A 55,808-nucleotide genomic window follows, 5' to 3' on the forward strand; every position below is an offset into this window, starting at 1 on the left:
TGAATCCGAACGGCGGCGCGATCGCGCTGGGCCACCCGCTCGGCGGTTCCGGTGCGCGCATCATGACGACGATGCTGTATCACATGCGGGACAAGGGAATTCAGTACGGCCTGCAGACCATGTGCGAAGGCGGCGGCCAGGCCAACGCCACCATCCTCGAGCTGCTGTGACCGCTGAAGTCCAGACGGATGCCCCGAGCGCCGTTCTCACCGAGCGGCGGGGCAACGTCCTCCTCGTCACGCTGAACCGGCCCGAGGCGCGCAACGCCGTCAACGCTGCCGTGAGCATCGGCGTCGGCAACGCGCTGCACGAAGCCCAGCACGATCCGGACGTCCGCGCGGTAGTCATCACCGGTGCGGGCCAATCCTTCTGTGCAGGAGCTGATCTCAAGGCCATCTCCCGGCGGGAGAACATCTACCATCCCGAACACGGGGAGTGGGGATTCGCCGGCTACGTGCAGCATGTCATCGACAAGCCGACCATCGCGGCCGTGAACGGCACCGCGCTGGGCGGTGGCACCGAACTCGCCTTGGCCAGCGACCTCGTCATCGCCGAGGAGCGCACCAAGTTCGGGCTGCCGGAGGTCAAGCGCGGACTGATCGCGGCCGCAGGCGGGGTGTTCCGCATCGTCGACCAGCTACCACGCAAGGTCGCCATGGAGATGCTGTTCACCGGTGAACCGATGTCGGCCGCAGATGCCCTGAAGTGGGGACTGGCCAATCAGGTCGTACCCGACGGCACCGTCGTCGAGGCCGCCCTGGCTCTGGCCGAGCGGATCACGGTCAACGCGCCGCTGGCGGTGTGGGCGAGCAAGCGCGTAGCCGCCGGCATCGACGACGGCGTCGTCACCGGTGACGTGGCCGGGTGGACCAGGACCACGCGCGAGATGAGCGCCGTGCTGCGCTCGGCGGATGCCAAGGAAGGGCCGCTGGCCTTCGCAGAGAAGAGACAGCCCGTATGGCAAGCGAAGTAGGAGAACGACTGTGAAACGATTGGTCTTCGAAGAAGAGCACGAGCAACTGCGGGAGACGGCCCGGCAGTTCCTGGAGAAGGAATGCGCGCCGTACGCCGAGAAGTGGGAGAGCGATCGCATCGTCGGCCGCGACGCCTACATCGCGGCAGGCAAGTACGGGCTGATCGGGTTCAACCTGCCCGAGAAGTTCGGCGGCGGCGGCGTCGACGACTTCCGGTTCAATGCCGTGATCGTCGAGGAGTTCAGCAAGTACGGGGCCGCCTCACCCGGCCTGAGTCTGCAGAACGACATCGTCGGCCCGTACTTCGCCAACCTGGCCAACGAGGAGCAGCAGGAACGGTGGCTGCCCGGCTACATCACCGGCGAGCTGATTGGCGCGGTCGCCATGACCGAGCCCGGCGCGGGCAGCGACCTCGCGGGCATCAAGACCGCGGCGGTCCGCGACGGTGAGGACTGGATCCTCAACGGCTCCAAGACGTTCATCTCGGCAGGTATCAACTCCGACCTGGTCGTCGTGGTGGCGCGGACCAATGCCGAAGCGGGACACAAGTGTTTCTCGCTCCTGGTCGTCGAGCGTGACATGGCGGGCTTCACCCGCGGGCGCAAGCTGGACAAGATGGGCCAGCACTTCGCCGACACCGCGGAGCTGCACTTCGAGAACGTCCGAGTGCCGAATGCAAACCTGCTCGGGGAGGAGGGCAAGGGCTTCTACCACCTGATGCAGAACCTGCCGTCGGAGCGGTTGTCGATCGCGATCGCCGCGGTCGCGGGCGCCCGCGCCACGTTCAACGACACGCTGCAGTACGTCAAGGACCGCAAGGCCTTTGGGCAACCGATCGGCAGCTTCCAGCACAACCGGTTCGTCATGGCCGAGATGGACACCGAGCTCGAGATCGCCGAACAGTACGTCGACCGTTGCCTGCGGGCGGTCATCGACGGTGAGCTGACGGCGGTCCAGGCGTCCAAGGCCAAGTGGTGGTGCACCGAGCTGGCCAAGCGCGTCGTCGACAACTGCGTGCAGCTGCACGGCGGCTACGGGTACATGAACGAGTACAAGGTGGCGCGTGACTACGTCGACGTCCGCATCCAGACCATCTACGGCGGCACGACCGAGATCATGAAGGAGATCATCGGCAAGGACCTAGGCCTGTAAGCGATTTCGGCGCGTAAACGTTCGGTGAGCGAACGTTTACGCGCCGAAATCGCGAAGAACAGCTAGCCCGCCGGGACCGCCGTGGTGGTGCTCGTCGGCGAGAGCGGCTTGCCGGTGCCGTCGAACGACGTCGTCGGGGTGACCGGCTCCGGCGGCGAGTTCGGGTCGAGCACCGTGTCGAGGATGTAGATCCGGGCGTTGGCGGCCTGGATGCCACCGCAGATGACCTTCGCGGTGTCGTTGACCTTGATGTCGCCATCCTTGCCGGTGACCTTGATGTCCGCGCCTTCCTGCGTCGGCCGCTGACCCGCGACGTCGCCGGGCCCGAGCAGGCCGAGGAACACGTGGTAGTAGTCCAGCTTCGTCAGGGCGTCCGGATCGTTCTTCAGCGCCTCGAGCGCAACCGGATCCAGCTTGGCGAACGCGTCGTTGTTGGGTGCGAAGACGACGTAGGGCCCGTTCTCCAGCACCGGCAGGATGTTCACGGCGGGGTTGAGGCCGCCGTTGACGGCCGAGGTGAACGTGCTCAGCGACGGGATCGCGGCCAGCACCTGCCCGACGGGCAGCTTGCCAAGGGTCTCCTTGGTGGCACCGCTCGGCGCCAGCTCGGCGCGCACCGGATCGCAGTTGCCCTGCCAGTCCGGCAGCGGCTTGACCTCGGCCGTGGTCGTCGGCGTCGGATCCGCCTGGGCGTTGATCGCCATCGGCAGCGATATCGCGATCGCAGCGATCGCGGCGGACATTCCAATGGCTCGACTGGTGCGAGTCTTCACTTTTTGGCTCCCTAACGTGTCTGGTCGCGCCACTCAGAGCCCGACTCTCGCGGCGACGCCGAAGAAAGCGTAAGGGCAAAGATCACGAATCGGCAAAGTCGCGGTCGGCGGAAGGGTCCGTTCGAGTGGCGCCGACCTGCGTACTTCGTACGTTCAGACACAGGATGGCCGCGACGGCGCACAACCCCGAAGCCAGGTAGAACGCCAGGTCGTAACCGCCCTGCAGATCGCGTAACCACCCGGCGCCTGCGGCAGCAACGGCCGCCCCGAGCTGGTGTGACGCGAACACCCAACCGAACACCACCGGCGTGCGGACGCCGAAGTAGCGCCGGCACAGGACGATCGTCGGCGGCACGGTCGCCACCCAGTCCAGCCCATAGAAGATGACGAACACCCACGTACTCGGCTCGGCGTGCGGGGACAGCAGGGACGGCAGGAGCAGCAGTGACACGCCGCGACCGGTGTAGTAGACGGCGAGCAGCAACCGCGGATCCACGCGGTCGGTCAACCACCCCGAGAAGATCGTCCCCGCCACGTCGAGGATGCCGATCGTCGCGAGCAGCCCCGCCGCGACCGTGGTCGGCATGCCGTGGTCGTTGGCCGCGGGGATGAAGTGGGTGCCGATCAGGCCGTTGGTCGTCATCCCGCAGATCGCGAAGCTCCCTGCGAGCAGCCAGAAGGCCGGCATCCGCACGCCGATCCGCAACCCGTCGAACGCCGCGCGGAAGGTGCCCGCTGGCACGACGGCGGGCTCGGCGCTGGTGGCCCCGTACGCCAGGAGCCCCCTGTCCTGTGGGTAGTTGCGCATGAAGAGCAGCACCAGCGGGACGACGTTCAGGGCCGCGGCAGCCACGATCAATGAGGCCCACCGCCACCCGTGGCGCTCGGTGACCGCGGCGATGACCGGCAGGAAGATCAGCTGCCCCGTCGCGCTGGCCGCCGTGAGCACGCCCGTCACCAGGCCGCGGCGCTCCTCGAACCAGCGGGTCGCGATCGTCGCGACGAAACCCATCGAGATGGAGCCCGTACCCACGCCGACCAGCACGCCCCAGAGCAGGACCAGCTGCCAACTACTCGTCATCGTCACCGACAGCGCCGACCCGGCCGAGATCAGAAGCAGCGCGGTGGTCAATACCGGCCGCACGCCGAAGCGGTCCATCAGCGCGGCGGCGAACGGCGCCGTCAGCCCGAAGAGCGTCATGTTGACCGACATCGCCAACCCGACCGTGCCGTGCGTCCAGCCGAACTCGTCGTGCAGCGGGTTCATCATCACGCCGGGCACCGAGCGGAAGCCGGCGGCACCGAGGATCGCCACGAAGCTGGTGGCGGCGACCACCCAGGCCCAGTGGAGGCGGGGACGACGCGTCGTCTCATCGCGGGCAGTAACCGTCACCCGAACACTGTGCGGCTCGGCGGCGACGGATGCCAGTGGCATGAATGCCACCAATCGTCAAGAACATGCCAAGATGGCGGGGTGCCTTCCGTCCACCGCATCGCCGTGCTGCTCTTGCCGCCGGTCGTGGGATTCGACGCGACGATCGCCCCGATGCTGTTCGGCGCTGCCAGCGCCGGCGATGGCGCTCCGCTCTACGACGTCGTGGTGTGCGGCCTTGACGATCGACCCGTCGCGACGACGCACGGTTACGCGATGACGCCCGCCAGGGGCGCGGATGTCCTGGCCACCGCCGACACCGTGGTGATTCCCGGAACGCGATACCCGTCCGCGCGTCACGACGGCGTGTTGACTCTGCGCGCGCAGGCCGCCCTCGACGCAATCCGGCCGGGCACCAGAATGGTGTCGATCTGCACCGGCGCATTCGTGCTTGCTGCCGCGGGCCTCCTCGACGGACGCCCCGCCACGACGCACTGGAAGCACGCCGAGGACCTGCGCAGGCTGTACCCCCGCGTGCTGGTCGACGAGAACGTGCTGTTCGTCGACGACGGTGACGTGCTGACGTCGGCGGGCCTGGCCGCGGGAATCGACCTGTGCCTTCACGTCATTCGCTCCGATCACGGCACTCAGGTCGCCAACGCGGTGGCCCGCCACTGCGTCGTGCCGCCGTGGCGTGAAGGCGGCCAGGCGCAGTTCATCGACCGCGATCCGCCCGCCGCGGACGATGCGTCGACCGCCTCGACCCGGGAGTGGGCGTTGCGCCACCTCGCCGAGGACCTGACCGTCGAACGGTTGGCTCGCCACGCCCACATGAGCCCGCGCACCTTCAACCGCCGGTTCCGCGAGGACACCGGCCAGGCGCCCGGCACCTGGGTCCGGAACCGTCGGGTCGACCACGCGCGGGAACTCCTGGAGTCGCGCGACCTGTCGGTCGACGAGGTGGCCCGCCTCGCCGGTTTGGGTTCGGCGGGCAACTTGCGCCATCACCTCCGCCGCGGGGTCGGCATGTCGCCGTCGAGTTACCGCAAGGTCTACCAAGGTGTCTGACCGGCGCCGCTAGGATTCGGCCATGCCGGAACCGCTGATCCTGTCCGTCAACGGGCACACGCCGCAGTTGCACGCCGAGTCGTGGGTGGCGCCCAATGCCACCGTCATCGGTCCGGTGACCCTCGCCGCCAAGGCCAGCGTCTGGTACGGCGCCGTGCTGCGGGCCGAGCTGGAGCCCATCGAGATCGGCGAAGGGGCCAACCTTCAGGACAACGTGACGGTCCACGTCGATCCGGGCTTCCCGGCGCGCATCGGGGCGGGAGTGACCGTCGGGCACAACGCGGTTCTGCACGGCTGCACGGTCGAGGACGGCTGCCTGATCGGGATGGGCGCGGTCATCCTCAATGGCGCGCGGATCGGCGCCGGGTCACTGGTCGCGGCGGGCGCCGTGGTGGCTCAGGGGCACGTCATCCCGCCGGGATCGTTGGTGGCGGGTGTGCCGGGCAAGGTCCGTCGGGAGCTCAGCGCCGACGAGGTTGCGCACAATCGCCTCAACGCGCAGGTCTATGAACACTTGAGTGACGTGCACCGCACCGCGATGGAATAGCATTCGCGCGGGTACGTACCTACGGTGAAGCCCATGCGCACACTCGTCACGGGAGCGACCGGATACGTCGGTTCACGACTCGTCGGCTCGCTCCTCGCCGGGGGGCACCAGGTGACCGTCGCCAGCCGCAACCCCGAGCGACTCGGTGACTTCGGCTGGCTGGACGACGTCACGCCGGTCATGCTCGACGCCGCCGACCCCGACTCGGTGGCCAGTGCTTTGATCGTCGCCGGTCCCGTCGATGTCCTCTACTACCTGGTGCACGGCATCGGGCAGTCCGGATACCGCGACGCCGACAACATCGCCGCCGCCAACGTCGCCCGCGCCGCCAAGGACGCGGGGGTGAAGCGCATCGTCTACCTGGGCGGTTTCGTGCCCGACGCCGGCGAACTCTCCGAGCACCTCACCAGTCGCGCCGAGGTCGCCGAGGCGTTGACCATCGACGGGGGACCGGACGTGGTGTGGCTGGGCGCAGCCATCATCATTGGCGAGGGGTCGACCTCGTTCGAGATGCTCCGGGCGGTCGGCGACCGGTTCCTCCTGATCCCCATGCCGCCGTGGGCGCACAACCCCCTGGACCCGATCTCCATCAGCGACGTCCTCTACTACCTGGTCGCCGCGGCGGACCAGGAGCGCGTCCCGGCCGGGTCCTACGACATCAAGGGACCCGAGACCACGACCTACGGCGATCTGCTGCTGACCTACGCGCGGCTGGCGGGCAAGTGGCGCGGCGGCGTGCCCGTGCCCGACGTGGACATGGGACTCGTGTCGCAGGTGGCCGCGTTGTTCGTGCCCGTGCCGCACGGCTTGGCGGCGGATCTCGTTCAGTCGCTCGACTATCCGATGACGGCGTCGAACGACGGTCTGCGCGGACTGGTGCCCGAACCGCCGGGCGGCCCGGTGAGCACCGAAGACGCCATCTCGTCGTCGCTGTCCGGTCATCGTCGGCTGCCCGTGGACCAACTGGCCGATCCGCACCACATGGCCGACACCGACCCGGAGTGGGCGGGTGGTGACGTCACGCGGATCCGCAACCTGGCGTCGATGGTCACGCCGTCGGTCGCCCAGCCCGCGCTCGGCCTACTCTGCGCGGTGCCCGGGCCCGTCGCCGGATGGGTGCGAACCGGCCTGGACGCGCTGATCGGTCTGGCGCCCAAGGGGATGCCGTGACCGGGCTTTTCTCCCAGATAAGCGCCATTGTCTCAACCCCTGCCGCGCCGCACCAGGAATCGCCGTCCCTGGTGCGCACGCGCCGCATCATCGTGGCGATCGTCCTCGTCCTCGGCGCGACACTGCTGGGCTTCTCGTTGACCCGGACGCCCGGCAGCACGTCGTTCTACGTGCTGACCGTGGCACTGGCGGCGGTGTGGGCCATCGGGGCGAGGCTCTCTGGACCGCTGCACATCGGGAACGTCGAATTCCGCGGCAGAATACGGCGTCCGATCATCACGGGTATTGCGACCGGGGTGCTGTTGGGCGGGGTGTTCATCGTCGGCGGCCTGGTGGCCCGCGAGATCGGTCCCGTCCGCGACTACATCGTTCAGGTGCTCGACTACGCCAACTACGGTGCGCTGTGGCTGGTCACGCTGATCACCGTGGTGAACGGCCTCGCCGAGGAGATGTTCTTTCGCGGCGCCCTGTTCACGGCATTGGGCAAGTTCCGTCCGGTGCTCGTGTCGACGATCGTCTACGCCCTCGCCGTATCGGCGGCGGGCAACCCAATGCTGGGGTTCGCCGGCCTCATCCTCGGCGGGGTGTGCGCCTACGAGCGCCGGATCACCGGTGGGGTGCTCGCCTCGATGCTGACGCACTTCTTCTGGGGTCTGGTCATGGTGCTGGCCCTGCCACCGATTTTTGGCGTCTGACCTTCTAGCGCAACGGGTTTGCGTCATGTGGCTGACCACCCCCCTCCGCGTCGAACGATTATCAGTCGTCGGTGAACACGGCCGGGCGCCGCTGCTGAAACGCCGTCGTACCCTCGCGGAAGTCGGGCGATGACAGCAGGGACAGCTGGCCCTCCGTCTCGCGTTCGAACGCACCCTCCAGCTCTGTCAGCGTCGCCGCGTTGACGGCGTGCTTGGTCTTGCGGAGCGCGATCGCCGGGCCGGACTGCAACGTGTCGATCACGGCCTTCACCCCGGCTTCGAGGTCATCGTCGGCGTATACGGCGCTGACCAAACCCGCCGCCAAGGCATCGGCGGCCGAAAGCCTCTCGGCGAGCAACGCCATGCGCATGGCCCTGGTGCGTCCGATGGAGGCGGCGACGAGCGCCGATGCCCCACCGTCGGGCATCAGCCCAATCTTGGTGAACGCCAACAGGAAATAGGCCTTCTCGGAGGCCAGGATGATGTCGGCGGCGATCGCGACCGAGACGCCGACGCCGGCGGCCGGGCCCTGCACGACCGAGACCACCGGCTTCGGCAAGGCCACGATGGCGGCGACGGCGCGATTCGCCGCGGCGAGCGTATCGTCCGGCGTGCCGTGGGCGCCCGGATTGGCGTGGTCCTCCGCACCGATGCTGGCGCCCGAGCTGAAACCGCGACCCGCCCCTCCCAGGCGGACCACGCGCACTGCGGGGTCGGCGGCCGCCCGCTCCATGGTGTCGGCCAGCGTGTCGAGCATCGGCGCGGTCAGCGAGTTCAGGCTGTCGGGCCGGTTCAGCATCACCGTGAGCACCCCGTCGCGCAGGGACACGATGAGATCGTCGATACCGGTGTAAGTCTCAATGTTGGTCATGCGCGCCTCTGGTTTCGGCGAGCACTCGGGCCCGCGGTCGGTCGACTTGGTTATACAAGTAAGCTATGTCGCGGTCAACTGGGGTCGATGAGGTGGAGGACGATTGATGGCTGGACCATTGCAGGGACTGAGAGTCGTCGAGTTGGCCGGTATCGGGCCCGGGCCGCACGCGGCGATGATCCTTGGCGATCTCGGCGCCGACGTCGTGCGCATCGAACGCCCGGGCAAGGGTGGCGCGGTGCCCGTCGGCACCCGGGACTCGATGCTGCGCAACCGGCGCTCGGTGGCCGCCGACCTCAAGAGCGACGAGGGTCGCGAGCTGGTGCTGCGGCTGATCGCCAAGGCCGACGTGCTCATCGAGGGCTACCGTCCCGGCGTGACCGAGCGTCTCGGCCTGGGGCCGGAGGACTGCGCGAAGGTGAACGAGCGCCTGATCTACGGGCGCATGACGGGCTGGGGCCAGACCGGCCCGCGCTCGCAGCAAGCCGGTCACGACATCAACTACATCTCCCTCAACGGTCTATTGCACGCCGTCGGCCGCAAGGGTGAGCGGCCGGTGCCGCCGCTGAACCTCGCCGGCGACTTCGGCGGCGGTTCGATGTTCCTCCTCGTCGGCATCCTGTCGGCGCTTTGGGAGCGGCAGACCTCCGGCAAGGGTCAGGTGATCGACGCGGCGATGATCGACGGATCCAGCGTTCTGGTGCAGATGATGTGGAGCTTCCGCGCCAGCGGCATGTGGTCCGACGAGCGGGGTGCCAACATGCTCGACACCGGCGCGCCGTACTACGACACCTACGAGACGTCCGACGGCAAGCACGTTGCCGTCGGCGCCATCGAACCGCAGTTCTACGCGCAGCTGCTGCAGGGGCTCGGGCTCGACGCCGCCGACCTGCCGGGGCAGCACGACGCCGCGCGCGCCGAGGAACTGCGCGCGACGTTCACCGAGGCGTTCGCCGCCCACGATCGCGACCACTGGGCCAAGGTGTTCAACGGCACCGATGCATGTGTCACCCCCGTGTTGAGCTTCGGTGAGGTGGAGACCGAACCGCACATCGTCGAGCGGAATACCTTCTTCCGCGACGGGGACAATCTGGAGCCCGCGCCCGCGCCCCGGTTCTCGCGCAGCGTGCCGCCGACGCCGACGCCACCCGGGACCGGGGGCGTCGACGCCGAGGCCATTCTCGACGATTGGGTATAGTCCCCAACCAACCAGTAGGTCGGCCAGCTGTCGACCGGACGAGAGGATGCATTGGTGCAGATCAAGGACTCCGTGGCAGTGGTGACGGGTGGTGCGTCAGGTCTCGGCCTGGCCACCACCAAGCGATTGTTGGACGCCGGTGCCACCGTGGTGGTCATCGACCTCAGGGGTGAGGAGGCGGTGGCCGCACTCGGCGAGCGGGCGAAGTTCGTCGAGGCCAATGTCACCGACGAGGCAGCCGTCGGCACGGCGCTCGACGTCGCCGAGTCCCTCGGGCCGGTACGGATCAACGTCAACTGCGCGGGCATCGGCAACGCCATCAAGACCCTCGGCAAGGAAGGTCCCTTCCCCCTCGACGGGTTCCGAAAGGTCGTCGAGGTCAACCTGATCGGCACCTTCAACGTGCTGCGGTTGGCCGCGGAGCGGATCGCCAAGACCGAACCGATCGGAGAGGAGCGCGGCGTCATCGTCAACACCGCCTCGGTCGCGGCCTTCGACGGCCAGATCGGGCAGGCCGCCTACTCGGCGTCCAAGGGTGGCGTGGTCGGCATGACGTTGCCGATCGCGCGCGACCTGTCGCGCAACCTGATTCGCGTCGTCACGATCGCGCCCGGCTTGTTCAAGACGCCGCTGCTGGGCTCACTGCCCGAGGAAGCGCAGCGCTCGCTCGGTGCGCAGGTGCCGCATCCCGCCCGTCTCGGCGACCCCGACGAGTACGGCGCCCTGGCCGTGCACATCGTCGAGAATCCGATGCTCAATGGCGAGGTCATCCGCCTGGACGGCGCGATCCGGATGGCACCGCGATGAATCGCTGGCGCGGCGATGAGCGTTTGCGCGAAGAGCAGACGGCGAAGAGCGAGGAGCGCCGATGAGCGCTCGCGCGAAGAGCAAGGAGCACCGATGAGCGCTCGCGCGAAGAGCGAGGAGCACCGATGAGCATCACGACGAAGTTCACCGAGGTCTTCGGTGTCGAACATCCCATCGCGCAGGGTGGCATGCAGTGGGTCGGCCGCGCGGAACTGGTTGCGGCCGTAGCCAATGCGGGCGGGCTCGGCTTCATCACCGCGCTGACCCAACCGACGCCTGCGGATCTGGCCCGCGAGATCGACAAGACGCGCGAGCTGACCGACAAGCCGTTCGGGGTCAACCTGACGATCCTGCCGTCGATCAGCCCGCCGCCGTATGACGAGTACCGCCAGGTCATCGTCGACGCGGGCATCAAGATCGTCGAGACCGCGGGTTCCAACCCGGCGCCCCACCTGCCGATGTTCCACGACAACGGCATCAAGGTGCTGCACAAGTGCACCTCGGTCCGCCATGGTGTGAAGGCGCAGAGCCTGGGCGTCGACGGCATCAGCATCGACGGGTTCGAGTGTGCCGGTCACCCCGGCGAGGACGACGTTCCCGGCCTCGTGTTGATCCCGGCCGCCGCCAAGCAGATCGAGATTCCGATGATCGCGTCGGGCGGCTTCGCCGATGCCCGTGGTCTGGTCGCGGCGCTGGCGTTGGGTGCCGATGGCATCAACATGGGCACGCGGTTCATGTGCACCGTGGAGTCGTGCATCCATCGACGAGTCAAGGAGGCCATCGTGGCCGGCGACGAGCGGGGCACCGAGCTGATATTCCGTTCGCTGCACAACACGGCCCGCGTTGCGAGCAACGTGGTGTCACGTGAGGTGGTGGAGATCCTCGCCGGCGGCGGTCAGTTCGAGGACGTCAGGGAACTGGTGGCTGGGGTGCGCGGTCGGCAGGTGTTCGACGACGGCGACCTGGATGCGGGCATTTGGACCGTGGGCACGGTGATGGGCCTGATCGACGACATTCCCACGTGCGGGGAGCTGATCTCGAGAATCATCAGCGAAGCGGAGGAGTTGATCACCGGACGCCTCGGCGGCATGGTCAGCCCCGGGTCGGTGTCCGCGCATCGGTGAGCGCCAGACGGCGCTCGTCGATCAGACTGCTTGAGCGAGGTCGGGGAACTGCTCGGAGCAGTCACCCTCGACGAGGAAGTCCCCGTGGTAGAAGGCTTCGAAGTCAACCTTGATGACATCTGCACTGGTGTCGTCGATCCACATGTACTGGACAGTAACCATCACCATTAAGAGTTCTTTGAGTCACGGTTCGGAAAACCCTGGCAATTCTTACCTCTGAGTAGGGTTCGCGGCGTCAGCGGCGCTCAGGTGCAGCGGGTTGGTGCCGTTCAGGAAGATCCAGGTGCCGACGGCTGCGGCCACCGCCACCAGGAACAACCCGATGGTCACGACCCCCGGCCACCGCGGACGGCCGAACACCTTCGCGTCCACCGAATAGCGCCCGGCGCCCGTGAAGAGCAACGCCGTCGCGGCAAACGCCACCAGGAACGGCACGTTGAACGGCTGCGACCAAAACGCGCCACCGGAGACGTTGACCGCCCAGGCGCAGATCATCGCCGCGATGACGCCGCACGCTGCCAAGGGCGTCAGGAGGCCTAGCAGCAGGGCGCCGCCGCCGGCGATCTCGGTGGCGGTGACGAGGTACGCCGCGAACGTCGGCATCCGCCAGCCTCCGCTCGCCATGAACTGCGTGGTGGTCGCGAAGTCGAAGGCCTTCATCAGACCTGCCTGCAGCATCGTCGCCGCGACCGCAATCCTGAGGACGAGCAGTCCAAGATCGGTCAGGGGCGACGAGGCCGACGTGGTGCGCCTACCGGTGTCCGTGGTCGACATGGCCATCACCCTAAACGCTGGCAGAGCACTGAACGATTTGGTCGTCACCGTCGTGAACACCCAGTGAAGAGTCTGTTGACGGTCTTGAGTTATCGCTGATAAGTTACCGCCGATACTCTGGAGGCTGCATGCTGAATCACATCGCCCGGCTCGCGATCGCCGCTCCCCGGCGCATCCTTGCGATCGCCGCGCTGATCATGGTTGCCGCCGCGGTGTTCGGCATCCCGGTGGCCAAGAGCCTCTCCGCCGGCGGCTTTCAGGACCCCGGCTCCGAATCCGCCCAAGCCACCCAACTGCTCACCGACGAGTTCGACCAGGGCGATATGCAGCTGCTGTTCACCGTCACCTCGCCCGACGGCGTCAGGAGCCCGGACGCCACCGCCGTGGCCACCGCCATCGTCGACCGGCTCGGACAGTCGCCGCACGTCGCCCAGGTCACCTCCGCATGGACCGCGCCGCCTCGGGCAGCCGTCGAGCTGACCAGTCGGGACGGCACGTCGGGCCTGATCGTCGCCGGCATCACCGGTGGCGAGAACGACGCCCAGAAGTACGCGAAGGCGCTGTCCGACGAGCTGGTCGCAGACCGAGAGGGCGTCACGGTCCGCTCCGGCGGCACGGCGATGGTCTACGCGCAGATCAACGAACAGACGCAGAAGGATCTGCTCCTGATGGAGTCGATCGCGATCCCGCTCAGCTTCGTGGTGCTCGTCTGGGTGTTCGGCGGTCTGATCGCCGCGGCGCTTCCCATGATCGTCGGCGGGCTGGCGATCGTGGGATCCATGGCGGTGCTGCGGCTGATCACGTTCCAGACCGACGTTTCGATCTTCGCGCTCAATCTGTCCACCGCGATGGGCCTGGCACTGGCGATCGACTACACCCTCCTGATCATCAGTCGCTATCGCGACGAGCTGGCGGCCGGAGTGCCACGGGATCGGGCCCTGGCGCGGACCATGTCCACCGCGGGTCGCACCGTCCTGTTCTCGGCGACGACGGTGGCGCTGTCGATGGTCGCGATGCTGCTCTTCCCGATGTACTTCCTGAAGTCGTTCGCCTACGCGGGCGTCGCGACGGTCGGGTTCGCCGCGGCCGCCGCGGTGATCGTCACGCCCGCGGCCATCTGGCTGCTCGGCGACCGGCTCGACGGCCTCGACGTGCGTCGGTTGCTCCGTCGACTGACCGGTCGTCAGGCGCCGGCGCCGAAACCCGTCGAGGAGCTGTTCTGGTACCGCTCGACGAGGGCGATCATGCGTCGGGCCGTTCCGGTCGGGCTGGCCGTGGTGGTGCTGCTGCTGGCCCTCGGCGCGCCGTTCCTCGCCGTCAAGTGGGGCTTTCCCGACGAGCGCGTGTTGCCGAAGTCGGCGTCGGCCCATCAGGTGGGCGATCAGCTGCGCGACGATTACGCCGACAACTCCGCAACCGCCGTCTCGATCGTCGTACCCGACGCAAAGGAGTTGTCCGAGAACGACATCGGGCGGTACGCCGCAGACCTGTCACGGGTGCCCGACGTATCGTCGGTGTCCGCCCCGACGGGCACCTTCGTCGCTGGCCGCGCGGTCGGGCCGCCGTCGGCCGCGACGGGTATCGCCGATGCCAGTGCACTGCTCACCGTGAGCAGCAGCGCGCCGCTGTTCTCCTCCGCGTCGGAGACCCAGCTCGACGGTCTTCACGACGTGGCCGGACCCGACGGTCGCGACGTCCTGTTCGGCGGCATCGCCCAGATCAACCGCGACAGCGTCAGCGCGATCACCACCCGACTGCCATGGGTACTGGGTCTGATCGGCGTGATCAGCTTCGGTCTGCTGTTCCTGCTCACCGGCAGCGTCGTCCTGCCGCTGAAGGCCGTCGTGCTGAACGTCCTGTCGTTGACCGCAGCGTTCGGCGCGCTGGTGTGGGTGTTCCAGGAGGGCCATCTCGGCGCCTTCGGCACCACCTCGACCGGCACCCTGGTCGCCAACATGCCCGTGCTGCTGTTCTGCATCGCGTTCGGGCTGTCGATGGACTACGAGGTGTTCCTGGTCGCTCGCATCCGTGAGTTCTGGCTGAGGCTGCGACCCCCGGCGGGCAGGAGCGCAGCGACTGGGGGGATGTCACCATCGGGCGCCAGTCGCGCAGCGCAACGGGCCGCCAACGACGAGAGCGTGGCCCTCGGCCTGGCGCACACCGGCCGGGTGATCACGGCCGCGGCGCTGGTGATGTCGATTTCGTTCGCCGCGCTGATCGCCGCGCAGGTGTCGTTCATGCGGATGTTCGGCGTCGGGTTGACCCTCGCCGTGCTCGTCGACGCCACCCTCGTTCGGATGATGCTGGTGCCCGCCTTCATGCACGTGCTGGGCGGCTGGAACTGGTGGGCGCCGGCCCCCCTCGCCCGCCTGCATCGGCGGATCGGCATCAGCGAGTCCGGACCCGACGATGGCCCGCCGGCGCCGGGTGCGAGCCACGCAGCCACGTCGCTGACGGACACCCGACGGTGACGACGCACCCGCTCAAGCGCCGTCGTGCCGCGCGCGGTTCGGGTGATCGACTCCGCGACGAGATCGTAGACGCCACAACGGATCTGCTGATGGAGACCGGACACGCCAAGGCCGTCTCCATACGCTCGGTGGCTCAACGCGTCGGGGTCACACCACCGTCGATCTATCTGCACTTCACCGACAAGGACGGGCTGCTGGATGCGGTGTGCGCCCGATACTTCGAGGCGCTCGACGCGGTGATGCAGCAGGTCGAGCGCGATCAACCGTCGACCATCGACCGGCTTCGGGCCCAGGGCCTGGCGTACGTCCGGTTCGCCCTGCAGAACCCCGAGCTGTACCGCATCGCCACGATGGGCGAGGGAAGGCCGGGGAGCGACGTCGACGTCACGCTGAACAGCTCGGCGTTCGTGCACATGCGGGCCACCATCGAGACGCTGATGGACGAGGACGTGTTCCCGCGGGGCGATCCGACCATGGCCGCCCTCGAACTGTGGACGGTCTCCCATGGTGTCGCGGCGTCCCTCATCTCCCGGCCCTACCTGCCGTTTGGCGAGGTCGAGGCGTTCGCCGACCGGGTCTTGCGGTCGGCATGCTGCGGTCTGATCGTCACGGGGATGATGGGACTCGACGTGCCGCCGCAGGAGGCGGTCGCAATGATCAAGGGATTTCGCGATGGCTGACCGTGTGGACAACCCGTTCTTCGCGCGGGTGTGGGTGCGGATATCGACCCACGAGCCCGAGTCGATCAAGGCCCTGCGTCGCGAGAACCTGACCGGATTGTCGGGCCGGGTGCTCGAGGTCGGAGCGGGCACCGGGACCAACTTCGAGTTCTACCCGCCGACGGTCACCGAGGTGGTCGCGGTCGAACCCGAGCGGCGGCTTGCCGACGTCGCGCGTCGCGCTGCGGCCGCGGCCGCCGTACCCGTCACGGTCAGCGCGGACACCGTGGAGGAGTATCGGGCCGGCGAACCGTTCGACGCGGTGGTCTGCTCGCTGGTGCTGTGCTCGGTGGACGACCCCGAAGGCGTTCTGCGACAACTTTTCTCGATACTGCGACCGGGTGGCGAACTGCGCTACCTGGAGCACGTGGCGAGTGTCGGCTCGCGGGGCCGGCTTCAGCGAGTCGCCGACGCGACGGTCTGGCCGCGACTGTTCGGCAACTGCCACACCCACCGGGACACCGAAGCGTCGATCATCGCCGCCGGCTTCGCGGTCGACGAGGCCCGACGGGAGCGGACGCTCCCCGACTGGGTGCCGTTGCCCGTCGCGGAGACCGCCATCGGTCGGGCGGTGCGACCGGCCTAACCGAGCAGGACGGGCAGACGCTGGAGCAGGCTCGGCAGCGCGACCGCCGCGTTCTCGCGCAGTGAGATCGTCGCCCGCTCGGACAGCGGCGTCTCCTCCGGGTTGACCTCGATGACGGGGATTCCGCTGGCCAGAGCCATCTCGGGCAGGCCCGCGGCGGGGTAGACGACTGCGGAGGTGCCGACCACGATCGCCACGTCTGCCCGGCTGACCGCCTCCACCGACCGGTCCCATGCCACCGTCGGCAGTTGCTCGCCGAACCACACCACGTCCGGCCGGATCAGCCCCCCGCACACGCACGTCGGCGGCTCGACGGCCTCGACGGGTTCCGGCATCGTCGGCAGCGGCCCTTCATAAACCAATTCGCAACGGTCACAACGGAAACTGAAGAGACTGCCGTGCAGGTGGTAGACGTCCCTGCTGCCGGCGCGCTCGTGGAGATCGTCGACGTTCTGCGTGACGACGTGCACCTCGGCGCCGTCGTGCCAGGCGGCCACCGCGCGATGACCGTCGTTCGGCGCGACCGCCTTCATCATGTAGTGCCGCCACAGATACCAGGCCCAGACCTTCTCCGGATTCCGGCGCCAACCGTCGGAGCTGGAGATCTCGTAGGGGTCGACCTTCGCCCACAGCCCCGTCTCGACGTGGCGGAACGTCGGGACGCCGCTCTCCGCCGACATGCCCGCTCCGCTGAGCACCGTCACCCGCACGCCACCAAACTAGCCGCATTTTGTGATACTGGGCGCGTGACCGATTTGGGGGAGTGGGTTCGCGTTGACTCGGGCGGGGGCAAGCCGCTGTTCGATCAATTGCGAATACAGATCATTGGGGGCGTTCGCGATGGCAGGTTGGCGCCGGGTACCAGGTTGCCGACCGTGCGTGAGCTCGCCCATCAGCTGGACATGGCGGTGAACACGGTGGCGCGTGCCTACCGCGAGCTCGAGGCGGCGGGGCTACTGGAGACCCGCGGCAGGTTCGGCACGTTCGTCGCAAGGGTCGATCCGGCCGATGCCGCGATGGCGACCGCGGCCCACACCTTCGTCGCGGCGGCGAAGGCGCTGGGCGTCGACAAGGCCGACGCTGTGCACTATGTCGAGGCGGCGTTCGGCTAACCGAATTCGAGCAGCGTCAACGCGGGCCGGAGCGGGTCGAGCAGGGGAATCCGCTGCGCCGTCCACATCATGGCGTTGAGGACGCGACCGCGGCCCGCGGGGTATGGCACGTCGTGGACGGCGCGAATTCCCGGCACGACGTCGACCAGCTTGGCCGCCTCACCGGCCGACAGGCTGAACGGCATGGGTGGCACGCGATAGCGCATCGACGTCCTCATGCCGCGCCGCGCGAGCCCCGCAAACCAGGCAGGCGGCAGGTCGAACATCATCCGGCCGCCGGGGAACCGACGGGCGCATTCGGTGATCACCTTCATCGCGTCCGTCGGCTCCAGGTACATCAGCAGACCCTCGGCGGTGATGAACACGCCCCCATCGGTGTCGACGCGGTCCATCCAGCTGAAGTCCAGCGCCGACTGGGCGCATACCTCCACCCGGTCCGAGGGCGGCAGCAGACGTTCGCGCAACGCCGTGACGGGCGGCAAATCGACTGTGAGCCAACGAAATTGGTCACCGACACCACTGGCGTCGATCCGGTAGAAGCTGGTCTGCAGGCCCTCGGCGAGCGCCACGACCGTCGCCGAGGGATGGTCGCGCAGGAACTTCGCCGTGGCGTCGTCGAACGCCAGTGCCCGCAGCGCCATGTCCTGTCGGCGGGTGTAGCCGAACTTGGCGAAGTCGAACGCGATCGAGTCGACGAGTTGGATCGCCATCGGATCGTCGATGATGCCGTCGGGCCTGCGGGCTTCGTGCGCCCGCACCTGCAGCGTCAGCAATGCCGTCTCGGACACACCGGTCAGGGCGACGTCGACCTTGGGTTGTGAGCTCACTCCCGCGAATGTACCGAAGTCACGTGGCGGTGCTCTTCTGGATGACCTTCTCGACCGTGCGCAGATTGCGGGTGGTGGTCGACGACTTGTACCGCTTCTTGCCCATGGTCTTGCCGATCGTGGTGGTCAGCGTTCCGCTCCTCGGCACCTGCCAGTAGACGACGCCGTCGCCGCGGGCGATCTTCTCGTCTGACCCGGCGCCACGGGCCAGGGCGGCGAGCTCGTCGAGCACGTCGGCGTCGGTGACGAAGGTGACGTAGGAGTGGTGACCGTCGACCTCGCGTTCGAAGGGGAACCGTTCGGAGACGTCGCGCACCGTCTTGACGTCGTAGGTCAGCACCCAGGCGTCGTAGCCGAACGCCTCGCGCAGCGCCTTCTCGGCCGTCGTCCGGACCTTGTCCACCGCGGCGTTGCTCGTCAGCAGGACGTTGCCGCTCGCCAGTACGGTCGTCACGTCGGAGAACCCCGCGTCGGTGAGAGCGGCCGCGACCTCGACCATCTTCAGGTTCACGCCGCCGACGTTCACGCCGCGCAGGAAGGCGACGTAGCACGTCATCCGAACTCCAGGAGGGTGATGCTGGGCCGGTTGCGGCGCACCGGTCCCACGTGGTTCGTCACCGGCGCTGCGCCGAGTCGCCACAGCCCTCGACCCGGTGGCAGCGCGACGTCTCGCGCCAGTCGTACACCCGGGACCGTGCCCGCGAGGGCCAGCGCGTCATCGGCGGACTGACCGAACGGCATCGGCGGCACGAGGTAGCGCTCCGAGAGCGTGAAACCCCTCAGGGTGCGTCGGCTGAACCAGGGCGGGATCGAGTCGAACATCATCTGTCCGCCCGGGAAGCGGGCGGCGCAGTCGGCGATCAGGCCCAGCGCGTCCTTCGGTTCGAGGTACATCAGCAGCCCCTCGGCGGTGACGAACACGCCGTTCGTATCGTCGACCCGCTCCATCCAGGAGCGGTCCAATGCCGACTGGGGCAGTGCGACGATGCGGTCGTCACTGGGCAGCAGCTGGTCCCTGAGTTCCATGACCGGTGCCAAATCGATGGAATACCAAGATGACTCGACCAATACCCCGGTGCGGTCCAGACGCCAGAAGCTGGTCTGCAGTCCCTCCGCTAGCGCGACTACCGAGGCGTTCGGACGAGTCGTCAGATACTGGCGCGCCGCGGCGTCGAAGGCAACGGCCCGTAGGGCGTGGGACTGGTTGGGCTTGCCGAACTTCAGGTAGTCGTAGGAGATCGAGTCGAGGAGGGCCACCGCCCACGGATCCCGGATGACCCCGTCGGACCGCTTGGCCTCGGTGCCGCGGTTGTGCAACGTCCACAGCGTCGTCGCGGAGACACCGTCCAAGGCGGCGCCGTCGATCGTGGTCATCAGCTCATGGTAAAGATCCGGACCGCCGCCCGCGCCGCGGTCGTAGGCTGGCGACCATGACCCGCGACGTGTTCGACGACAAGCTGCTCGCCCTGCTCGCCGGCAATTCGCTGGGAGTTCTCGCGACGCTGAAGCGGGACGGCCGGCCGCAGCTGTCGAACGTCTCCTACTACTTCGATGCCCGCGCGGTCGCGCTCTCGGTGTCGATCACCGAGCCGAGAGCCAAGACGCGGAATCTGCGCCGAGATCCGCGCGCGTCGGTCCACGTCAGCTCCGACGACGGCTGGTCCTATGCGGTCGCCGAGGGTGACGCCATCCTCACCCCGCCCGCGGCGACCGCGGACGACGACACCGTGGAGGGGCTGATTGCCTTGTACCGCAACATCGCAGGCAAGGAGCATCCTGACTGGGACGACTACCGGCGGGCGATGGTCGATGACCGCCGCGTGTTGATGACGTTGCCCGTATCCCACCTCTACGGGATGCCGCCGGGCATGCGCTGACGCGCTAGTCTCAACCCATGGCCGAGGAACCCGAAGACGAGACCAAGCGCAAGTTCCGCGAAGCGCTGGAACGCAAGAAGGCCAATGCCGGCGGCGGCTCCGAGCACAAGGACGGCGGGCGCAAGCACGGTCCGCGCTCGACCGGTCCCGCCGAGGCGCACCGGGAGTTCCGCCGCAAGAGCGGCTAGCCGACCGCAGTCCGCCGCTCCTGAAGAACGATCGCCACCAGGCAGATGGCGGCGAGCACCGCGGTCGCGATCGCGAAGCTGACGCCCGCCGTGCTCAACCCCAGGTGCTGGGACGCGAATCCCTCCGCGACGACTGGCACGGAGATCGCCACGTAGGCCACGACGAAGTACGTCGAGCTGACTTCGGCGCGGCGTTCGGCGGGGACCAGCTCGCCCACTGCGGCAAGGCCGCGACTAAAGCTGATGCCCTGGCCGATGCCCGCCACGACGGCGGCGACGACCAGCAGCGCGAGCGACGAGACGTGCAGTGCGACGGCAAGAGTCGCCATGCCCACGACGAGGATTCCGCAACCGACTGCGATGGCCTTCCGTGGCGGGATGCGGCGACCCGCCAATTGGGCGATCGCCGACGCGATGAAGATCGAGCTGGCAACGAGACCCGCGACGGCGTGGTTGTCGATCCCGATGACCGACTTGACGAAGGCCGGCACCACGGCCATGAAGAGACCGGTGACGGAGAAGCCCGCGAACGCCGCCGTCGCCGCCGTCACGAAGACGGGTCGCACCTCGGCGGGTACTGAGAGTCGTTGCAGTCCAATGCGTCCGGTGCGGGCCGAGGTCTCCGGCGCCATCAGCACCGCGCCGACGGCAAGCACCACCAAGACGATGTGGACGACGAACGACAACTGCAGCGGGTGGGGCGCGTACTGGACGAGCACACCGGCCAGGATCGGGCCCGAGCCCAGGCCGCCGATGTTCGCGATGGTGGCGATCGACGTGGCGCGATCCCGTTGATCGGCGGGAGCGGCCTCGACGATCGCGGCGGTGGCGGTCCCGGTGAAGATACCCGCCGACAACCCCGACAGCACCCGGCCGACCAATAGCAGCGGGACGTCGTCGGCGAACAGGAACACCACCGCACTGGCGAGCGCGAAGCCCGCACCCGCCAGCAGGACCGGTCGCCTGCCAATCGCGTCGGACCACCGGCCGAACAACAACAGCGCGGCGAGGACGCCGACGGCGTAGGTCGAGAAGACGACCGTCGTCGTCAGTACCGAGAAGTTCATCCGCTCGGCGTAGAGCGCGTAGATCGGCGTGGGCAGGGTGGTGCCCAACATGATCGCCGCGAATGCGTAGGCCAGCAACGCGAATCCGAACCGCTGACGGGTCGACGTGATCTGCGGTTCGGACACTGGGGCAATCGTAGGCACAGGTCGGTCAACGCCGGGAAGCCGCAATGGCTTCCCGGCGTCGGCCTCAGGACGCGATCAGTGCGCGATTGCCTTCTCGGCGCCTACGCCGGTGAGCGAGCGGACCTCCATCTCGGCGTTCAGCGTGAGGTCGCCCGGCACCTTCGACGTGACCGTGCCGACGATGCCGAGGATGAACGCCAGCGGGATGGACACGATGCCGGGGTTGGCCAGCGGGAACCAGGCGAAGTCGACGCTGGGGATCATCGACGTCTTCGCCCCCGATACCGCCGGGGAGAAGACGATCAGCACCAGCGTCGAGATGAGCCCGCCGTACATGCTCCACAGTGCGCCGCGGGTGTTGAACCGCTTCCAGTACAGCGAGTACACGATGGTGGGCAGGTTCGCCGCCGCAGCGATCGCGAAGGCCAGCGCGACCAGGAACGCGACGTTCTGGCCGTTCGCCAGGATGCCGAGCCCGATGGCGAAGATGCCGAGCACGACCGCGGTGATCCGCGAGACCCTCACCTGTTCGCTCTCGGTGACGTCACCCTTCTTGATCACACTGGCGTAGATGTCGTGTGCGAACGACGCCGACGCGGTGATGGTCAACCCGGCGACGACGGCCAGGATCGTCGCGAACGCGACCGCGGAGATGACGCCCAGCAGGATGACACCGCCGAGTTCGAACGCGAGCAGCGGCGCCGCGGAGTTGACGCCGCCGGCGGCAGCGAGGATGCGATCGGGTCCGACGAGTGCTGCGGCACCGTAGCCGAGCACCAGGGTGAAGAGGTAGAACGCGCCGATCAGCGCGATCGCCCAGACCACGGAGCGACGGGCTTCCTTCGCGGTGGGGACCGTGTAGAAGCGCATTAGTACGTGCGGCAGGCCCGCGGTGCCGAGAACCAACGCCAGGCCCAGCGACAGCAGGTTGATCTTCGACGTGGTCGACCCGCCGTACTGCGCGCCGGGAGCGAGCACGTCGCGCGCCGCGACGGCCTTGTCCGTCGACCCCGAGACGGCCGCCTGGGCCGAGCCGAGGATCTCCGAGAAGTTGAGCCCGAACTTGGCTAGCACCATCACGGTCATGATCGCCGCACCGGCGATCAGCAGCACCGCCTTGATGATCTGCACCCAGGTGGTGCCCTTCATGCCACCGACCAGGACGTAGACGATCATCAGGATGCCGACGACGGCGATGACGATCGACTGGCCACCGCGGCTCTTGATGTCGAGCAGCAATGCGACCAAGCCGCCCGCGCCTGCCATCTGCGCCAGCAGGTAGAACAGGGACACCGTCAGCGTCGACGTCGCAGCCGCCATCCGGACGGGGCGTTGCTTGAGCCGGAAGCTCAGCACGTCGGCCATCGTGAATCTGCCTGTGTTGCGTAGCAACTCGGCGACCAGCAGCAGCGCGACCAGCCACGCGACGAGGAAGCCGATCGAGTAGAGGAAGCCGTCGTAGCCGTAGACGGCGATGGCGCCCGCAATGCCGAGGAAGCTGGCGGCCGACAGGTAGTCGCCCGCGATGGCGATCCCGTTCTGCGGTCCGGAGAAGGACCGACCGCCGGTGAAGAACTCTTCGGCGGTCGCGTTCTTCTTGCTCGCCCGGATCACCACGATCATGGTGATCACGACGAACAGGGCGAAGATGCCGATGTTGGCCACCGGGTTGCCGACGGTCTCGCTTGCTGCTGCGTAGAAGGTCATCGCGCGGTTCCTTCCATCTCGGCGCGGATGGCGGCGGCCCGCGGGTCCAGTTCGCGATTGGCGAACCGGACGTAGATGCCCGTGATGAGGAAGGTGGTCAGGAACTGCCCCAGCCCGATCAGCAGGCCGAGGTTGACGTTGCCGAACACCTTGGTGGCCATGAAGTCATGGGCGAACGCGCCAAGCAGCACGTAGGTGGCGTACCAGATGAGGAAGAACGCGGTCATCGGGAAGACGAAGCGGCGCAGGCGAGTTCGAAGTTCTTGGAACTCCGGGCTGGCCTGCATGTCGAGGAACTGTTGGCCCGTGTGGGCGGGTGGGCTATCGGTGGTGGACACCCTGATACTCCTGACCTGGTTTGTGAACCGGAACTGTGCGGGAGCTTATTGAGAGCTGGGTCACAGCCCTAGTGTTTTGGCGGGTCAGACGTCGAAGCCGGGACGTCGTGCGGTGAGCGGTTCGCGGGTGACGACGAACGGTTTCCGAGGTCAGCCGTGCGGGAGCCGCTCGATGCCCATGCCGAGACGCTCCGGAACGTGCATCCGGGCGAAGATCCGCGCCACGTCGGGCGGTGTGGACGAGCGGGTCAGCCTGCTGACCACCACCATCACGACGAATGCGAGAGGAACGGAGACCGCGGCGGGATAGCCCACGACGGCCGCGGGCCAGCCGCCGAGCACCCGCTCGTCAAGCCCCCCGGTGATCGCCAACGTCGTCGCCACCCCGGACGCCAGGCCGCCGACGGCCATTCCGCTGGCGGCGCCGACGCTCGTCAGGCCGCGCCACCAGATGCCCAGCACCAGTAGCGGACAGAGGGTGGAGGCGGCCACCGCGAAGGCGAGGCCGACGCTGCGGGAGAGCTCCAGCGACGAGGCGAGCAGCGCCAGCGGAATGGGCACCGTGCCGCCGATCAGCGCCGCGACCCGGAAGTCGCGGACGCGGCCGCGTAGTACGTCGGTCGACAACGCTCCGGCGATGCTGACGAGCAGTCCGGACGACGTCGCGAGGAACGCCGCGATGGCGCCCGCCGCGACCAGGGCCGCCAGCGCCGCACCGACGTTGCCGCCGATCGCCGCGCTGGGCAGAAGGAGCACGGCCGCGTCGGCGGTGCCGGTGATGAGGAGTTGCGGCACGAACTGTCGGGCGAAGACGCCCATCAGCGTGGGGAAGAGGTAGAACAGCGACAGCAGGGCGATCACCGCCAGCGCGGTGCGCCTGGCCGCGGTGCCGTCGGGGTTGGTGTAGAAGCGCACCAGCACGTGAGGCAGTCCCATGGTGCCGAGGAACGTGGCGATGATGATCGAGATGACTTGATAGAGAGGGTGATTGCCGCCCAGGCCCCGACCTGAGGAGAGCCAGTCGTCACCCGAGGTCGGTGCGCCCGCGACGACCGGTGTGGCCGCGCCGGCGGCAAGGTCGAGCGTCGTTCCGCGGGCCAGCGTGTAGCGGCCAGGGGCCGGGAACGGCGCGCCGGAGAACTGGCTGCCGTCGACGTCGCCGGTTACTTGGATGCCTCCCGGTTCGGCGACCTGGACGACGACGTCGGTCTCGATGGTCACGGTGGTGTGGTGCTGGACGACCGGCGGCAACGGCCCGGCCAGATCGTTGCCGCCGTGCACGAACAGGGCGAGCAGGGCGAGTGCGGGGACCGCGATCGCCGTCAGCTTCAGCCAGTACTGGAACGCCTGCACGAACGTGATGGACCGCATGCCGCCGCCGACGACGTTGACGATCACGATGGCGCCGACGGCGACCGGGCCGACCCACACCGGCAGGCCGAGCAGTGTCTTCAGCGCCAGCCCGGCGCCCTGATATTGCGGGACCAGGTAGAACGTGCAGACCACCACCACGACCAGCATCGCCACCCTGCGCATCCGCGCCGAACCCAGTCGGAACTCGGCGAAGTCGGGAACCGTGTAAGCACCGGAGCGGCGCAGCGGCGCGGCGACGAACAACAACAGTCCGAGGTATCCGGCCGTGAAGCCCACCGGGTACCACAGCGCGTCGGCACCGTATTTGGCGATGAGTCCTGCAACGCCGAGAAAGGATGCTGCCGAGAGGTATTCGCCGGAGATGGCGGCGGCATTCCACTGCGGGCCGATGCTGCGCGACGCGACCAGGAAGTCGGACGTGGTGCGGGACAGGCGGATTCCGTAGACGCCGATGCCGATGGTGGCGAGTGCCGCCGCGAGGAGGGCCGCCGCCGTCAACGGTGCGGCCGTCACGGTTCGCCGTCGACGACGCGGACGAAGTCGCGCTCACTCTGTTCGGCCAGCCGCACGTAGAGCCGCCCTACGCCGTACAGCACCGGGTAGACGAGTACGGACAGGATCAGCCAGTTCAGCCGGATGCCGAACACCTCGACGTCGGCGATCTGGGGGAACGCTCCCATCAGCAGGGGGATGACCGCCACCGCGCACACGGCCACCACCGCCAGTCGTAGGGCCAGGCCGAGTTGAGCTCGCATCAACCCGCGCACCAGCGCGTCGCCGACCTGCGTCTGCTCCTGCACCTCGACCCGGGTTCGGATGACCCGCGCGCCCCGGCGATCGGCGAGGACCACGCGTTGGCGCTGCGGTCTAGTCACGAGCGCCTGCCTCTCCAGTCGCTGCGCTCCTACCGTCCGGATCGGCCGGCCGCAGATTTCGCATCGGTTCCCTGATCACCCGATCGCGGAGCTCGCGGGCCTGCCGTCGGCTCACCGGCAGCTCCACCGCGGGTGACGCGCCGTTCGCACGCAGGCGCACCAGCACCGCGCCGTCCGTCGTGCGCACCCCGACGACCAGCCGCAGCGCCACTAGATAGGATCGGTGGATGCGTTGGAAACCTCTTTCCCGCCAACGAGATTCGAGAGTGCTCAGCGGGATCCTCACCAGGTGTGCCCCTGAGCTGGAATGCAGTCGCGCGTAGTCGCCCTCGGCCTCGACCCAACCGATGGTGTCGCGGGGGACGAGGTGGGTGATACCGCCGAGTTCGGCGGGGATGACGTCATCGTCACCTCCGGCACCTGCCTCGTCCCGCGACGCGTCCGTCGGTGCGGCGAGCACCCTGCGGACGGCCTCGTCGAGCCGGCTCTGACGGATGGGCTTGAGCAGGTAGTCCACCGCGCCGACGTCGAACGCCTCGACGGCCTTGTCGTCGTGGGCCGTCACGAAGACCACGGCGGGGCGGTAGGAGAAGTTGGCGAGCACGCCGGCGAGTTCCAGACCGCTCAGACCGGGCATGTTGACGTCGAGGAAGACCGCATCGATGGTGCGCTGGTTCATTTCCCGTAGCGCCGACGTCGCATCGCCGGCGCGGAAGACCTCCGCGATGTCGGGATGCTCGCCGAGGAGGTACACCAGCTCGTCGAGCGCGGGTGCCTCGTCGTCGACCGCGAGCACGCTGAGTCTCCTGCTCACCGCATCGCACCTCCGCCGGCCCGGACGCCCGAGGCGAACTTCGGGACCCGCATGATGACCTTGGTTCCCGCGCCCTCGGCTGTCTCGACGATCAAACCGTAATCGTTGCCGAATGCTGCGCGCAGGCGATGGTCCACATTGGTCAGGCCCACGTGCGCGGAATGGCCTCCGGTGTCGGGCGTTCCGTCAGCCAGTGCGTCGGCCGGGCCCGAGCGCAGCGCCTCGGGGTCCATCCCGACCCCGTCGTCCTCGACCGTGATGACGCAGTCGGTGCCGTCATCGCGCGCGATGATCTCGACGGTGCCGCCGCCGCGGTCGGCCAGACCGTGCCGTACTGCGTTCTCCACCAACGGTTGCAAGGCGAGGAATGGAACGACGACCGCCAGCATCTCGGGGGCGACCTGGAGCCGGACCGCCAGCGACTCCCCGAAGCGGGCGCGTTCCAGCGTCAGGTAGCGGTCGATGTTGCGAAGTTCCTCCGACAGCGTCGTGTACTGGCCCGCCGCGCGAAACGAGTAGCGGGTGAAGTCGGCGAACTCGAGGATCAGCTCGCGGGCTCGGCTGGGATCGGTCCGCACGAACGACGCGATCGTGTTGAGCGCGTTGTAGATGAAGTGCGGACTGATCTGGGCGCGCAGGGCCAGCACCTCGGCCCGGTCCAGCCGCGCGCGCGACGCGTCGAGGTCCGCGAGCTCGAGCTGGCTGGCCGCGTAGCTCGCCACCTCGCCGATCGCCCCGAGCATCCCGGGTCCCGGCTGGCGCGACGTCACTGCGACGAGCACACCGAGCGAATCGCCGTCATCGCTCACCAGCGGTTGAGCGACCATCGCCCCGGCGCGGTGGCTCGACAAGATCCGGCGCTGGCCGGTGAGTGCTTCCGCGGCAGCGGTTTCGGCGGCCGCAAGCGCGTCGTTCGTCCACGTCGCCCGGTCGGACGGGTCATGTGCGAGCTGCTCGCCGGACGCGTCGTAGACCACGACGGCGTCGGCCCCGGTGAGCTCCCTCAGCACCGGCGCGGCACGCTGCGCGGAGTCGGCGTCCAGGCCGTGTCGCAACGCCTGCGCGGCGAGTGAGGCGGTGTGGAGGGCGGCGTGCACGGCCCGTTCGGTGGGGGTGGTGACCACACGCCGGGTGCGCACCGCGATGACGGCGGCGGCGGTGGCCAGGATCAGTGCTGCCGCCAGTGCGATCGCGATCTGGGCAGGCATGTTCGTACCCTAGACCGCGCACCCGGGGCGTCGGGGCTGCTACGGCCGTCTAGTGAATGGTGCTGGCCAGGGCCGAAAGCGTCTCGGCGGCCGAATACTTCGGCCGCCAGCCGAGCTCGTCTCTGGCCTTGGTGGTGTCCATGACGACCGAGGCGCGGCCGGCGTGCAGCCACTCCAGTGCCGACGGGACGAACGGCAGCCGCGCAATGAGCTCAGAGGTGGCCACCGCCGCGAGGTGGGGCACCTTCACCGGGCGCGCACCGAGCGCCTCGCCGACCTCGGACATCGACAGCAGACCGTCACCGGCGATGTTGTAGGCGCCCGGCGGGGCGGTCGTGGTGGTCGCGGCCAACGCGATGGCCGAGGCGACGTCGTCGTGGTGGACCAGCTGCAGGGGTGTGCCCGGATCCGGGAAGGGTGGTTTCAGCAAGGGCAGCGCCGTGGCGATCCGGCGGACCGGGCCGGGAAGCTGGTTCCACGGCATCGCATCGGCCATGGCGGGGGCCTTCGGTCCGGCGACGATGCACGGTCGCAGCACGTACACCTCGAGCGGCGAGCCGGCCGTGACCTCGGCCAGAGTCGCCTCGCACGCCGCCTTCTGCTCGCTGTAGTAGTGCTCGGGCGACCCGCGCGGCGGCACGTCCTCGGTGATCGGAACCGGGTTGTCCCGGTGGTAGCCGTACGCCGCCACCGAGGACGTGTACACCAAACGCCGTGGGCGTTCGGCGGCGACGGTCGCCTCGAAGACGTTGCGCGTGCCGGCCAGGTTGACCCGCGCACTCTCCTCCCGCGAGCCCATGATGATGAAGGCGAGATGGATGACGACGTCGGCGTCGGCCACCAGCTCGTCGACGGCGTTGCGGTCGAGGATGTCGCCCTGGCGGTACACCGTCTTGGACCAGTGGTGCTCGGCAGGATCGAAGGGACGTCGGGCCATGCCGACGATCTCGCCCACGTCCCGATGTGCCTCCAGCGCCGCGATGGTCGAGATGCCGATCTCCCCGGTGGGGCCGGTGACGGCGACGCGCAGCGACATGGTTGGGGGGTTGCCCGGTCCGCCGCGCGACGAAACGCCCGAACATAGACTGGCGCCATGGCGAAACTGCAGCTCGTGCAAGATCCGGCCGCCGACGAACTTTTGGAGTCCAACCCCTTCGCGCTCCTCGTCGGCATGATGCTGGATCAGCAGATCCCGATGGAGGTTGCCTTCGCCGGACCCCAGAAGCTCGCCGAGCGCCTCGGTAGTGTCGATGCCCGCGAGATCGCCGACTACGACCCCGATGAGTTCGTCCGGCTGTTCTCCGAAAAGCCTGCAGTGCACCGCTTTCCGGGCTCGATGGCCAAGCGGCTGCAGGCGTTGGCGCAAGCCGTCGTCGACGAGTACGGCGGTGACGTCGTCGCCGTCTGGACCGCCGGTGACCCCGACGGCGCCGAGGTGCTGGGGCGGCTCAAGGCGCTGCCCGGCTTCGGTGAACAGAAGGCGAAGATCTTCCTGGCGCTCCTCGGCAAGCAGTACGGCGTGACGCCGGAGGGCTGGCGTGAGGCCGCGGGCGACTACGGCAAATCGGGCGTGCACATGTCGGTCGCCGACGTCGTCGATCAGGGATCGCTGGACGAGGTGCGGTCCTACAAGAAGGTGGCCAAGGCCAAGGCGAAGGTGAAGGCCTAGAACGGGTCGCCGTCGAAGCGCTCGCGGGTGACGAATTCCGTGACGGCGCGTCGGGTGAGCCTGCGGACCTGGTGCTCGGGCTTGCCCAGCGGCAGCAGCGCAGCAACGGCGTAGTCGTCGGGGATGCCCAGGAGTTCCCTCACCAAGGGTTCCTGCGCCACGACCATCGTCGTCAACACGCCGCCGTACCCCTCGTTGCGGGCGGCGAGCAGCACGTTCCAGACGAAGGGGTAGACCGACGCGCCGCTGATGACGCCGATGCGGTCGAGGTCCTGATCCACGGCCGCCACCACGCCGAGGTCGACGCAGACGACCAGCACCACATCGGAGTCCAGCAGCGTGCCCGCCCCGCCGCGCGGCACCTCGGTGGCCTCGATCGTCGCATCGTCGACGCCGCAGGGGTGCAACGGATTCCATGGCGCCTCACCGTTGACGATCTGGGCGGTGTACCTCTGTGCGCCGGGTCGGGATAGCTCGGCGAGACGCTCGCGAGTCGGCATGTCGCGCACGGCGATCACCCGCACCCCCTGGCGGTTGCCACCGCTGGGGGCGAAGCGGGCGTTGTCCAGGATGCGTCCGAGCACGTCGTCGGGAAGCGGGTCGCCGGTGAACTGCCGGACGGCCCCGGTCGTGCGCATAACGTCGTACAACTCCATGCCGACATCATCCTCGTGGGATCGTGTGGCATGGCGAAAACACACTTGAGCTGTCCCTGCGGCGAGGCCATCACCGGCACCGACGAGGACGACCTCGTCGAGAAGGCTCAGGCGCATCTCTCCGAGGCGCATCCGGGCCGGGAATACGACCGGGAGATGATCCTCTTCATGGCCTACTGACCCCGGCTGCTCGCCGAAACCGCATTCCCTGTCGTCACGCGGACGCGTTGACGACAGGGAATGCGGTTTCGCGACAGAGGAGGGTCAGGGGACGACGGTCGACCCGATCGTCGGCATGAACTGGCACTGCTTCTCGGTCGTGGTGACCTGACCGAAGATGGTCGACATGATGCTGCCCGACCCGGTGTCGGCGATCACGGTCAGCGTCGTCGGGCCTGCGGGGTTGATGTCGGCCTGCGGCTTGAGCGTGGCGGTGCCGGACTTGCCGGTCGTCAGGTTGACCCAGGTGACGTTCAGCGGCAGCTTCTGCTCGGCGGCGGGTCCCGGTGTACCCATCGCCGTGAACACGTAGGCCGTCTGACCCGCCGCGGGGCCGGGCTTCGGGATCGACGCGGGTCCGGCGACCGAAATCGCCGTTGCCAGAACGTTTCCGCCGTCCGCCAGGCACCCGTTGCTGATCGACGGATACATGAAGTCCTGCGTCGTCGGAGCATCCGGGCCGAAGCCGGGGGCAGGCACGGGCGCGCCGTCCGGACCGGGGACGGCAGCTGCCGCGGGGGCGGCCTCCGGTGCGGGTGCCGGGATCGCGTCCGGTGCCGGGGCCACGTCGGGCGCCGGGACCGCCGCCTCGGGTGCGGGTGCGACGGCCGCTAGCGGCGCCGCCTCCGCCGGACCGGCCGCATGTGCCGGGTCCACCCCCAGCGGCAGGTGCGCCTCGGCGCCGGGGACCGCACCCACCGGGGGAACGTGCGCCACCTGGGGATCGGCGACGAATTGGTTGACCGCCGCCGCGACGTTCCTCGAATTCGACGGCGCCGCGCCGTTGCCCGCGAACGCCGCCGCCGCGGCCATCAGCATCGACGCGGCGTTCGACGGGTCACCAGCCGCCTGTTGAATCGCCGGCCCCAGACTCTCCATCGCGGGCAGCCCCGGTGCCTGAAGGCCGGTGATCGGCATGGGCAGCGGCGGCGCGGGCTCCGCATGGGCGACCGGTTGGGCGCCCAGCGTCAGCGCGGCAGACGCACCGAGTGCGATCAGCAGCGTTCTCTTCGATGGCATGACTCTCCCCGTGATAAGTAGGTTCTGGGACCGGTTGGGCGGACGATCAGGGCAGCGCGGCGACGGGGAACATCAGCGGTGACAACCCGGCCAGCGGGTTGGCTGCGGCGGGCAGGGCGGGTGCGGTCGCGGCGGCCACGGGCGCGGCGGCAGCGACGGCAGGTGCCGCAGCGATCGGTGCCTTCGGCAGCAGGTTCGCCAACGGTGTGCCGGCGGGCATCAGCGACACCAGATCACCGGGGAAGCTGAGCTCGGGCGGCAGCGGCAGCGGGTTGCCCGGCACCTGCGGGATGTTCAGGTCCGCCGTCGGGATGAGACCCGTGGCGGGTGATGCCGCCGCCGGAGCTGCGGCGGGCGCGGCGGCCGCAGCGGCAGGCGCCTGCGGCAGCGTGACCGAGGCGGTGGCAGCCGGTGCCGGTGCCGTGGCGGGGGTTGCGGCCGGTGCACCGGCCGCGCCCGTGAATGCCGACGCGAGGCCCTGCAGCATCGCGGGCGCGTTGGCCGGCGTGAGCTGGCTCAGGAACGGGATGCCCGACATGTTCGGGATGGCCGGCGCTGGCACGGGAACGGGGTCCGCCGACGCGGTGGCACTGAGCAACAGCGCGCCCGGAACCGTGCACGCGGCGGCGATCACGCTGGTGGCAAGGGCTTTTCTGGTGAAGCGCATGGTTCTCCCAATCGGTTGTCGGCACGTCTTCAACCGAAGCTACGGAGTTACTGGTGGTACTCAAGTGACACGTGTGGCATTTATCCAACCGTTACTGACACGACGGCCGATGGTGACTAAACGGCCTCCGCGGCGGCCGGTTATCTAGAGTCGGTGGGATAGCCAGACAATCCGAGGCCGCGCTCGCAGGCGGCGCCGCGCCGCCGCGGACACGCATCGCCGTGCTCGCGCCCTATCTGCTCGCGCTGTGCCTCGCCCTCCGATTCGGGATCACCTACCTGGTGCCCAACGGCACCAACTTCATCGACCTCCACGTCTACGTCGACGGCGCCGCCGCCATGGACCGTGGCGGCCTGTACGACTTCGTCTATCGCCCGGTGATTCCGCCGTTGCCGTTGCAGTTCACCTATCCGCCGTTCGCCGGCCTGGTGTTCTACCCGCTGCACTTCTTGCCGTTTGCGCTCGTCGCGCTGGGCTGGCAGCTGGGCATCGTCGCGGCGCTGTACGGCTCGGCGGTGCTCGCGCTCAAGCTGCTGGGTAGGCCGGATGCCCGTATGGCGTTGGCCTGGACCGCGCTGGCGATCTGGTTCGAGCCGGTCCGCCATCTCTTCGAACTCGGCCAGGTGGGTGCGTTGTTGATGGTCGCCGTGCTGTGGGCGGTGTACAGCCAGCGGTGGTGGCTCTCCGGGCTGCTCGTCGGTCTGGCGGCGGGGCTCAAGCTGACGCCCGCCGTCGCGGGGCTGTACTTCCTCGGCGCCCGGCGCTGGCGGGTGGTCGCGTTCTCCGCCGCGGTGTTCGCCGCCACCGTGGCGACGTCGATCGCGGTCGGCGGCGCGCAGGCGCGGTTCTACTTCACCGATCTGCTCGGCAACGCCGACCGGGTGGGCGTGGTGGAGTCGCCGATGAACCAGTCGCTACGCGGTGTCATCGGATTGTTGACGGGGCACGACGCCGGATACGGCCCGCTCGTGATCGTCGCGGTCGGGGTCACGGCGTTGCTGAGCGCGGCCGCATGGTGGCGGATCGGCGCCGAAGATCCCCTTGGTCGGATCGTGGTGGTGATGCTCTTCGGGCTGCTCGTCTCGCCGATCAGCTGGACGCACCACTGGGTGTGGATGTTGCCGCTAACCATGTGGCTGGTGCTCGGGTCGATGCGCACGCGGACGCGCGCCGTCGGCTGGGCGTGGGTGGCGCTGGCGTATCTCGGCCCACCGTGGGTGGTGACGTTCACGAGCCACGGCGACAGACCTTGGTACGCGTTGGTCGGCGGCTCGCTCTACGTCGTGGCGACGCTGGCGACGCTGGCGTATGTCGCGGCGGTCAGCCGACGATCCGATTGATGTCGCCCGCCATCGCCACGTCCTTGTCGGTGATTCCGCCCTCGGAATGCGTGACGAGTGCGAAAGTGACTGTCCGCCAACGGATGTCGATATCTGGGTGATGGTCCTCTCGCTCGGCGTGTTCACCGACGCGGCGGACGGCGTCGATGCCGTCGAGGAACGCGGGGAACTCGACCGACCGCCGCAGGGCGCCGGCCGAACGTTCCCAGCCGTCGAGCCCGGGCAGTGCGGCATCCACTTCGTCGTCGGTCAACACAGCCATGACTCGACGGTATACCGTCGCTGCGTGCCGAACCAGGTCGTCGTCGCGGGCGCGCTGATCTCCGGCACAACCCTGCTCGTGGCCCAACGCGAACGGCCCCCGGAACTGGCGGGGCTGTGGGAGCTGCCCGGCGGGAAGGTGGCGGCGGGGGAGAGTGACGCCGAGGCACTGGTCCGCGAACTCGACGAGGAACTCGGCGTCGCCGTTGCGGTGGGGAAGCGGCTGGGGGCCGACGTCGCCCTGGCCGGGGCCATGACGTTGCGCGCGTACCTCGTCACTCGGATCGGCGGCAGCGTACGGCCGCGCGACCACCGTGCGTTGCGCTGGGTGACGGCCGACGAGCTCGACGCGCTCGCCTGGGTGCCCGCCGACCGCGGCTGGCTGCCGGACCTCGTCGCCGTCCTGCGCTCTGGCCGACCCGTGTAGCGAAAGTGGTTGCGGTGCAACACCCTTTCGCCACACGGTGTCAATACCTCAGGTGGTCGCCGACGACGCGTACCCCGGACGCCCGATGTCGGACTGCATACACCGGGTGTAACAGCGTGGGGTGCCGACAGTGGGGGCACGACCCCCGCGCGCTATTGACCGACGACCCGGTCAAGTGGTGACATGCCGCACACCGCACGACGTAGTAACCACCCATCCAGTTCAGCAGGCCAAGGTAAATGGCCGCAGTCGCGGCGCTGGCCACGACGATGACCAGGGCAATTGTCGCCACTTCGAAAACCGTCATAGTCGTTACCTCCAACCAGCGACGGACTCCTCCACCCTACGCCGATGTTCACCGAGGTAGTCAGGCTTTTCTGGCCCGCTTGACGACCTTGTCCAGCAGCTTGCCGCGCAGGCCGGACAGCTCCGCCTCGTCGACCTCGTGGAGCACCAGCGGACAGCGTCCAGAGCGTGGTCTTCTCCCGCAGCACGTCTTCTTCGCTTTGAGTGACGAGCGAACTCGGACGCCTTCACTTCCGCCCCTCAGTACCGACGAGCCGACGCTCGTTTTCGCGAATGCCCACTCACGCTGCGACAATCTGGGGGTGGATGCTCTCCCCGATTTTCGCAATGTCGCCATCGTCGCTCACGTCGACCACGGTAAGACCACCCTCGTCGACGCCATGCTGCGCCAGTCCGGCGCGCTGACCCACCGCGGGGATGACTCCGTCGAACGCCTGATGGACTCCGGTGACCTGGAGAAGGAAAAGGGCATCACGATCCTGGCGAAGAACACCGCCGTGCATCGCAAGAACCCCGACGGCAGCATGACCGTCATCAACGTGATCGACACCCCTGGCCACGCCGACTTCGGCGGCGAGGTGGAGCGCGGTCTGTCGATGGTGGACGGCGTGCTGCTGCTGGTGGACGCCTCGGAGGGGCCGCTACCGCAGACCCGCTTCGTTCTGCGCAAGGCGCTGACGGCGCACCTACCGGTGATCCTGTGCGTCAACAAGACCGACCGCCCCGACGCCCGCATCGCCGAAGTGGTCTCCGAGAGCCACGACCTGCTGCTCGACGTGGCTTCGGATCTGGACGAGGACGCGCAGAAGGCGGCCGAGTTCGCGCTTGGACTACCGACGCTGTACGCGTCGGGTCGCGCGGGCATCGCGAGCACCAACCAACCGGCCAACGGTGAGAACCCCGACGGCGAGAATCTCGACGTGCTCTTCGACGTGCTGCTCGAGCACATCCCGCCGCCGCAGGGCGATCCAGAGGCGCCACTGCAGGCGCTGGTGACCAACCTCGACGCGTCGGCCTTCCTCGGCAGGCTCGCACTGGTCCGCATCTACAAGGGCCGGCTGCGCAAGGGCCAGCAGGTGGCGTGGATGCGCGAGGTGGACGGGCACCCGGTCATCACCAACTCCAAGATCACCGAACTGCTGGTCACCGAGGGCGTCGAGCGCACCAGCACCACCGAGGCCGTCGCGGGCGACATCGTCGCCGTCGCGGGCATGCCCGAGATCATGATCGGCGACACGCTGGCCGACACCGAGCACGCGCACGCGCTGCCGCGTATCACCGTCGACGAGCCGGCCATCTCGGTGACGATCGGCACCAACACCTCACCGCTCGCCGGCAAGGTATCCGGCCACAAACTGACCGCCCGAATGGTCAAGTCGCGCTTGGACTCCGAACTCGTCGGCAACGTATCGATCAAGGTCGTCGACATCGACCGGCCCGACGCGTGGGAGGTTCAGGGCCGAGGCGAGCTGGCGCTGGCCGTGCTGGTCGAACAGATGCGCCGCGAGGGCTTCGAGCTGACGGTCGGCAAACCGCAGGTGGTCACCAGGACCATCGACGGCAAGCTGCACGAGCCGTTCGAGGCAATGACCATCGACTGTCCCGACGAGTTCGTCGGCGCCATCACGCAGCTGATGGCCGCCCGCAAGGGACGCATGGAGGAGATGGCCAACCACGCCGCCGGGTGGGTCCGGATGGACTTCATCGTGCCCAGCCGCGGACTGATCGGCTTCCGCACCGACTTCCTGACCCTGACCCGTGGCACGGGCATCGCCAACGCGGTGTTCGACGGCTACCGGCCGTGGGCTGGCGAGATCAGGGCCCGGCACACGGGTTCGCTGGTCTCCGACCGAACCGGCAAGATCACGCCGTTCGCCATGACCCAGCTGTCGGATCGCGGCCAGTTCTTCGTCGAGCCGGGTCAGGAGACCTACGAAGGTCAAGTCGTCGGCATCAACCCGCGCGCCGAGGACCTCGACATCAACGCGACGCGCGAGAAGAAGCTGACCAACATGCGGTCCGCGACGGCCGACGTCTTCGAGACACTGGCCCGGCCGCTGGAGATGGGCCTGGAGCTGGCCATGGAGTTCTGCGCCGAGGATGAATGCGTCGAGGTCACGCCGGAGATCGTGCGGGTGCGCAAGGTCGAGCTGAACGCCAGCCTGCGGGCGCGCAGCAAGGCAAGGGCCAAGACCCGCGGCTGAGCCCCGGCGTCGTCGAACGGCTCGCGTCGTTGCGGTTAGCCTGACAGGTGTGCCGACGAATCTTCGACGACTCAGCTACGTCGTCGGCGCAGTGACTTCCACCGTGTTGCTCTTCGCGGGTTGCACGGTCAGCCCACCGCCTGCACCGCAAAGTACCGAGACCCCGGTGAGCACGCCCCCGCCACCGCTGAAGGCAACGCAGATCATCATGGCGATCGACTCGATCGGTCCCGGTTTCAATCCCCATCTCCTGTCGGATCAGTCGCCGGTGAACGCCGCCATCTCGTCGCTGGTCCTGCCGAGTTCGTTCCGGCCGATCCCGGATCCGACGTCCGCGACCGGCTCGCGCTGGGAACTCGATCCGACCCTGCTCGACTCCGCGGAGGTGACGAGCGAGGACCCGTTCACCGTCACCTACAAGATCCGGCCAGAGGCGCAGTGGACGGACAACGCGCCGATCGCCGCGGACGATTACTGGTATCTGTGGCGGCAGATGGTCAGTCAGCCCGGTGTCGTCGATCCCGCAGGCTACGACCTGATCACCGGGGTGCAATCGGTCGAGGGCGGCAAGACCGCGGTGGTGACCTTCTCGCAGCCGTACCCGGCGTGGCGGGAGTTGTTCAACGACATCCTGCCCGCCCACATCGTCAAGGACGTCCCGGGCGGGTTCGCCGCCGGGCTCCTGCGGGCGCTGCCGGTGACCGGTGGCCAGTTCCGCGTCGACGACATCGATCCGCAACGTGACGAGATCCTCCTGGCGCGCAACGACCGCTACTGGGGCGAACCCGCCAAACCCGACCAGATCCTGTTCCGACGCGGTGGGGCACCCGCCGTCCTCGCCGACTCCATCCGCAACGGCGACACGCAGGTCGCCCAGGTGCACGGCGGGCAGTCCGCCTTCGTCCAACTCGGGGCGATCCCGAACGTCCGCACCGCGCGGATCGTCACGCCGAGGGTGATGCAGGTGACCCTGCGCGCGCAACAGCCGAACCTGCAGGACGCACAAGTGCGCAAGGCCCTCCTGGGGTTGCTCGACGTCGATCTGCTCGCCGCGGTCGGCGCGGGCAGCGACAACACGGTGACCCTGGCGCAAGCGCAGGTGCGATCGCCGTCGGACCCCGGTTACGTACCCACGTCGCCGCCCGCCCTCTCCCGGGAGGCGGCCCTGGACCTGCTGAAGGCGAGTGGTTACACCGTCGAGCAGGAGGTGTCCTCGACCAGCGCGATGCCGCCGCCGACACCGGGTTCACCACCGCCCACCCGGGGCCGCATCAGCAGAGACGGGAGTCAGCTGACGTTCGTGATCGGCGTCGCCGCCAACGACCCGACGTCGGTCGCCGTGGCCAACACGGCCGCCGATCAGCTTCGCAGCGTGGGCATCTCGGCCTCAGTACTCGCGCTCGATCCGCCGGCGCTGTACGGGGACGCGCTCGCGCAGAACCGTGTCGACGCCCTCGTCGGGTGGCATCAGGCGGGGGGTGACCTGGCAACGGCGCTGGCGTCACGCTTCGGCTGCACGGCCCTCGAGGCGACCCCGGTGCCGACGGCGCCGTCCAGTGAAACCCCTACGGCGACAACGGAAACGACGACTGCGGCGCCATCCAAGCCGCCCACGGTGAGCACCACCCCCACGGCGACGACGCCACCGTCACCGCTGCCGCCGTCGGAGTCCGATCAGCTCGTCCAGGCCCCCAGCAACTTGACCGGTATCTGCGACCGCAGCATCCAACCGAACATCGAGGCCGCGCTCGACGGCAGCCAGTCCATCGCAGACGTGCTCACGGCGGTCGAACCGCGGCTGTGGAACATGGCCACCGTCCTCCCGATCCTCCAAGACACCACCATCGTCGCCGCGGGTCCCAATGTGCAGAACGTGAGTCTCTCGGGAGCCGTGCCCGTCGGCATCGTCGGCGATGCGGGCAAGTGGGTCAAGAAGGGCCCCTAGCGCGTCAGCGCTTGGTCGGGTTGTGCTCGCGGAGGAGTCGGATGCCGTGCGCGGTGAACGCTGCCGCGGCGAACACCAGGATCAACCACAGGGGCGGTCGCGCGAGCTCCCAGACGAACAGCGCGGCGAAGGCGGGCGCGCGCTGGGTGATGGCCAGCACGCCCGCGGCGCAGGCGAGCGATACCGCGGAGACCTGAAAGTCGGTGCCCGCCAAGTGGTTCAGTAGGAGGGTGGCCACCGAGCCCGCCGCGGCGCCGGTAGCCAGGGCAGGTGTGATCATGCCGCCGACGGCGCCTGAGCGCAGGAACAGCGCGGTGAGCAACGGCTTGAGGACGAGGATCACCGCCGCGCCGCCGAGGGTCAGCCCGGCATCGACACTGACGGTCAGGATGCTGCGGCCGTTGCCGGGCAACTCCGGCCACCAGATCGAGCCGACACCGGTGGCCAGGCCGGCGAGGGCGACCGCGGGAATCAGCATCCAGGACCGGATCTGCGGCTTGGGGCGCGCCAGCGACATCAGCTTGTCGAAGGCGAACCCCACCGCGACCGCCAGCGGCGCGATGGCGCACCCGAAGAACACGAACAGATACGAGAGGTTCGGATCGGGCCACACCAGCGCATGTTCGAGATGGGTGACAGGCGCGGACACCGCGACCGCCAGGCTCGAGGTGATCAGCGCCGTGCCCACTGCGCGGGGATGCCAGGTGCCCAGCACGATGCGGACCGCGAACAGTGCGCCGCCCAGCGGGACGCTGTAGACCGCGCCGAGGCCGGCTCCCGCCGCACAGGCGAGCAGGATCTCGCGGTCCCTCGGAGTCAGCGACCACCGCGAGGTCCCGAGGTCACCGAGCGCGGCGGCCAGTTGGCGGGGTGCGCCCTCCCGCCCCAGTGACGCGCCCGAGCCGACGAGGAGCACCTGCAATCCGGCGTCGATCGACATGCGCCAGCGGGGAATCGGTCGGTGCTCGGCAATCGTCGCCGTCAGGCTGGGCACGTCACCGCGGCGCCGCAGCAGCCACCAGCCGAAGCCGGCCAGCGCGCCGCCGATCATCGGTCCAATGGCACGCCGGACCGGGCTGCTGTGGCCGACGCCGCTCAACAGCGTGCCGAACGAGTAGTTGTAGACGAGGTGTTCGACCCAGTGCAGCACGAGTGTGGTGGCCGCGCCTGCCACGCCGGCGAGGAGTCCGATGACGACGACCGCGCATCCGTACTCAACGGTGCGCCGCGTCACGGGGTGAATCTATCTTGTGCCCATGGAGAATCCACGCCTGTTGTTCGTCCACGCGCATCCCGATGACGAGACGTTGACCACCGGTGCCACCATCGCGCACTACGTCGCCAGGGGTGCCACGGTTCGCGTCGTCACCTGCACCCTCGGGGAGGAGGGTGAGGTCATCGGCGAGCGCTTTGCGCAGTTGGCCGTCGATGAGGCCGACCAACTCGGCGGCTACCGCATCGGCGAGTTGTCCTCGGCCCTCGCGCATCTTGGCGTCGACGGGCCCATCTTCCTGGGCGGCGCCGGCCGTTGGCGAGACTCGGGCATGCCGGGCACGGCCAGCCGACACCGACAGAGATTCGTCGACGCCGAACCGCGGGAGGCAGTCGACGCACTCGTCGCGATCATCCGCGAGCTGCGCCCCCACGTCGTCGTCACCTACGACCCGAATGGGGGTTACGGGCATCCCGACCACGTCCACGCCCACGAGGTGACGACGGCCGCCGTCGCAGCTTCGGCGGATCCCGCCCGTCCCGGTAAGCCCTGGCGGGTGCCCAAGTTCTACTGGACGGTCACGGCGCACAGCGCGCTCGAGGTCGGTTTTCGCGAGCTGGCCGCGGTGGCACTCCCGGCCGACTGGACCCTGGTGTCGGCCGACGACGTCCCCTTCGCCTACGCCGATGCCGACATCGACGCCGTCGTGCACGCACCCGAGAGCCATGACGCGAAGGTCGCCGCCCTGCGGGCACACGCCACACAGGTGACCGTGGAACCGGGCGGCCGTGCCTGCGCACTGTCCAATTTCATCGCGCTGCCGATTCCGGCCAGCGAACACTTCGTCCTCGCCGAGGGGGTGGCCGGAGAACGGGACGGCCGGGGCTGGGAAACCGATCTCCTCGCCGGCGTGAACCTGTGATGGCCATGGCGATACGGGGTACGCTGCGATCACTCAGCGGCCCCGTGGAAGGGATGGCGATGGACCCGGATCTGGATCCCAACCTGCAGCACTGGCAAGACCGCTTGGACAGTCTCCAGTGGGTGGTTGGTTCATTGGTCGGGCTGATCGACAGCGTCCCCACCTGACCGCACGGTCTCCCGGCTCGCAGCGGTTCGCCGTCCTTGCCGTCCTGACACTCGACGGCATTCTGTCGGCGATCGCGGGTGCCTTCCTGCTACCCCTCTACGTCGGAGCGGTTCCACTGCCCATAAGCGGGCTCCTCAGCGGTCTGGTGAACGCCGCGCTGGTGTGGGCTGCCTTGCAGTGGGCGCCGACGCCGCGGCTGGCGGCCCTGCCGCTGTGGGCGTGGCTGGTGACCGCGCTGGCATTGACGCTCGGCGGGCCCGGTGACGACATCGTCCTCAGCGGAGCGGGTGTCATGCAGTTGGCGCCGCTGGTGTTCGTCGTCCTCGGTGGCGGGCCGCCGGCCTACGTGTTGTGGCGGTCCACGACGAGGGTTGACGCCTAAGGCGCGTCGGCGGACGGGCTGGACTCGTCGGCACCCGTATCGGCCGGCTCCGGCGAAGCAGTCGGCGCGTCGACCTCTGACTCGTTGACTGCCTCGTCCGACCCGCCGGTGGTCGTCGCCGTCGTCGAGGGTGCGGTCGAGGGGGGCGAGGTGGTCTCGGTACCGCCGCGGACCTCGCCCTGGGCTTGCACTCCGCCGGCCGACGTCGTCGTCGGGGGTTTCGGTGTCTCCGTGGGTTTGGGTGTCTCGGTGGGTTTGGGTGTCTCGGTGGGTTCTTGCGACGTCGACGTCTCCGCGGGCTCGGCGGGTTCCGACGTAGTCGGCGTCTCGGCGACGGTTGCCTCCGGAACGGCGGATGCCTCGGTGACGACTCCGGCGGTCTCCGCCGATCGGAGTCGTTCCGCAGGTGGGCTGCTCGTCGGCACATCGGTCTCGGCCGCCAACACCGAGACCGGTTCGTCGGGCAGCGTCGCCGCAGCCGCAGCCGCAGCGAACGGGAGCGGCGGTAGCGGCGGGATCAGCCAGCCGAAGAAGTAGTTGAACTCCGCGATCCCGGTATTGATCAGTGCATTGACCGTGGTCTGGCCGACGGTGATCAGTCCGTTGACGTAGGACGCCGGGTTCAGTGGATCGTTCACCACGGGCACGAGCAGTCCATAGACGATGCTGTCCGAGATCGGGACGATGAGGGTGTAGTAGACGATGTTGATCTGCCCGGAGATCAGGTACCCGGACGGGATGAACTGCAGGGCATAGTCGGCGAGTTGCACGCCGTAGGTGACCCACGACTGGATGAACTGATAGCTGGAGACGATCCAGTCCGAGGCCGCATTCAGCGGCACTGGAGCAGCGAGCAGGCTGGCACCGGCCGCGGGATCGATCCTGGTGATGGCGGCCTCCGCCGCGGCGAAGTGCTCCGGATTCGGAGGCGTCGCGAACACCGTGCGGACCGACGCCGCCAAGTCGACGCGCACGCTGTGAGTTGGCTCGGCGGCCGTCGCCATCGTCGCTGGAACGGACGTCGGGATGGCGATGAGGGCCGCGGCAATTGCCGACACCGCCGCGAGGTGGGGACGGACTGACATGCGATCAACTTACGCTGACGTCAGTGACGTCGGAGCAGACTCCGGCCGACCCGATGGCGGGGTCCGGCGTCGGACTGCTGGGGCTACTGTGGCCCGTATGCCAGGGGCAGTGGTTTCAGATGGTGAGACGTGCGGATGATTCTCGTCGACCGCGGGGTTACAGAGGAGTGGCTCTGAACCCCCAAGGCGGCGCCGATCTGCCCAGCCCCGTGATCCCTTCCAAGTCCTCGACATCGGATCCGAGCGCGCCGAGTCCTGCCGCCGTGCGCCGCGTGTTGCGGAGAGCGCGCGACGGCGTCGCCCTCAACGTCGACGAAGCGGCGATCGCAATGACCGCCCGAGGCGCCGACCTCGAGGATTTGATGGCCAGCGCGGCGAGGGTGCGCGACGCCGGCCTGGAGGCCGCGGGTCGTCGCGGTGCGACCGGCCGGCTGCCGGTGAGTTACTCCCGCAAGGTGTTCATCCCGATCACCCACCTGTGTCGCGACACGTGCCACTACTGCACGTTCGTCACCGTCCCTGGCCGCCTGCGCGCCGAGGGCAAGGGCATGTACATGGAGCCCGACGAGATCCTCGACGTCGCCCGCCGGGGCGCCGAATTGGGTTGCAAGGAAGCGCTCTTCACCCTCGGCGACCGTCCCGAGGAGCGGTGGGACGAAGCCCGCCAGTGGCTCGACGAACGGGGTTACGACTCGACGCTGGACTACGTCCGCGCGATGTCCATCCGGGTGCTCGAGGAGACGGGTTTGCTTCCGCACCTAAACCCCGGCGTCATGAGCTGGTCGGAGTTGTCGCGGCTCAAGCCCGTCGCGCCGTCGATGGGCATGATGCTGGAGACCACGTCGCGACGGTTGTACGAGACCAAGGGGCTGGCCCACTACGGCAGCCCCGACAAGGATCCCGCCGTGCGCCTGCGCACGCTGGACGACGCGGGCCGACTGTCGGTGCCGTTCACCACCGGGCTGCTGGTCGGCATCGGTGAGAACCTCGTCGAGCGCGCCGAGACGATGCACGCGATTCGCAAGTCGGCCAAGGAATTCGGGCACGTGCAGGAAGTGATCGTGCAGAACTTCCGGGCCAAGGATCACACGGCGATGGCAAGCGTCCCCGACGCCGGGATCGACGACTTCCTGGCGACCGTCGCCGTCACCCGCCTGGTGCTCGGCCCGAAGATGCGCATCCAGGCGCCGCCGAATCTGGTGTCGCGGGACGAGTGCCTCGCGCTGATCGGCGCGGGCGTCGACGACTGGGGCGGCGTGTCACCGCTGACCCCCGACCACGTCAACCCCGAACGGCCGTGGCCCGCGCTCGACGAACTCGCCGCCGTCACCGCCGAGGCGGGCTTCGACCTGGTGCAGCGGCTGACGGCGCAGCCGCAGTACGTGCAGGCGGGCGCGGCGTGGATCGACCCGCGCGTGCAGGGCCACGTCGCCGCACTTGCCGACCCCGAGACCGGTTTCGCGCGCGACCTGAACCCGGTCGGCATGCCGTGGCAGGAACCCGACGAGGCGACCGAGTCGCTGGGACGCACCGATCTGCACACCGCGATCGACGCCGAGGGCAGGCTCACCGAGACGCGCAGCGACCTGGGTAGCGCGTTCGGTGACTGGGAGTCGATTCGGGACAAGGTCGCGGAGTTGGCCGCCCGCGCACCGGAGCGAATCGACACCGACGTGCTCGCCGCGCTACGCGCCGCGGAGGCCGATCCCGCCGGGCTCAGTGATGACGCCTACCACGCACTCGCCACCGCTGATGGACCGGCGTTGGATGCCGTTGCGGCCCTTGCCGATTCGTTGCGCCGCGACGTCGTCGGCGATGACGTCACGTTCGTGGTGAACCGCAACATCAACTTCACCAACATCTGCTACACCGGCTGCCGCTTCTGCGCGTTCGCCCAGCGCAAGGGTGATGCCGACGCCTTCTCGCTGTCCACCGGTGACGTCGCCGACCGGGCGTGGGAAGCGCACGTCGCCGGGGCCACCGAGGTGTGCATGCAGGGCGGCATCGATCCCGAGCTGCCCGTCACCGGGTATGCCGACCTGGTGCGGGCGGTCAAGGCGCGCGTGCCCGAGATGCACGTCCACGCGTTCTCCCCGATGGAGATCTCCAACGGTGTCACCAAGAGCGGCACCTCGATTCGCGAGTGGTTGACCGACCTGCGCGAGGCCGGCCTGGGCTCCATCCCCGGCACGGCCGCCGAGATCCTCGACGACGAGGTCCGCTGGGTCCTGACCAAGGGCAAGCTGCCCACGTCGGCGTGGGTAGAGGTCATCACCACGGCTCACGAAGTCGGTCTGCGCTCGAGTTCGACGATGATGTACGGCCACGTCGACACCCCGCGGCACTGGGTCGGGCACCTCAACGTGCTGCGTGACATCCAGGACCGCACGGGCGGTTTCACCGAGTTCGTGCCGCTACCGTTCGTGCACCAGTCCAGCCCGCTGTACCTGGCCGGCGGCGCCCGGCCCGGTCCGACGCACCGCGACAACCGCGCCGTCCACGCCCTGGCGCGAATCATGTTGCACGGCAGGATCGATCACATCCAGACCAGCTGGGTGAAGCTCGGTGTCGAGCGCACGCAGGTGATGCTGAACGGCGGTGCCAATGATCTGGGCGGCACGCTGATGGAGGAGACGATCTCCCGGATGGCCGGCTCGGAGAACGGCTCGGCCAAGTCCGCCGCGGAGTTGACGGCAATCGCGGAGGGCATCGGCCGCCCGGCCCGTCAGCGCACCACCACCTACGCGCCGATGGCCGCCTGAGGCCCGCTCCCGCCTGCCGCCCCCTTGCGCGAGCGTGCGTGTCCGTTGGTCGACACGCCGCTTTGCGACGCGACGACACGCACGCTCGCCGCGGCGATTTCAGCTTCTCGAACGCATCGCCGGGTCCGGCCCGTATACATAGGACGGCTCGTCGTTCGACAGCCCCGAATCGAGGAGCGCCCTTGACCACCATTGCCGGTATCCCCGCACACGCCCTGCTCGTCCACGCGATCGTGGTACTCGTCCCACTGGTCGCGTTGCTCGAGATCCTTTGCGGGTTCTGGACCGCTGCCCGTCGCCGGCTGGTCTGGCTGATCCTGGCGTTGGCTGCCGCGAACTTGGTGTTGACGCCCATCACCACCGAGGCTGGCGAGTGGCTCCTGAACAGCGGTGGTCAGCCGCGCCCGATCCTCCTCGAGCATGCCGAGCGTGGCGAGTGGATGATCTACTTCTCCGTCGCGCTGGTGGTGGTCGCCGTGGCCCTTGCGGTGCTGCACGTGCGGGAGACTCGGTCCGACGCGCCGAGGAAGCTCGCGGCCGTCGTCGTCGCCGCCGTCGCCCTCGTCGTCGGCGTCTCGTCGATCGTGACGGTGGTCCGGATCGGTGACGCGGGTGCTCAAGCCGTGTGGGGCGAGCGCGGCTGACCGCGCGCGCGTGGGCGCCGACGTGTCTACTCAGAGCGTGACTTCACCTCAGACCCACACTGCCGACGGACGACCGCGGGCCCGCGGGCTCGCCATCTCCCTGCTCGGTGATCCCGGCCCGCTCAACGCGATCACCGACGTGCCCGGTGTCGAAGTCGGCGAAGTCACCCTCATCGAGGGCGACGGCGCGCTCCAGGTGGGGCGCGGGCCGGTGCGCACCGGCGTCACCGCGATCCTGCCGCGCGGACGCGACGGTCTGGGGCGGCCGTGCGCCGCCGGCTGGCATTCGCTCAACGGCAACGGCGAGATGACCGGCACCACGTGGATCGAAGAAGTCGGGGCGTTCAATCTGCCTGTGGTGCTGTCCAATACCCATGCCATCGGCGCCTGTCACACCGGCGTGGTGAGCTGGGTCAACCGGGTGAATCCCCAGCTCGCGCGGCAGTGGCTGCTGCCCGTGTGCGGGGAGACCTGGGACGGCTACCTGAACGACATCAACGGTGCCCACGTTCGGCCCGAACACGTCGAAGCCGCGCTCGACGCGGCAACGTCCGGCCCGGTGGCGGAGGGTTCGGTCGGGGGCGGCACGGGGATGAACTGCTACGAGTTCAAGGGCGGGAACGGGACGTCGTCGCGGGTGGTCCAGTACGGCGCTCACGCCTTCACCGTCGCGGCGTTCGTTCAGGCGAACTTCGGCTCCCGCCACGAGCTGACCGTGGCCGGCAGGCACCTCGGTCCGCTACTCGCCGAGGACAATCCGATGGACTCCGACTGGTTTGCCGAGGATCTCGGGCTGCGGGCACCTCCCGGCGCGGGCTCGGTGATCGCCATCATCGCGACCGACGCGCCCCTTCTGCCGGGACAGTGCAAGGCGCTCGCCCGACGGGTGCCGCTCGGGCTGGCGCGGACGGGTACGACGGGCAGCCATTTCTCCGGCGACATCTTCCTGGCGTTCTCGACGGCGGATGCGGACGGGCTGCAGAGCGGATTCCCGGTCGACCCGCCCGGCGACGACGAGTTCGGCGCGATGAGGTTCATCCCGTGGGGTCGGATGGACGCCTTCTACGCCGCCGTCGTCCAGTCCGTCGAGGAAGCGGTGCTGAACGCTCTGGTGGTCAACGACGACATGGTCGGCCGGGACGGGCACCGTTCGCCCCGGTTGCCGATCGATCGACTGTTGTCTGAGCTGGAGCCGTGGGCCGGAACAAATTCGGACCGCGGTCCGTTTAAGCTCGATGAGGTGCCGGAGACGCCGGCCCCGAGTCAAGGAGATCCAGACATGACCGCATCCGTAGCGAGCCAGTTGAGCACCGGGACCTGGGCCATCGACCCCGTCCACTCGTCGATCGGCTTCTCCGTGCGCCACCTGATGGTGAGCAAGGTGCGTGGCAGCTTCGGGACGTTCAGCGGCGCGATCGTCGTCGCGGAGGACGGCACCCCGTCGGTGTCTGCCGAGATCGCCGTGGACTCGCTCAACACCGGCAACGAGCAGCGCGATGGACACGTCAAGTCAGCCGACTTCTTCGACGTGGAGAAGTACCCGACCGCGACGTTCGTCTCGACCGGCGTGCGGGCCGACGGTGGCGACTACGTCGTCGACGGTGACTTCACCCTCAAGGGCGTGACCAAGCCGATCGAGCTCAAGCTCGAGTTCAACGGCGTCAACCCGGGCATGGGCCATGGTGAGGTCGCGGGCTTCGATGCGTCAGTCGTGCTCAACCGCAAGGACTTCGGCATCGACATCGACATGCCGCTGGAGACCGGTGGCGCCGTCGTCGGCGACAAGATCACCATCACCCTCGAGATCGAGGCCCTCAAGCAGGCGTAGTTCAGACGCCCCCTTGCGTCGCGAGCGTGCGTGTTCTCGGATCGCGCCTCGGCGTGTTGCCCGCAGACGCGCACGCTCGCGCAAGGGAAGGGGCGCGGGGCGAGTGGGCGACTAGGCGGGTTGTATGTGCAACGTTTAGTATCAGTAACCGCGTGGCACCCCCAACGGTGGCGCGTGAAGTTAGGACACACTGAGACAGGCGTGCAGGTATCGGCAACGCATACTTGCTTCGGCTTCTCGGGGTTCCTCGCTTACCCCACCCGACGAGCAGCCCCCGCGGACAGGAGAGACATCAGTGACGTACACCATTGCCGAACCCTGTGTCGACATCAAAGACAAGGCATGTATCGAAGAGTGCCCCGTCGACTGCATCTACGAGGGCGCACGCATGCTGTACATCCACCCCGACGAGTGCGTGGATTGTGGTGCCTGCGAGCCGGTCTGCCCGGTGGAGGCCATCTACTACGAGGACGACGTCCCGGACCAGTGGAGCGGCTACACGCAGTACAACGCCGACTTCTTCGTCGAGTTGGGATCCCCCGGTGGCGCGTCGAAGGTCGGACAAACCGATAACGACCCGCAGGTGATCAAGGACATGCCCCCTCAGGGCGAGGAGAGCTGAGCGAAGCGAAGCCGACCTCAGGGCGAGGAGAGCTGAGCGAAGCGAAGCCGACCTCAGGGCGAGGAGAGCTGAGCGAAGCGAAGCCGACCACGGGGCGAGGAGAGCTGAGCGAAGCGAAGCCGACCACGGGGCGAGGAGAGCTGAGCGAAGCGAAGCCGAGCAGCCCGCCGGGCCTGAGTCCGGCCGGGCCGCTATCGGCGGCACTGCCGGTCTTCCCCTGGGACACGCTGGCCGAGGCCACGGCCACCGCCAGGGCGCACCCCGACGGGATCGTCGATCTGTCGGTCGGCACGCCCGTCGACCCCGTAGCGCCGATCATCCGCGAGGCGCTGGCGACTGCCAGCTCCGCGCCCGGCTACCCGACGACGGCGGGCACGCCGGCGCTGCGGGACGCCGCGGTGAATGCCCTTCGCCGTCGTTACGGCATCACCGACCTCGCCGCTGATGCCGTGCTGCCGGTCATCGGCACCAAGGAACTCATTGCCTGGCTTCCGACACTGCTGAACCTCGGATCCGGCGACCTCGTCGTGGTGCCCGAGTTGGCCTACCCGACCTACGACGTCGGAGCGCGGCTGGCCCGTGCCGAGGTCGTCGCCGCCGACTCGTTGACGCAGCTCGGGCCGCGGGCTCCCAAACTCGTATACGTCAACTCGCCGAGCAACCCGACGGGCGCGGTCCTCGGCGTCGAGCATCTCCGCAAGGTCGTCGAGTGGGCCCGCAGGAGGGGCGCGCTGGTGGCCTCCGACGAGTGCTACCTCGGCCTCGGCTGGGACCCCGATGCGGCGCCGGTCTCGGTGCTGCACCCATCGGTCTGCGACGGCGACCACACCGGCCTGCTCGCCATCCACTCGCTGTCGAAGAGCTCGTCGCTGGCCGGCTACCGCGCCGGTTTCGTCGCGGGCGACCCCGCGGTGGTGGCCGAACTGCTCGCGGTGCGCAAGCACGCCGGCATGATGGTGCCGACGCCGATCCAGGCGGCCATGGTCGCCGCTCTCGACGACGACGCCCACGAGCACGTGCAGCGGGGGCTCTACGCGCGTCGGCGGGACGTCCTGCTGGCGGCGGTGCGTGGCGCGGGGTTCACCGTCGACCACTCCGAGGCCGGTCTCTATCTGTGGGCGACGCGCGGCGAGCCGTGCCGCGACACCGTGGCCTCGCTGGCCGAACTGGGCATCCTGGTCGCGCCGGGAGAGTTCTACGGCGCGCGCGGCGCGCGACACGTGCGGATGGCGCTGACGGCTACCGACGAGCGGATCGACGCGGCGGTCCGACGGCTCGCCTGAGCTCCGTCGTCCACTGTGCGTCCCGATCCGCCGACGGCGGCGTGTCGCGGAGGAATCCGCACACTCGCGGCGAGAGGGTGAGGCGGGTGCCTAGGGCACTCGCAGGCTCAGCGAAAGCAGCAGGCGCACATCGGGATCGGCGAGCGACGTGCCCAACTCCTCCTCGATCCGTCGCACCCGGTAGCGGACGGTGTTCGGGTGCACGTGCAGCCACGCCGCGGCCGTCGCGACGTCACCGAAGCAATCGAGATAGGCCCGCAGCGTGTCCACCAGCGTCGGGTCCTTCGCGCGCAGTTGGTCGACGCGCGGATCGACGAGGCGGTCGTCGGCCCCGACCATCGTGACGATCTCGTCGAGCAGGACGGTCGTGCGCGATTCGGCGAGTGACGTCACCTGGCTGATGGCGCCCGGGTGTCGTTCGGCGCTGGCTAGCACGCGGTCCACCTCGGCCCGTGCCGCCGCCACACCCGTCAGACCCGTTGCGGGATGGGCGATCACGGCCCGCAGCTCCAACCCCAGCTCGGTGCGCAGGGCGCCGATGGTACCGCGGATCCACGACATCACCGCCGACGCACTGCCGGTGTGCGGGAACAGTACGTAGACGCGCGACGGCCCAGCTGCCACCTGCGCATCCCGCCGAAAGGCGCTGGCGCTCAACGCAAGTACATCGGCAAGTCGCGTCGGCGCACCCGATGCGCCGTCGAAGCCGATCACCGCGACGCGCCCGTCCGTCACGATGCCGAGTTCGCGCGCGGCCTCCAACACGTCGCCTTCGTCGAAGGCGACGTCGCGCAGCCCGAGCAACTCCTGCACCCGAACCGCGTGCGTCGACGGCGTGGCTGCCAACCGCGAGATGATCCTGGCCGCCAGAACGCCGGCGCCGCGCAGTACGTCATCGGCGTCCTCGGCCAGGGGCCGGGCGCCCTCCTGCAGCCAGATGGTGCCTGCGAACACGGGGCCACGCCCGCGGTCTGGCGCGGCGTGGTGAATGCCGACCGCGCGACGGGGTCGCAGCCCCAGTTCGGGCCGGGCGTCGACGCGGACCACGTCACCGGTGGCACGCAGGGCGTCGAAGATGCCCGCCCGGCCGATCCATTCGAGGTGCTCGGGCGGGCCGGCACGGCCGAGGATCGACAGCCGCCGCAGCTCGTCGGCCTCGTCGTTGGACGCCGAATACGCCAGTACGTGCGACTGGACGTCCTCGATGCTGACCATGCCGTGCGTGCGGTCGGCGATCGACTGGGCCAGCCCGAACAGGTCGGTGCTCGAGTCGTACAACGGGTCGGCGCGGTCGCCGTGGTGTTCGAAGACGTGGTCGACCAGACGGTACAGCCGCTCCCAACGGGCCCTGGGGTCGACGGCGACGACGGCCGTACCCACGGCTGCCGCCCGGGCCACCACGGCGTCGGAGGGCTCCTTGACGAAGATGGCCGCAGGTATCCGACGCGCCGCCTGGTGCACCAGCCACGCGAGGACGTCGTCGTCTCCGACGCCGAGGATGAAGAACACGTCGGCCGACCCCGACCCGACCGCCAACCCGAGGCGGACGTCGTCGGCGTCGATCAAGGCCGCCGACGCCACCGGGAGGTCCAGACCGCGCGGCGCCTCCACCAGCCGCACCATCGTCGCGTCGAGGGCGAGGAGCAGCTGACCGAGTCCGATGCGGGCGGCCTCCATGTTGGCTGATCCTACCGACGACACCCACGATGTTTGGCCGATCGGCCAATGGGTCAAGCGGTCGCACGAGAGACGCTAATCACATGAGTGCATTCACGGCCGTCACCCACGTACCGGTCCCCGCCAACGAGCCCGTCCACGAGTACGCGCCCGGCAGTCCGGAGCGCGCCAGGCTCGTCACCGAACTCGCCGCGCTGGACACCGCCGCACCCATCGACCTGCCGCACGTGATCGCCGGCAGGCACGCGATGGGCGGCGGCGAGCGCATCGACGTCGTCCAGCCGCACCGCCACAGCTCGGTGCTGGGCACCCTGACCAACGCGAATCACGCCGAGGCATCCGCCGCCGTCGACGCCGCGGTCGCCGCCAAGCGGGCGTGGGAGGCGACGCCGTTCGACGAGCGGGCCGCGGTGTTCCTGCGTGCCGCGGATCTGCTCGCGGGGCCGTGGCGGGAGAAGCTCGTCGCCGCCACCATGCTCGGCCAGTCGAAGACGGCGTACCAGGGCGAGATCGATGCGTCCTGCGAGCTGGCCGACTTCTGGCGTTTCAACGTGGCGTTCGCCAGGGAGATCATGGCGCAACAGCCGATCAGTGCGCGTGGGGTGTGGAATCGCACGGACTACCGCCCGCTCGAGGGCTTCGTCTATGCGGTCACCCCGTTCAACTTCACCGCGATCGCGGGCAATCTTCCCACCGCACCCGCCCTGATGGGCAACACCGTGGTGTGGAAACCATCTGTCACGCAAACGTTCTCGGCGTATCTGACGATGCAGCTCCTCGAAGCGGCCGGCCTGCCGCCAGGGGTGATCAACATGGTGACCGGCGACGGGTACGCCGTATCCGACGTCGTGCTGGCCGACCCACGGCTGGCGGGCATCCACTTCACCGGCTCCACCGCGACGTTCCAGCACCTGTGGCGTGAGGTCGGCACCCACATCGACCGCTACGACACCTACCCGCGACTGGTCGGCGAGACCGGCGGCAAGGACTTCGTCGTCGCCCACCCCTCGGCGCGTCCCGACGTCCTGCGCACCGCGCTCATCCGAGGCGCGTTCGACTATCAGGGCCAGAAGTGTTCGGCAGCGTCGCGGGCGTTCGTGCCGCGGTCGGTATGGCAGCAGATGGGTGACGACTTCCTCGGAGCCACCGAGCAACTCGCCTTCGGCGACGTGACGGACCTGTCCAACTACGGTGGCGCCCTGATCGACGAACGCGCCTTCACCAAGAACGTCAAGGCCATCGAGCGGGCGAAGGGCGCGGCGGGTGTGACGATCGCCGTCGGCGGCGAGTACGACGACGCCGAGGGGTTCTTCGTCCGGCCCACGGTGCTGTTGTCCGACGACGCACGCGACGAGGCGTTCTCCGACGAGTACTTCGGCCCGATCCTGGCGCTGCACGTCTATGACGACGACCGCTGGGACGACGTCCTCGACATCGTCGACGCCGGTTCGAAGTACGCCCTCACCGGCGCCGTGATCGCCGACGACCGGGCAGCCGTGCTGGCCGCCGAGGACCGGTTGCGCCACGCCGCAGGCAACTTCTACGTCAACGACAAACCCACCGGTGCCGTGGTCGGTCAGCAGCCGTTCGGCGGAGCGCGCGCGTCGGGCACCAACGACAAGGCCGGCTCGGCATTGAACCTGCTGCGGTGGACCTCGGCACGGTCGATCAAGGAGACGTTCGTGCCCCCGGTGAATCACGACTACCCGCACATGGAGGGATGACGATGGGCGTCTTCCAAAGGGTGGCGCGACCCGCCATCCTGTCCGCCGCGAGGTCCGATGGCCTCCGTCGCACAGCCGAACGGATGCCCCTGACCCGTCGGGTCGTGCACCGCTTCGTGCCCGGTGAGACGGTCGAGCACGCGTTGACCTCGGTTGCGGCGCTGCGGGATTCGCACCGCTTCGTGTCGATCGACTACCTGGGCGAGGACGTCACCGACGCGGAGGCAGCCGACGCCACCGTGCGCGCCTACGTCGACCTGCTCGATGCCCTCGGCCAGCGTGAGGAGGGTCTCGACGGGCCGCGACCGCTCGAGGTGTCGCTGAAGCTCTCGGCGCTGGGCCAGGCGCTGCCGCGCGACGGCGAGAAGATCGCGCTCGAGAACGCGCACGCGGTCTGCACCACGGCGCGCGAGCGCGGCGTGTGGGTCACCGTCGACGCCGAGGACCACGCCACCACGGACTCGACACTGTCCATCGTGCGTGAACTCCGCGACGACTTTCCCTGGCTCGGAACGGTTCTGCAGGCGTACCTGAAGCGGACTGAGGGCGACTGCGCGGAGTTCGCGGCATCCGGAGCCAGGATCCGGCTGTGCAAGGGTGCCTACGACGAGCCCGCTTCCGTGGCCTACCGCGACGCCGACGAGGTAACCGACTCCTACCTGCGGTGCCTGCGCGTGCTGATGGCGGGGGAGGGGTACCCGATGGTGGCCTCGCACGACCCGGCGATCATCGACGCGGTTCCCGCCATGGCTCGCGAATTCAATAGGAGTGTCAGCGATTTCGAGTATCAGATGCTCTACGGCATTCGCGATGCCGAGCAGCTCAGGCTTGCCGAGGCGGGCAACCACGTCAGGGTGTACGTGCCGTTCGGCACCCAGTGGTACGGCTACTTCGTGCGCCGGCTCGCGGAGCGGCCCGCGAACCTGACGTTCTTCCTGCGGGCGCTGGCCGAGCGGCGGCGCTGACCGGCCGCGCTCAGCACTGGTCGTACGCGTACCCGTCGGTGCCACGGTCGACGAGATCGCGGTCACGCAGGATCGTCAGGGGAGCCCGGTCCGGCGACGCGCACACCTCGCGGAACGGGGCGGGCAGGTTGTCGGTGTACTCGATCTGCAGGACGTGTGCTCCGTACACCCGGGCGTAGCGATCGCACTCCCGGTATGCGGCGCATTCCTCGGCGACGGCGAAGTCGAAGCCGACCTCGCGGCGGGCCCGCTCGGCCGATTCGGCGGCGTTCTTCTGCCCGATCGCCAGGCCCTGCCCGTGGGCCAGCTCGGCGTAGGAGCGCGCGAGGGCGATCGCTGCGGCTTCGTTGATACGGCCGGCGAACCGGGTGAAGGTGTCTAGGTTGTCGATCTCGACGGCATCGAAACCCTTTGCCGCGCAGTCGGTCAGCAACGGTCCCAGTACGTCGAGGATGGTCGCGCGCTGACTCTCGGTCGAGGGGTCGAGCACGTACTCGTCGGGCCAGTCGGGGTCGGTGACGGGCGCTCCGTCTGCGTCGCGCAGCACGGCCGCGCGATGGCTCCCGAGCCAAAGGTCGCCGTCGCCCGGCTGGGATTGAAAGCCGTTCACGTAACAGACGTTGTACGCCCCCGCCATGGGCGGAGCGCCCGCGTCCCGGACGACCACGGCCAACGGGGTGCCGTCGTCGACCCCACCCAGCTGGTAGTCGAAAGCCCCGGCCGTGGGCGGCAATCGGATCTCGGCGGTGTCGGTGGCGGCGGAGCAGGCGGTCAGCAGGGCCGTCGCGATCAGCAAGGCCGGCAGTGACCGTGCCCCGCCCGTCCCGGTCATGTCGACACGGGGGTCTGCTCGCGGAGGCGCAACAGCATCCAGGCCGCGATGGATTGGGCGTCGGTGATGGTGCCGTCCACGATCATCCCGTCGATCTCCGCGCCGGCGAACCACTCGCTACGCATATCCTGCTCCTCCGGCTCGCGTTCGTGCTCACCCTCGGTGATGTCGGTGGCCAGGAACACCCAGCCGCGCTGGCTGCTCATCCCCGGCGCGACGTCGAGTTGGCCCAGCAGCGACATCGATCCGGCCCGCAAGCCCGTCTCTTCCCGCAACTCGTCGGCGGCGAGGGCGGCGGGTGGCGGCTCGTCGCCGTCGAGCGACCCGGGTGCGGTGCCCTGCGGAAACTCCCAACGCCGCAACCCGATCGGATAGCGGAACTGCTCCACCAGCCGGAACCGGTCGCCCTCCGTGGCGATCACCAGGGCATAGGTCGGTTTGTCGATGACGCCGTAGATGCCGGCGCTGCCGTCCGCTCGGCGCACGTCGTCTTCCCGAACGATCATCCAGGCATTCCGGTACACGACACGGGAGTCGACCTGCTCGATGGGATCCACGCGTCCAGTATCGCGGGTTCGATGAGGCGGTAGCGTGGCCGTCGTGCTGCTCGCCTCGCTGAACCCCTCCGCCGTCGCTGCCGGCCACGACGTCGGGGACGCGGTGCGCATCGGCGGTGCGACGCTCAGCCGGAGTGATCTCGTCGGTGCGGCGACCTCGGTGGCCGAGCGCGTCGCCGGCGCCGGCCGGGTCGCCGTCCTCGCCACTCCCACGGCCGCCACGGTGCTCGCCGTGACCGGCTGTCTGATCGCGGGTGTCCCCGTCGTCCCGGTTCCGGCGGACGTCGGGGTCGCCGAGCGCCGCCACATCCTCGACGACTCCGGTGCGGTGGCGTGGTTGGGCGACGTGCCCGCCGAACCCGAGGGGCTGCCACACGTGCCGGTGCGGCTGCACGCGCGGTCGTGGCATCGCTACGCCGAACCCGCGCCGGACGCGACCGCGATGGTCATCTACACCTCCGGTACGACGGGGCCGCCCAAGGGCGTGGTGATCAGCCGGCGGGCGATCGCCGCGGACATCGACGCGCTGGCCGCCGCGTGGGCGTGGACGCCCGACGACGTCCTGGTGCACGGTCTTCCGCTGTTCCACGTGCATGGGCTGGTCCTCGGTCTACTC

General features: G+C 68.8%; 58 protein-coding genes and 1 pseudogene (2 of these 59 cut by a window edge). 33 read left to right on the forward strand and 26 right to left on the reverse strand.

Translation table 11 applies throughout. The features are described from left to right. The 3 genes in view from QUE68_RS06460 to QUE68_RS06470 are tightly spaced (at most 10 nt apart) and all read left to right on the forward strand, a layout consistent with a single transcriptional unit that may run on beyond the window. A protein-coding gene (locus QUE68_RS06460) for a thiolase family protein (protein ID WP_284225130.1) crosses the window boundary here: on the forward strand, window positions 1–170 show its final stretch. The gene continues 976 nt to the left of window position 1, outside the view; only the last 170 of its 1,146 coding nucleotides appear in the window; the start codon falls outside the window, past its left edge; the stop codon is at window positions 168–170. Then, entirely contained in the window at window positions 167–973 is an 807-nt protein-coding gene (locus QUE68_RS06465; RefSeq protein ID WP_284233215.1) for a crotonase/enoyl-CoA hydratase family protein, read from the forward strand. The genes QUE68_RS06460 and QUE68_RS06465 overlap by 4 nt, the downstream gene beginning before the upstream one ends. Window positions 974–983: 10 nt before the next feature. Then, entirely contained in the window at window positions 984–2,126 is a 1,143-nt protein-coding gene (locus tag QUE68_RS06470; RefSeq protein ID WP_284225133.1) for an acyl-CoA dehydrogenase family protein, read from the forward strand. A 62-nt stretch (window positions 2,127–2,188) separates the two neighbouring features. On the opposite strand, the gene QUE68_RS06475 is transcribed toward QUE68_RS06470, so the two are convergent. Further along, a complete protein-coding gene (locus tag QUE68_RS06475) occupies window positions 2,189–2,899 on the reverse strand; it encodes a fasciclin domain-containing protein (protein ID WP_284233217.1) in 711 nt (236 codons plus the stop codon). Window positions 2,900–2,981: 82 nt separating this feature from the next. Continuing rightward, on the reverse strand, window positions 2,982–4,334 hold the full coding sequence (locus QUE68_RS06480) for an MFS transporter (protein ID WP_284233219.1): 1,353 nt from the start codon (window positions 4,332–4,334) through the stop codon (window positions 2,982–2,984). 39 nt (window positions 4,335–4,373) lie between these two features. Between QUE68_RS06480 and QUE68_RS06485 the strand changes: the two genes are divergently transcribed. Genes QUE68_RS06485 through QUE68_RS06500 form a run of 4 tightly spaced genes read left to right on the forward strand, consistent with a single transcriptional unit; the run spans window position 4,374 to window position 7,751 of the window. Further along, complete coding sequence (locus QUE68_RS06485; protein ID WP_284233221.1) at window positions 4,374–5,339, forward strand: GlxA family transcriptional regulator; 966 nt, start codon at window positions 4,374–4,376, stop codon at window positions 5,337–5,339. 22 nt (window positions 5,340–5,361) lie between these two features. Next, a complete protein-coding gene (locus QUE68_RS06490) occupies window positions 5,362–5,886 on the forward strand; it encodes a gamma carbonic anhydrase family protein (RefSeq protein WP_284233223.1) in 525 nt (174 codons plus the stop codon). Window positions 5,887–5,910: 24 nt separating this feature from the next. Then, window positions 5,911–7,056: an NAD(P)H-binding protein gene (locus QUE68_RS06495; RefSeq protein WP_284233225.1), complete on the forward strand. Its 1,146-nt coding sequence runs from the start codon at window positions 5,911–5,913 to the stop codon at window positions 7,054–7,056. Then, entirely contained in the window at window positions 6,999–7,751 is a 753-nt protein-coding gene (locus QUE68_RS06500; RefSeq protein WP_286275317.1) for a CPBP family intramembrane glutamic endopeptidase, read from the forward strand. The genes QUE68_RS06495 and QUE68_RS06500 overlap by 58 nt, the downstream gene beginning before the upstream one ends. A gap of 61 nt (window positions 7,752–7,812) precedes the next feature. Here the strand turns inward: QUE68_RS06500 and QUE68_RS06505 are convergent, their stop codons facing one another. After that, window positions 7,813–8,622, reverse strand: coding sequence for an enoyl-CoA hydratase (locus QUE68_RS06505; RefSeq protein WP_284233228.1), 810 nt, complete (start codon window positions 8,620–8,622; stop codon window positions 7,813–7,815). 106 nt (window positions 8,623–8,728) lie between these two features. Here QUE68_RS06505 and QUE68_RS06510 point away from each other — a divergent pair, with 106 nt between their 5' ends. The 3 genes from QUE68_RS06510 to QUE68_RS06520 all read left to right on the forward strand — a co-directional run bounded on the left by QUE68_RS06510 (window position 8,729) and on the right by QUE68_RS06520 (window position 11,751). Further along, on the forward strand, window positions 8,729–9,820 hold the full coding sequence (locus QUE68_RS06510) for a CaiB/BaiF CoA transferase family protein (protein WP_284233230.1): 1,092 nt from the start codon (window positions 8,729–8,731) through the stop codon (window positions 9,818–9,820). A gap of 54 nt (window positions 9,821–9,874) precedes the next feature. After that, complete coding sequence (locus QUE68_RS06515; RefSeq protein ID WP_284225142.1) at window positions 9,875–10,627, forward strand: 3-hydroxyacyl-CoA dehydrogenase; 753 nt, start codon at window positions 9,875–9,877, stop codon at window positions 10,625–10,627. A gap of 125 nt (window positions 10,628–10,752) precedes the next feature. After that, on the forward strand, window positions 10,753–11,751 hold the full coding sequence (locus QUE68_RS06520) for an NAD(P)H-dependent flavin oxidoreductase (protein ID WP_284225143.1): 999 nt from the start codon (window positions 10,753–10,755) through the stop codon (window positions 11,749–11,751). Between the two features lie 21 nt (window positions 11,752–11,772). On the opposite strand, the gene QUE68_RS06525 is transcribed toward QUE68_RS06520, so the two are convergent. Continuing rightward, window positions 11,773–11,895 (reverse strand): hypothetical protein, encoded by a 123-nt coding sequence (locus tag QUE68_RS06525; protein ID WP_142271112.1) that lies wholly within the window; start codon window positions 11,893–11,895, stop codon window positions 11,773–11,775. Between the two features lie 66 nt (window positions 11,896–11,961). After that, window positions 11,962–12,525, reverse strand: a complete 564-nt coding sequence (locus QUE68_RS06530; RefSeq protein ID WP_284225144.1) for a DoxX family protein — start codon at window positions 12,523–12,525, stop codon at window positions 11,962–11,964. 128 nt (window positions 12,526–12,653) lie between these two features. Between QUE68_RS06530 and QUE68_RS06535 the strand changes: the two genes are divergently transcribed. From QUE68_RS06535 to QUE68_RS06545, 3 genes are read left to right on the forward strand one after another with little or no spacing between them, the layout of a single operon-like run. Beyond that, window positions 12,654–14,996 carry an MMPL family transporter gene (locus tag QUE68_RS06535; protein WP_284225145.1) on the forward strand — a complete coding sequence of 781 codons (2,343 nt, stop codon included), beginning with the start codon at window positions 12,654–12,656 and terminating at the stop codon, window positions 14,994–14,996. After that, window positions 14,993–15,676, forward strand: a complete 684-nt coding sequence (locus tag QUE68_RS06540; RefSeq protein ID WP_284225146.1) for a TetR/AcrR family transcriptional regulator — start codon at window positions 14,993–14,995, stop codon at window positions 15,674–15,676. Before QUE68_RS06535 ends, QUE68_RS06540 begins: the two co-directional genes overlap by 4 nt. Further along, complete coding sequence (locus QUE68_RS06545; protein WP_284225147.1) at window positions 15,669–16,301, forward strand: class I SAM-dependent methyltransferase; 633 nt, start codon at window positions 15,669–15,671, stop codon at window positions 16,299–16,301. Before QUE68_RS06540 ends, QUE68_RS06545 begins: the two co-directional genes overlap by 8 nt. On the opposite strand, the gene QUE68_RS06550 is transcribed toward QUE68_RS06545, so the two are convergent. Next, complete coding sequence (locus QUE68_RS06550; RefSeq protein WP_284225148.1) at window positions 16,298–17,011, reverse strand: NAD-dependent deacylase; 714 nt, start codon at window positions 17,009–17,011, stop codon at window positions 16,298–16,300. The genes QUE68_RS06545 and QUE68_RS06550 overlap by 4 nt on opposite strands. Before the next feature lie 36 nt (window positions 17,012–17,047). On the opposite strand from QUE68_RS06550, the gene QUE68_RS06555 reads away from it, so the two are divergent. After that, on the forward strand, window positions 17,048–17,413 hold the full coding sequence (locus QUE68_RS06555) for a GntR family transcriptional regulator (RefSeq protein WP_284225149.1): 366 nt from the start codon (window positions 17,048–17,050) through the stop codon (window positions 17,411–17,413). Here the strand turns inward: QUE68_RS06555 and QUE68_RS06560 are convergent. The 3 genes from QUE68_RS06560 to QUE68_RS06570 are packed head-to-tail and all read right to left on the reverse strand — an operon-like array spanning window position 17,410 to window position 19,614. Further along, the gene (locus tag QUE68_RS06560) at window positions 17,410–18,240 is read right to left on the reverse strand and encodes a class I SAM-dependent methyltransferase (protein WP_284225150.1); all 831 of its coding nucleotides are present in this window, start codon (window positions 18,238–18,240) and stop codon (window positions 17,410–17,412) included. The genes QUE68_RS06555 and QUE68_RS06560 overlap by 4 nt on opposite strands. Before the next feature lie 19 nt (window positions 18,241–18,259). Continuing rightward, the gene (locus tag QUE68_RS06565; RefSeq protein ID WP_284225152.1) at window positions 18,260–18,796 is read right to left on the reverse strand and encodes a DUF1697 domain-containing protein; all 537 of its coding nucleotides are present in this window, start codon (window positions 18,794–18,796) and stop codon (window positions 18,260–18,262) included. Continuing rightward, entirely contained in the window at window positions 18,793–19,614 is an 822-nt protein-coding gene (locus QUE68_RS06570) for a class I SAM-dependent methyltransferase (protein WP_284225153.1), read from the reverse strand. The genes QUE68_RS06565 and QUE68_RS06570 overlap by 4 nt, the downstream gene beginning before the upstream one ends. Before the next feature lie 56 nt (window positions 19,615–19,670). Here QUE68_RS06570 and QUE68_RS06575 point away from each other — a divergent pair, with 56 nt between their 5' ends. Further along, on the forward strand, window positions 19,671–20,117 hold the full coding sequence (locus tag QUE68_RS06575) for a PPOX class F420-dependent oxidoreductase (protein ID WP_284225154.1): 447 nt from the start codon (window positions 19,671–19,673) through the stop codon (window positions 20,115–20,117). 17 nt (window positions 20,118–20,134) lie between these two features. Continuing rightward, entirely contained in the window at window positions 20,135–20,305 is a 171-nt protein-coding gene (locus tag QUE68_RS06580; RefSeq protein WP_284225155.1) for a DUF5302 domain-containing protein, read from the forward strand. On the opposite strand, the gene QUE68_RS06585 is transcribed toward QUE68_RS06580, so the two are convergent. The 8 genes from QUE68_RS06585 to QUE68_RS06620 all read right to left on the reverse strand — a co-directional run bounded on the left by QUE68_RS06585 (window position 20,302) and on the right by QUE68_RS06620 (window position 28,850). Then, window positions 20,302–21,423, reverse strand: a complete 1,122-nt coding sequence (locus QUE68_RS06585; protein WP_286275754.1) for an MFS transporter — start codon at window positions 21,421–21,423, stop codon at window positions 20,302–20,304. The genes QUE68_RS06580 and QUE68_RS06585 overlap by 4 nt on opposite strands. 150 nt (window positions 21,424–21,573) lie before the next feature. Further along, window positions 21,574–23,205 (reverse strand): solute symporter family protein, encoded by a 1,632-nt coding sequence (locus QUE68_RS06590; RefSeq protein ID WP_284225159.1) that lies wholly within the window; start codon window positions 23,203–23,205, stop codon window positions 21,574–21,576. Next, window positions 23,202–23,543 carry a DUF485 domain-containing protein gene (locus QUE68_RS06595; RefSeq protein WP_284225161.1) on the reverse strand — a complete coding sequence of 114 codons (342 nt, stop codon included), beginning with the start codon at window positions 23,541–23,543 and terminating at the stop codon, window positions 23,202–23,204. The genes QUE68_RS06590 and QUE68_RS06595 overlap by 4 nt, the downstream gene beginning before the upstream one ends. Before the next feature lie 150 nt (window positions 23,544–23,693). Further along, the gene (locus QUE68_RS06600) at window positions 23,694–25,430 is read right to left on the reverse strand and encodes a sodium/solute symporter (protein WP_284225162.1); all 1,737 of its coding nucleotides are present in this window, start codon (window positions 25,428–25,430) and stop codon (window positions 23,694–23,696) included. Then, entirely contained in the window at window positions 25,427–25,792 is a 366-nt protein-coding gene (locus tag QUE68_RS06605; protein ID WP_284225163.1) for a hypothetical protein, read from the reverse strand. The genes QUE68_RS06600 and QUE68_RS06605 overlap by 4 nt, the downstream gene beginning before the upstream one ends. After that, window positions 25,785–26,606, reverse strand: a complete 822-nt coding sequence (locus QUE68_RS06610) for a LytR/AlgR family response regulator transcription factor (RefSeq protein ID WP_284225164.1) — start codon at window positions 26,604–26,606, stop codon at window positions 25,785–25,787. Before QUE68_RS06610 ends, QUE68_RS06605 begins: the two co-directional genes overlap by 8 nt. After that, entirely contained in the window at window positions 26,603–27,814 is a 1,212-nt protein-coding gene (locus tag QUE68_RS06615; RefSeq protein WP_284225166.1) for a sensor histidine kinase, read from the reverse strand. The genes QUE68_RS06610 and QUE68_RS06615 overlap by 4 nt, the downstream gene beginning before the upstream one ends. Before the next feature lie 49 nt (window positions 27,815–27,863). Next, window positions 27,864–28,850: an NAD-dependent epimerase/dehydratase family protein gene (locus QUE68_RS06620; protein ID WP_284225168.1), complete on the reverse strand. Its 987-nt coding sequence runs from the start codon at window positions 28,848–28,850 to the stop codon at window positions 27,864–27,866. A 57-nt stretch (window positions 28,851–28,907) separates the two neighbouring features. On the opposite strand from QUE68_RS06620, the gene QUE68_RS06625 reads away from it, so the two are divergent. Beyond that, a complete protein-coding gene (locus tag QUE68_RS06625) occupies window positions 28,908–29,483 on the forward strand; it encodes an HhH-GPD-type base excision DNA repair protein (protein ID WP_284233236.1) in 576 nt (191 codons plus the stop codon). Here QUE68_RS06625 and QUE68_RS06630 read toward each other — a convergent pair. Continuing rightward, window positions 29,480–30,139 (reverse strand): nitroreductase family protein, encoded by a 660-nt coding sequence (locus QUE68_RS06630; protein WP_284233238.1) that lies wholly within the window; start codon window positions 30,137–30,139, stop codon window positions 29,480–29,482. The two genes, QUE68_RS06625 and QUE68_RS06630, sit on opposite strands and share 4 nt — an antisense overlap. Window positions 30,140–30,169: 30 nt before the next feature. Between QUE68_RS06630 and QUE68_RS06635 the strand changes: the two genes are divergently transcribed. Then, window positions 30,170–30,319: a DUF1059 domain-containing protein gene (locus QUE68_RS06635; protein WP_284225173.1), complete on the forward strand. Its 150-nt coding sequence runs from the start codon at window positions 30,170–30,172 to the stop codon at window positions 30,317–30,319. An 84-nt stretch (window positions 30,320–30,403) separates the two neighbouring features. On the opposite strand, the gene QUE68_RS06640 is transcribed toward QUE68_RS06635, so the two are convergent. After that, complete coding sequence (locus QUE68_RS06640; RefSeq protein WP_284225174.1) at window positions 30,404–31,378, reverse strand: Rv1157c family protein; 975 nt, start codon at window positions 31,376–31,378, stop codon at window positions 30,404–30,406. Between the two features lie 46 nt (window positions 31,379–31,424). Next, window positions 31,425–32,045: a hypothetical protein gene (locus QUE68_RS06645; protein ID WP_284225175.1), complete on the reverse strand. Its 621-nt coding sequence runs from the start codon at window positions 32,043–32,045 to the stop codon at window positions 31,425–31,427. Window positions 32,046–32,203: 158 nt separating this feature from the next. Between QUE68_RS06645 and QUE68_RS06650 the strand changes: the two genes are divergently transcribed. Then, entirely contained in the window at window positions 32,204–33,385 is a 1,182-nt protein-coding gene (locus tag QUE68_RS06650) for a mannosyltransferase (RefSeq protein WP_454786344.1), read from the forward strand. On the opposite strand, the gene QUE68_RS06655 is transcribed toward QUE68_RS06650, so the two are convergent. After that, window positions 33,366–33,647, reverse strand: coding sequence for a 4a-hydroxytetrahydrobiopterin dehydratase (locus QUE68_RS06655; RefSeq protein WP_284225177.1), 282 nt, complete (start codon window positions 33,645–33,647; stop codon window positions 33,366–33,368). The genes QUE68_RS06650 and QUE68_RS06655 overlap by 20 nt on opposite strands. Before the next feature lie 24 nt (window positions 33,648–33,671). Here QUE68_RS06655 and QUE68_RS06660 point away from each other — a divergent pair, with 24 nt between their 5' ends. The 3 genes from QUE68_RS06660 (at window position 33,672) to QUE68_RS06680 (ending at window position 38,528) form a co-directional block, all read left to right on the forward strand. Then, entirely contained in the window at window positions 33,672–34,073 is a 402-nt protein-coding gene (locus tag QUE68_RS06660; protein ID WP_284225178.1) for a (deoxy)nucleoside triphosphate pyrophosphohydrolase, read from the forward strand. A gap of 608 nt (window positions 34,074–34,681) precedes the next feature. Beyond that, entirely contained in the window at window positions 34,682–36,583 is a 1,902-nt protein-coding gene (gene typA / locus QUE68_RS06675; RefSeq protein WP_284233240.1) for a translational GTPase TypA, read from the forward strand. Between the two features lie 49 nt (window positions 36,584–36,632). After that, on the forward strand, window positions 36,633–38,528 hold the full coding sequence (locus QUE68_RS06680) for an ABC transporter family substrate-binding protein (RefSeq protein WP_455012916.1): 1,896 nt from the start codon (window positions 36,633–36,635) through the stop codon (window positions 38,526–38,528). A gap of 4 nt (window positions 38,529–38,532) precedes the next feature. Here QUE68_RS06680 and QUE68_RS06685 read toward each other — a convergent pair whose 3' ends face one another. Further along, entirely contained in the window at window positions 38,533–39,762 is a 1,230-nt protein-coding gene (locus QUE68_RS06685) for a chloride channel protein (RefSeq protein ID WP_284225182.1), read from the reverse strand. Between the two features lie 22 nt (window positions 39,763–39,784). Here QUE68_RS06685 and mshB point away from each other — a divergent pair, with 22 nt between their 5' ends. Further along, window positions 39,785–40,663, forward strand: a complete 879-nt coding sequence (mshB, locus tag QUE68_RS06690) for an N-acetyl-1-D-myo-inositol-2-amino-2-deoxy-alpha-D-glucopyranoside deacetylase (RefSeq protein WP_284233242.1) — start codon at window positions 39,785–39,787, stop codon at window positions 40,661–40,663. A 133-nt stretch (window positions 40,664–40,796) separates the two neighbouring features. After that, entirely contained in the window at window positions 40,797–41,213 is a 417-nt protein-coding gene (locus QUE68_RS06695) for a hypothetical protein (protein WP_284234689.1), read from the forward strand. Here QUE68_RS06695 and QUE68_RS06700 read toward each other — a convergent pair. Beyond that, window positions 41,210–42,298, reverse strand: coding sequence for a hypothetical protein (locus QUE68_RS06700; RefSeq protein ID WP_284233244.1), 1,089 nt, complete (start codon window positions 42,296–42,298; stop codon window positions 41,210–41,212). The genes QUE68_RS06695 and QUE68_RS06700 overlap by 4 nt on opposite strands. A gap of 167 nt (window positions 42,299–42,465) precedes the next feature. On the opposite strand from QUE68_RS06700, the gene QUE68_RS06705 reads away from it, so the two are divergent. The 6 genes and pseudogenes from QUE68_RS06705 to dapC all read left to right on the forward strand — a co-directional run bounded on the left by QUE68_RS06705 (window position 42,466) and on the right by dapC (window position 49,437). Next, on the forward strand, window positions 42,466–45,060 hold the full coding sequence (locus tag QUE68_RS06705) for a bifunctional FO biosynthesis protein CofGH (protein WP_284225185.1): 2,595 nt from the start codon (window positions 42,466–42,468) through the stop codon (window positions 45,058–45,060). Between the two features lie 182 nt (window positions 45,061–45,242). Then, window positions 45,243–45,704 (forward strand): DUF2231 domain-containing protein, encoded by a 462-nt coding sequence (locus QUE68_RS06710; RefSeq protein WP_284225186.1) that lies wholly within the window; start codon window positions 45,243–45,245, stop codon window positions 45,702–45,704. 139 nt (window positions 45,705–45,843) lie between these two features. Then, window positions 45,844–46,794, forward strand: a pseudogene (locus tag QUE68_RS06715) (DmpA family aminopeptidase); the annotation flags it as partial. A gap of 189 nt (window positions 46,795–46,983) precedes the next feature. Then, window positions 46,984–47,532 (forward strand): YceI family protein, encoded by a 549-nt coding sequence (locus tag QUE68_RS06720; RefSeq protein WP_284230721.1) that lies wholly within the window; start codon window positions 46,984–46,986, stop codon window positions 47,530–47,532. A 295-nt stretch (window positions 47,533–47,827) separates the two neighbouring features. Continuing rightward, on the forward strand, window positions 47,828–48,154 hold the full coding sequence (gene fdxA / locus QUE68_RS06725; RefSeq protein WP_284233245.1) for a ferredoxin: 327 nt from the start codon (window positions 47,828–47,830) through the stop codon (window positions 48,152–48,154). 173 nt (window positions 48,155–48,327) lie between these two features. Continuing rightward, on the forward strand, window positions 48,328–49,437 hold the full coding sequence (dapC, locus tag QUE68_RS06730) for a succinyldiaminopimelate transaminase (protein ID WP_284230723.1): 1,110 nt from the start codon (window positions 48,328–48,330) through the stop codon (window positions 49,435–49,437). Window positions 49,438–49,527: 90 nt separating this feature from the next. On the opposite strand, the gene QUE68_RS06735 is transcribed toward dapC, so the two are convergent. Continuing rightward, window positions 49,528–51,114 carry a PucR family transcriptional regulator gene (locus tag QUE68_RS06735; RefSeq protein ID WP_284233246.1) on the reverse strand — a complete coding sequence of 529 codons (1,587 nt, stop codon included), beginning with the start codon at window positions 51,112–51,114 and terminating at the stop codon, window positions 49,528–49,530. An 83-nt stretch (window positions 51,115–51,197) separates the two neighbouring features. On the opposite strand from QUE68_RS06735, the gene pruA reads away from it, so the two are divergent. Together pruA and QUE68_RS06745 are read left to right on the forward strand one after the other, a co-directional pair. After that, window positions 51,198–52,838, forward strand: a complete 1,641-nt coding sequence (pruA, locus tag QUE68_RS06740) for an L-glutamate gamma-semialdehyde dehydrogenase (RefSeq protein ID WP_284225189.1) — start codon at window positions 51,198–51,200, stop codon at window positions 52,836–52,838. A 2-nt stretch (window positions 52,839–52,840) separates the two neighbouring features. Further along, window positions 52,841–53,803, forward strand: a complete 963-nt coding sequence (locus tag QUE68_RS06745) for a proline dehydrogenase family protein (protein ID WP_284233247.1) — start codon at window positions 52,841–52,843, stop codon at window positions 53,801–53,803. 10 nt (window positions 53,804–53,813) lie between these two features. Here the strand turns inward: QUE68_RS06745 and QUE68_RS06750 are convergent, their stop codons facing one another. Both QUE68_RS06750 and QUE68_RS06755 read right to left on the reverse strand, forming a co-directional pair. Then, on the reverse strand, window positions 53,814–54,635 hold the full coding sequence (locus tag QUE68_RS06750; protein ID WP_284233249.1) for an endo alpha-1,4 polygalactosaminidase: 822 nt from the start codon (window positions 54,633–54,635) through the stop codon (window positions 53,814–53,816). Beyond that, window positions 54,632–55,192, reverse strand: a complete 561-nt coding sequence (locus tag QUE68_RS06755; RefSeq protein WP_284233251.1) for an NUDIX domain-containing protein — start codon at window positions 55,190–55,192, stop codon at window positions 54,632–54,634. The genes QUE68_RS06750 and QUE68_RS06755 overlap by 4 nt, the downstream gene beginning before the upstream one ends. A 43-nt stretch (window positions 55,193–55,235) precedes the next feature. On the opposite strand from QUE68_RS06755, the gene QUE68_RS06760 reads away from it, so the two are divergent. Further along, a protein-coding gene (locus tag QUE68_RS06760; RefSeq protein ID WP_284234690.1) for an acyl-CoA synthetase crosses the window boundary here: on the forward strand, window positions 55,236–55,808 show its 5' portion. It continues 828 nt past the right edge of the window; only the first 573 of its 1,401 coding nucleotides appear in the window; the start codon lies at window positions 55,236–55,238; its stop codon lies beyond the right edge, outside the window.

The sequence above is a fragment of the Mycolicibacterium sp. TUM20985 genome (genome assembly GCF_030295745.1).
Classification (GTDB): Bacteria; Actinomycetota; Actinomycetes; order Mycobacteriales; family Mycobacteriaceae; genus Mycobacterium.

Excerpts from the sequence above, each read along its gene's own strand:
- QUE68_RS06565 (WP_284225152.1), bottom strand. The coding sequence starts at position 18,796 with ATGACGTGCTACGTCGCCTTCCTGCGCGGCGTGAACGTCGGCGGCGTG.
- QUE68_RS06500 (WP_286275317.1), top strand. The coding sequence starts at position 6,999 with ATGGGTGCGAACCGGCCTGGACGCGCTGATCGGTCTGGCGCCCAAGGG.
- QUE68_RS06635 (WP_284225173.1), top strand. The coding sequence starts at position 30,170 with ATGGCGAAAACACACTTGAGCTGTCCCTGCGGCGAGGCCATCACCGGC.
- mshB (WP_284233242.1), top strand. The coding sequence starts at position 39,785 with ATGGAGAATCCACGCCTGTTGTTCGTCCACGCGCATCCCGATGACGAG.
- QUE68_RS06735 (WP_284233246.1), bottom strand. The coding sequence starts at position 51,114 with ATGGAGGCCGCCCGCATCGGACTCGGTCAGCTGCTCCTCGCCCTCGAC.
- QUE68_RS06585 (WP_286275754.1), bottom strand. The coding sequence starts at position 21,423 with ATGTTGGGCACCACCCTGCCCACGCCGATCTACGCGCTCTACGCCGAG.
- QUE68_RS06615 (WP_284225166.1), bottom strand. The coding sequence starts at position 27,814 with ATGCCTGCCCAGATCGCGATCGCACTGGCGGCAGCACTGATCCTGGCC.
- QUE68_RS06645 (WP_284225175.1), bottom strand. The coding sequence starts at position 32,045 with ATGCGCTTCACCAGAAAAGCCCTTGCCACCAGCGTGATCGCCGCCGCG.
- QUE68_RS06520 (WP_284225143.1), top strand. The coding sequence starts at position 10,753 with ATGAGCATCACGACGAAGTTCACCGAGGTCTTCGGTGTCGAACATCCC.
- QUE68_RS06535 (WP_284225145.1), top strand. The coding sequence starts at position 12,654 with ATGCTGAATCACATCGCCCGGCTCGCGATCGCCGCTCCCCGGCGCATC.
- QUE68_RS06630 (WP_284233238.1), bottom strand. The coding sequence starts at position 30,139 with ATGGAGTTGTACGACGTTATGCGCACGACCGGGGCCGTCCGGCAGTTC.
- QUE68_RS06750 (WP_284233249.1), bottom strand. The coding sequence starts at position 54,635 with ATGACCGGGACGGGCGGGGCACGGTCACTGCCGGCCTTGCTGATCGCG.
- QUE68_RS06620 (WP_284225168.1), bottom strand. The coding sequence starts at position 28,850 with ATGTCGCTGCGCGTCGCCGTCACCGGCCCCACCGGGGAGATCGGCATC.
- QUE68_RS06745 (WP_284233247.1), top strand. The coding sequence starts at position 52,841 with ATGGGCGTCTTCCAAAGGGTGGCGCGACCCGCCATCCTGTCCGCCGCG.
- QUE68_RS06545 (WP_284225147.1), top strand. The coding sequence starts at position 15,669 with ATGGCTGACCGTGTGGACAACCCGTTCTTCGCGCGGGTGTGGGTGCGG.
- QUE68_RS06480 (WP_284233219.1), bottom strand. The coding sequence starts at position 4,334 with ATGCCACTGGCATCCGTCGCCGCCGAGCCGCACAGTGTTCGGGTGACG.
- QUE68_RS06510 (WP_284233230.1), top strand. The coding sequence starts at position 8,729 with ATGGCTGGACCATTGCAGGGACTGAGAGTCGTCGAGTTGGCCGGTATC.
- QUE68_RS06700 (WP_284233244.1), bottom strand. The coding sequence starts at position 42,298 with ATGTCAGTCCGTCCCCACCTCGCGGCGGTGTCGGCAATTGCCGCGGCC.
- QUE68_RS06720 (WP_284230721.1), top strand. The coding sequence starts at position 46,984 with ATGACCGCATCCGTAGCGAGCCAGTTGAGCACCGGGACCTGGGCCATC.
- QUE68_RS06575 (WP_284225154.1), top strand. The coding sequence starts at position 19,671 with ATGACCCGCGACGTGTTCGACGACAAGCTGCTCGCCCTGCTCGCCGGC.
- QUE68_RS06580 (WP_284225155.1), top strand. The coding sequence starts at position 20,135 with ATGGCCGAGGAACCCGAAGACGAGACCAAGCGCAAGTTCCGCGAAGCG.
- QUE68_RS06570 (WP_284225153.1), bottom strand. The coding sequence starts at position 19,614 with ATGACCACGATCGACGGCGCCGCCTTGGACGGTGTCTCCGCGACGACG.
- QUE68_RS06625 (WP_284233236.1), top strand. The coding sequence starts at position 28,908 with ATGGCGAAACTGCAGCTCGTGCAAGATCCGGCCGCCGACGAACTTTTG.
- QUE68_RS06530 (WP_284225144.1), bottom strand. The coding sequence starts at position 12,525 with ATGTCGACCACGGACACCGGTAGGCGCACCACGTCGGCCTCGTCGCCC.
- QUE68_RS06490 (WP_284233223.1), top strand. The coding sequence starts at position 5,362 with ATGCCGGAACCGCTGATCCTGTCCGTCAACGGGCACACGCCGCAGTTG.
- QUE68_RS06655 (WP_284225177.1), bottom strand. The coding sequence starts at position 33,647 with ATGGCTGTGTTGACCGACGACGAAGTGGATGCCGCACTGCCCGGGCTC.
- QUE68_RS06505 (WP_284233228.1), bottom strand. The coding sequence starts at position 8,622 with ATGACCAACATTGAGACTTACACCGGTATCGACGATCTCATCGTGTCC.
- pruA (WP_284225189.1), top strand. The coding sequence starts at position 51,198 with ATGAGTGCATTCACGGCCGTCACCCACGTACCGGTCCCCGCCAACGAG.
- QUE68_RS06525 (WP_142271112.1), bottom strand. The coding sequence starts at position 11,895 with ATGTGGATCGACGACACCAGTGCAGATGTCATCAAGGTTGACTTCGAA.
- QUE68_RS06640 (WP_284225174.1), bottom strand. The coding sequence starts at position 31,378 with ATGCCATCGAAGAGAACGCTGCTGATCGCACTCGGTGCGTCTGCCGCG.
- QUE68_RS06590 (WP_284225159.1), bottom strand. The coding sequence starts at position 23,205 with ATGACCTTCTACGCAGCAGCAAGCGAGACCGTCGGCAACCCGGTGGCC.